The organism is Corynebacterium sp. L4757 (assembly GCF_043673995.1).
GTDB lineage: Bacteria > Actinomycetota > Actinomycetes > Mycobacteriales > Mycobacteriaceae > Corynebacterium.
This window is the reverse complement of the sequence record NZ_JBIMEN010000001.1, coordinates 403,222-460,762: the sequence shown is the minus strand read 5'-3', so window position 1 is coordinate 460,762 and position 57,541 is coordinate 403,222. Positions and strand designations below refer to the sequence as shown.

Here is a 57,541-nt window from a genome sequence, read left to right as displayed (position 1 = left end):
GAAGCTTTGCTGCATCCTTTGGACGTGGATGAACTGTGGGGAGTAGGCCCCGTTACTGCCACCAAGCTGCATTCCATTGGTGTGAAAACTATTGGGGATCTAGCTAATCTTTCCCAGCGTGAAGTAGAGATCACCCTTGGTGCCACCATCGGGCTTTCACTCTGGGAGATGGCGCGTGGGATAGATGATAGGCCTGTGGCCCCGCGGGCGGAATCCAAGCAAGTCTCGGCGGAGCACACCTATCCGGAAGATTTGACCACCAAAGAAAAAGTGGATGCCGCACTAGAGCGCGCGTTAAGTGGTGCTCATCGCCGTTTGCTTGCCGATGGCCGCGGTGCCCGCACCGTCACCGTCAAACTCCGGATGGCAGATTTCCACATCGAATCCCGCTCACTGTCTTTGTCCTATGCCACCGATGACATCGCGACCTTGCGTAAAGCTATGTACTCTCTGGCGCGCTACCCGGCAGAACTTGGCCCTATCCGGCTAGTCGGCGTGGGCTTTTCAGGTCTGGAATCAGAACGCCAAGACGTGCTCTTTCCCGAATTAGACCAGGCCGTGGTCAATACCACCACGACCTTTGAAGAAGAAGTCTCAACCACGCGCACCTGGTATGCCACCCAAGACGTATTTCATCCCGACTATGGGCATGGCTGGATTCAAGGAACCGGGCATGGGTTTGTCAGCGTCCGCTTTGAAACCCGTGCAACTGGGCCGGGGCCTTTCAAATCTTTCGATGCCGATGATGAGCGATTAGTGCCAGCTGACCCGGTGGATTCTTTGGCGTGGGATTTAGAGGAGCTCGGCGACATCGACGCCTGATGCCAGCGCCGCTAGCAGCACCATGCGGGCTTGCCCGGCGCGCAACGTTCCGGTCCCTAAAGCACCTGCACGAGCTAAGGTTGCACCGCCGCCGGAACCGCCATAAGCCAAAGACACTGAGCCTTCCGGTACACGAGTAGAGATCAGCACAGGGATGCCAGCCTCGAGTGCATCCTTGACTCCTTCACCCATCTGCGAGCCCATATTGCCGGAACCTAAACCTTCAATGATGATGCCTTCAGCACCAGCTGCTACTGCCGCATCCACCATCGTGCGCGACGCGCCGGGCCATGCAGCCAGGATAACCACGTCATGGCCTGCCAGTGGTACACGATCTAGCGTTGGGTACTGCTTGATGGGGGTTGGTGCTGGCCTAAAACCATCGAGGGATGAAGTGTGTGCTTTATTGGCGCCGCGCGCTGGAACGCTGAGCCCACCAAAGCGGATGCTCACACCAGCAGCCCCGCCACCAGTGGAATTCGCATAAGCAATGGCATCGACCAAGTTGCGTGGTCCATCAGAATCCGGGTGGTCAAATGAGCGCTGTGCGCCAGTAATGACCACGGGCTTGCTGCCAGAATAGAAAAGTTGCAGCGCCATCGCGGTCTCTTCCATGGAGTCTGTGCCATGAGTGACCACCACGCCATCGACACCATCATCTGCCAGCAGGTCATGCACACGTGCAATCAAATCATCCAGATCTGTCAGCGTCAGTGAGGAAGAGTCCAACTGCACTGAATCAATGGGGAGAATCTGGATATCGAAATCGATCAATTCGCTCGCTGCTTGGACCAAATCAGTCGCGGTCAGAGTTGGAACTAGCGCGCCTTGTTCATCGGTAGTGCAGGCGATGGTTCCGCCGGTAGCAATAACTGCAATGGATCGTGTCATGCGTTTAAGCCTAAACCATAGCTTGAAAGCCTTTGGCCAAAAGATTGTATAAACGCTGTGAATCCTAATAAATCGGCGCGATAGTTCGTTTCAGTGAGTTTGGTGCCGGTAGGATTACATGAGAATAAAACCGTTGAAGGAGATTAGTTGTTTTTACGTAAACTGACCGCCAGCGCCATGGCACTGAGCGCTGCAACCGCATTGGTTGCGTGCTCTTCCGATTCTGAGTCTGAGTCTGAAGAAACCCAGGCAGCAGAAGAGACCCAGGTAGAAGAAACCTCTGATGCCCCTGCGTCGAGCGAGTTGCCATCTGCATCTGACCTCAACGCCATCTTAGCTACAGCTACGGATGCCTCAGCCTCTGAAGAGGACAAGGTCAAAACTGTTCAGGGCGGCGAGACCGCACCGGAGCTTTTTGAAACCATGGCTGCATCCAAGGCTGAATCAGGCGCGAACTTCGAGGTCGTTGACCCAGTTATTCCTGGTTACTCCCCAGATTCCGTGCTGGCGACCGTGAACTTCACTGTTCCGGAAGAACCAGCACAGACCGCGGAAAACGTTGAGTTCGTCTTTGAAGAAGGCACCTGGAAGCTGTCCCAGTCTTGGGCCTGCACTCTGATCACCAACACCGTGACCCCAGACCAGGTTCCAGAAATGTGTACTGATGGCTCCGTCGATACCGGCGCTAATGAAGTCACCCAGTAAAGCTCCTTAAATTTGAGTCCAAATTTCGTGCGCTTTACTGGGTAAAGAATACGGGATAGGGACATATAGAAACATAGAAGGAGGTGCCCGGCCAGATTTTCTCTGGCGGGGCACCTCCTTCGGTTGCGTCGTTCCTCCTGAGATCGAGCCTTCTTCGAACGTGAGGGTTTAGCCTTCTTCGGCGACGGGGCTAAATTCCATTCGCGTATTAGTCGACTGCAGAACACGAATATCCGATTCCTCAGTGCCATAGGTAATACGCGTGGCGATGTCTACCTCACCAGCGGTGGGCAGCGGCTGGGAGAAATCAATGCTCAAATTTCCTGAGGAGCGCGTTTCAGAATTCATGACGGCAAGCTCGCCGCCATCTTCCATAGTCAGTGCACCAATAGCGGGACGCTGGCTAATATCCAAAGACAGCTCCGCGCCAGTCTCGGTGAGCTCTTCCAACGTGTAGGTGGTGGTTTGCAGGAGCGTGGAATCACCAGAGACGCGGGACTCCAATGTCCAGACTGCGCCCTCGCCGATTTCATCTTCTGGGAAGACAATCGGGAGGGAAGTAAGCTGCACGATTCCCTGTTCCAGGATGGAACGGGCATCATCATTAGCGCCTTGCGGTGCCGCCAAACGCAAAGATGAGACCTGGCCGGCATCATCGGCACGCCAACCAAATTGGAAACCATCACCCGATTCCACATTGAGCGCATCAGTGCCGTCGTAGCTCGGGTTGGTCAGCGTCATAAACGCATTACGCGTGGCGGGCACTTGCTCCGGATCATCGGAAGCCTCAGAAACCTCGGCATTAATATCGAAGTTCGTCGTGGCTTCTTCTGGCGCACTGGACTCAAAGTCCGTCGCTACATCGGCATCGATGACATCTTGAGAAAAACCTTCAGTGAGCTGGAAGTGAACATCCTGCTCCTGGTCGATATCAGAGTAGGTAAGCACACGCTTTTCACCCTCGCCGGCGTCATCCAAAGTAACGCGCGCTGCGTCCACGGGTGCGGCTACCGCTTGCTCTACCGCAGGCCCCGGTGGTTCATAGCTGCAACCGGTGAGGACTAAAGCAAGGGCAACAATGGAGGCTTTCACACGCATGCATTCAAACCTACCGGATGGCTGCCACTACAATGGATTAGGTGCGCTCAATTGTGAAGATGATGGCGATGATTATTGTTGCCGTCGCAGTGATAGACCAAGCCGTCAAACAGCTGATGCTCAGCTGGCTCAATCCCGGTGAAGCCGTCCCTGTCATTGGTGACTGGTTTAGGTTCTATCTCCTATTTAATCCGGGTGCAGCCTTCTCCATGGGTGGGGAAGGATCGACCTGGCTATTTACCACCATCCAGCTGGCCTTCGTGGTTGGTGTGGCCATCGCAGCACCACGCATGAAAGACCGTTGGGAAGCCGTCGGTCTGGCATTATTGGCCGGTGGCGCATTGGGCAATCTGATTGACAGATTATTCCGCGAACCAGGTTTTTGGTTCGGGCATGTTGTGGATTATATTTCCGTCGGAAACTTTGCCGTATTCAATATTGCGGACGCCTCCATTACCGTAGGTGTCATCGTATTCATCATTGCCATGCTGACTGAGGAAAGGAGGGCGAAGAATGAACAGGGAAGTAAAGACTCTTCCAGTTCCTGAAGGAAATGAGGGCCTGCGCGTTGACGCTGCACTAGCGAAGATGCTCGGTCTTTCGCGTTCTATCACCGCTGAACTATGTGCGGAAGGTTCGGTGTTGGTGGATGGCGCCGTGGTCTCCAAGTCCGACCGCCTCACGTCCGGTAGTTGGGTAGAAGTAACTCTGCCAGAACCACCCGCTCCTTTGGTGCCGAAGGAAGAATTGGTGGAAGGAATGGACGTGGTCTATTCCGATGATGACATTATTGCTGTTAATAAACCTGTCGGTGTTGCAGCACACCCTTCCATCGGTTGGGAAGGTCCCACCGTGGTTGGCGGTCTGGCCGCAGCAGGCTTTCGGATTTCTACCTCCGGCCCACCTGAGCGCAAAGGAATTGTGCACCGCTTGGATGTGGGCACCTCTGGCGTAATGGTGGTGGCTTCCTCGGAACGCGCGTATACCGCGCTGAAGCATGCATTCAAAGAACGCACGGTGCATAAGACTTATCACGCATTGGTTCAGGGCTTGCCCGATCCCATTGAGGGCACTATTGATGCGCCTATTGGGCGTCATCCTTCTTCCGGTTGGAAATTCGCCGTGACCGAAGACGGTAAACCTGCCGTGACGCATTACAGCTTATTGGAAGCCTTCCGCGAAGCATCTCTTCTGGATGTGCATCTGGAGACAGGGCGCACCCACCAGATTCGCGTGCACATGTCTGCTGTGGGTCACCCATGCTGTGGCGACCCCATGTATGGTTCCGACCCCAATTTATCCAAGCGGCTGGGACTGATCCGCCAGTGGCTGCACGCGGTTAAGCTCGGGTTTGAACACCCAGGTAATGGTCGGTGGATTGAGATTGAAACCTCATACCCACAAGACCTAGAGAATGCATTGGACGTTCTTCGTGGCTAATTCGGGTCACGGAGCACGCAGAACCCCGCGTTCACAGCGATCAACGGGTTCAGTGCGCCCACAGCCACGCCCGGATGCTCCGGGAAGACGTGCTGCTCCAGTGCGTCGGCATCCACCTCATATTTATCGCCGTCGCCGAGTGGCAGCGATCATGATTCTGTTCTTTTTACTGCTGCTCGTTTTATTTATTGCCGGTGCTTGTGGTCCCGGACCGACACGGACCCTGCAGGGGGATCAATTAGGTCCGGAGCCAGAAGAATCTGCCGAGCAGTATCAGACCCGTGCTGCCACCAGCGTTGAGGAAGCACGCGATGAAACCTATGCTTTGGTGACCTTTACAGAAGCCACCGACTCAGAGGTTGCCGCTGAAGCAGTAGATGGGGCACAGCGTGTCAACGCGGTGATATCTGAAGAAGACTTTGTGCCGATTGATCTCCCTGAACCCATTGAAGGAGAAACCCGCATTGACGTGCTTGAACGGGCAATAGGAGAGCAAGATATTAACTCCGTCATTGTGTGGGAAGAACCCGACGTACTCGCAGAAATTGCTACCCGCGATATGGTTTTTGCAGTGGAAGCTGTGCCATCAGATGCGGCGTGGGGAAGTTTCGGAATTAGGCCGGTGATGAACCTTGAAGCTGTGGAATAACCTCAAAACTATTGGCACTTGGCCGCCGAACTATAAATTCGCCTATCTACTGGTGCTGCTGGGAATCCTCGTTAGCGCTGGCATCTTAATCTTTGGCAACCAACCAGCTGAAGGTCAGGTATTGCTTGGTCTGGTGCTCATCGTGTGCATAATTCTCGGATTCTTCATGCCCGGTTGGGCATTGAATGCGGAAGAAGAAAAAGACAAGCGCGCCTGGCGCAAGAAATAGCAGGGTTACCCGTGAACGGGCTACTCCAAAGATCGGGCTACTTCTTGGGCTGATCGAGATTGATGCGACTAGATTCTTTGCGCATCCGCAACAAATCCAGCATGTAGAGCGCCACAGCAATCCAGATAATCACAAAACCAATCCAGCGTTCGGTGGACATATGCTCTTGGGTGACAAAGACCGCCCACAGTAGCTGCATTGTCGGGGTCATATATTGCAGCATGCCGACTGTAGACAGTGGCAGCATCTTCGCGCCCTGTGCGAAAAGAATCAGTGGCAGGGCAGTGATTAGACCCGAAATGATCATCAAGGCGGTGTGGCTGGGACCTTCAGATAAGAAGGTGGATTCACCATTGATGCTGAGATAGCCGATGTAGACCAGTGCCACAGGTGTCATGATCAGGGTTTCAGCGGCGACTGAGCCGGCAGAGGAAACATTGACCTGTTTCTTTAATAGGCCGTAGATACCGAAAGAACCAGCCAAGAGGATGGAGACCCATGGGCCTTCACCAGTCATGAAAGTCAACCAAATTACCGCAATGAAGGCGACACCTACTGCGGATAACTGCAGCTTGCGCAGCTGCTCTTTCAAAATCAACACGCCCAGGGCAACTGAGACCAGTGGATTAATGAAATAGCCCAACGCGGCATCGGCCACATGCCCGCTATTGACCGCGAGGACATAAGTTCCCCAGTTCACCGTAATGGCGACGGAAGCAGCAGCCAGCCACAACCAAGTCTTTCGAGAAAGCTGCGTCAGTTCACGCCAGGCGCCAGTAAAGAAGAGATAGATAATGATGAGGACTACGGTCCACAGCACACGGTGCGCGAGAATCTCCAGCGGTGATGCCGGCAGCAGCAACGGGAAGAACGCGGGGAAGACACCCCACAAAAGATAGGCACCAATGGCAAAAGGCATGCGTCCTCCCCAGGAAAAATAGTTTTTAAGCCAACTGAATAAACCTTACGCCGAACAGGGGATTCCCACCATCGCGGGGAGGTGGATACAATGACGGGCATGGCGAAGAATTCCTCTTTTGTACACCTGCATAACCACACTGAATTTTCCATGCTAGATGGAATGGCAAAGGTAGATTTGCTGGCAGAAGAGGTATCCAGGCAAGAAATGCCTGCTGTGGGCATGACTGACCACGGCAACATGTTCGGCTCAGATGCTTTCTACCGTCGCATGACCAAAGCTGGGGTAAAGCCGATCATCGGCATTGAGGCCTATATGGCGCCGGGCTCACGTTTTGATAAGAAGCGTCAGCTTTGGGGTACTCCTGACCAAAAGCGTGATGATGTTTCGGCATCGGGTGCGTATTTGCACCAGACCATGCTGGCAGAAAATGCCACGGGTCTGTCCAATCTCTTCAAGCTTTCTTCACTGGCGTCTTATGAGGGTCAGTTGGGTAAGTGGCCACGCATGGATGCGGAGCTGATTGCCGAGCACGCTGATGGCATTATTGCGACCACTGGCTGCCCATCGGGCGATGTGCAGACGCGTCTGCGCCTGGGCCAATTTGATGAGGCGCTCGAAGCCGCCGCGATGTGGCAGGACATCTACGGCCGCGATAATTACTTCCTCGAATTGATGGACCACGGCCTGGACATCGAAAAGCGCACGCGTGATGGCTTGCTGGAAATTGGCCGCAAGCTAGACCTGCCGCCATTGGTGACCAATGACTGTCACTACGTGCTGGAATCCCAGGCACCATCCCATGAGGCGATGTTGTGCGTCCAGACCGGTAAGACCCTGATGGACCCAGACCGCTTCAAGTTCGACGGAACTGGCTACTACATCAAATCCGCGGCACAGATGCGTGAGCTCTGGGATGACACAGTCCCGGATGGCTGCGATAACACGCTGTGGATTGCTGAGCGCGTCGAATCCTATGATTCGCTGTGGGAAGAGCACACCCATGACCGCATGCCAATTGCAGACGTGCCGGAAGGCTACACCCCAACCTCCTGGTTGACCCATGAGGTGATGGAAGGGCTTAAGGACCGCTTCGATGGCGGCGAGGTTCCAGAAGATTACGTTAAGCGTGCGGAATATGAAATCTCCGTCATTGATATGAAGGGCTACCCGTCCTACTTCCTTATCGTTGCTGAGATTATTAAGCACGCGCGTTCCATCGGCATCTGGGTGGGTCCAGGACGTGGTTCCGCAGCGGGTGCACTGGTTGCATATGCACTGACCATTACCAACATCGACCCGATCGAACATGACCTCCTGTTCGAGCGATTCCTGAACCCGGAACGTCCATCTGCACCCGATATCGATATCGACTTCGATGACCGCCGTCGTGGTGAAATGATCCAATACGCGGCAGAACGCTGGGGCGAAGACAAAATTGCCCAGGTGATCACCTTCGGTACCGTGAAAACCAAGCAGGCCATTAAAGACTCTGCGAAGGTGCACTTTGGTCAGCCTGGTTTCCAGATGGCCGACCGCATCAACGGCGCGCTGCCACCAGCCATCATGGCGAAGGATATTCCACTCAAGGGCATTACCGATCCGGATCATGAGCGCTACTCAGAAGCAGCTGAGGTTCGCCAATTGGTGGAAACCGACCCGGATGTGAAGAAGATCTATGACACCGCGCGTGGTCTGGAAGGCGTTGTTCGTCAGGCCGGTGTGCATGCTTGTGCGGTGATTATGGCGTCGGTCCGTTTGATGGACCACATTCCAATGTGGAAGCGCCCTGCTGATGGTGCCTACATCACCGGCTGGGACTACCCAGCATGTGAGGCCATTGGCCTGTTGAAGATGGACTTTCTGGGGCTGCGCAACCTCACCGTGATTGGTGACGCTCTGGCCAATATCAAGAAAAACCGTGGCATTGAGCTCAACCTTGAGGACCTTCACGCCGATGACCCCAAGGTCGCCAATGTCTATGACCTGCTATCCCGTGGTGATACTTTAGGCGTGTTCCAGCTGGACTCCGGCGGTATGCAGGAGCTGCTGAAACGTATGAAGCCAACGGGCTTTAAGGATATTGTCGCGTCGCTGGCGCTGTACCGTCCAGGACCAATGGGTGTGAATGCTCACTGGAACTACGCTGACCGTAAGAATGGGCGCCAAGAAATTACGCCTATTCACCCAGAGCTGGAAGAACCACTCGCGGAAATCCTGGGTGAGACCTACGGCCTGATCGTGTATCAGGAGCAGATCATGCGTATTTCCCAGAAACTGGCGAATTACACTGCAGGCGAAGCAGATGGCTTCCGTAAAGCCATGGGTAAGAAGAAGCCCGAAGTGCTGGCACAGGAATATGAGAAGTTCAGCCAGGGCATGTTCTCCAATGGCTATTCCAAGGAGGCAGTTGACGCGCTGTGGGGCACTATCGAGCCTTTCGCGTCCTACGCGTTTAATAAGTCCCACGCGGCAGGCTACGGATTGGTGTCCTTCTGGACGGCTTACCTCAAGGCCTACTTTGCGCCGGAGTACATGGCAGCGCTCCTGACCTCAGTGGCCGATAAGAAGGATAAGTCCGCCATCTACCTGGCTGACTGCCGTCACCTCGGCATCAAGGTGTTGCCACCAGATGTTAATGAATCCGCAGAAGACTTCGAGGCAGTTGGTGAAGACATCCGCTTCGGCATGGGTGCAATCCGTAACGTCGGCTCAGAAGTGGTGGAATCCATCATCTCCTCGCGCCGGGAAAAGGGTGCGTTCAAGACCTTCAGCGATTACCTGGACAAGATTTCCTTGGTTGCTTGTACTAAGCGCGTGACGGAGTCTTTGATTAAGGCTGGTGCCTTTGACTCCCTGGGGCATCCACGTAAGGGCCTGATGCTGATTCAGGAAGACGCTGTGGATTCTGTTCAGTCCACCAAGAAGGCAGCTGATAAGGGACAATTCGACCTCTTTGCTGGCTTTGGCGATGAAGAAACCGGTGCCTCCACATTTGCCATTGAGGTGCCGGAAGAGTCCTGGGACCGTAAACACGAGCTGGCGCTGGAGCGCGAAATGCTGGGTCTTTATGTCTCCGGCCACCCGCTCGATGGCTTCGAGGATGCCCTAGCAGCGCAGACCGATACCGCACTGACCACCATTTTGAGCGGTGAGATGCGCAATGGTCAGGAGATGGTTATCGGCGGCATTATCTCTGGCGTGGACCGTCGTTTCTCTAAGCGTGATGGTTCGCCTTGGGCCATTGTCACCATTGAGGATCACCACGGTGCGCAGGTTGAGATTTTGGTATTCAACCAGGTTTATTCATTGGTGGCACCGCAGATTGTGGAAGATAACATCATCTTGGCCAAGGTCCAGGTGCGCGTGCGTGATGAGCGCGTCAGCTTCTTCTGCAATGACATTCGCGTACCAGAGCTGGGTCCTGGCAATGGTGCAGGCCTGCCTTTGCGCTTAAGCATGCGTACAGACCAGTGCACGATGGAAAATATTGCCAAGCTCAAGCAGGTGTTGGTCAATAATAAGGGCGATTCCGATGTGTATCTGACGCTGCTCAATGGTGATGAATCCACCATGATGGTCTTGGGTGACCACTTGCGCGTCGAGCGTTCTTCCAACCTTATGGGTGACCTGAAAGCCACTATGGGAGCGGGAATATTGGGTTAAGCGATTGAGTGAATAAAAATCGGGATTGAACCGCTTTGTACGATAGGGTAGACAGCACAGTCTATTTCTTAGAAGGAGAATTACCTCGTGGCTCAAAAAATCCGCACCACTCATGTTGGCTCGCTCCCACGTACCCCAGAATTACTTGAAGCAAATCAGAATCGTGCATCCGGCTCCGTTCCGGATGACGCTTTCTTTGAGCTTTTAGAAAAGGCCGTTGATGAGGTCGTTGCCCGCCAGGTTGAGCTGGGTATCGACATCATCAACGAAGGCGAGTACGGCCACATTACCTCTGGTGCTGTGGACTATGGTTCCTGGTGGAACTACTCATTCTCCCGCCTGGGCGGACTGACCATGACGGATGTGGACCGCTGGGCAAGCGAGGAAGTTGTTCGTTCCGAGCCAGGCAATCCACGCTTGACCTCTTTCTCTGACCGCCGTGATCGTGCGCTTTTCGGTGAGGCTTATGCCGATCCAGAATCCGGCATCTTCACCGGCCGCGCAAAGGTAGGCAACCCAGAGTTCACCGGCCCAATTACTTACGTTGGCCAGAAGGAAGTTGACGCAGACGTCAAGCTCCTCAAGGATGCAATGGCGAAGCACAACGTCAATGACGGCTTCGTTGCAGCGCTGTCCCCAGGCTCTGCTGCACGTTTGAAGAACAAGTACTACGAGACCGAGTCTGAGGTCCTGCAGGCTTGTGGTGACGCACTGTCCCACGAGTACAAGGCAATTACTGATGCCGGCCTGACCGTTCAGTTCGATGCGCCAGACTTGGCTGAGGCTTGGGACCAGATTAACCCAGAGCCTTCCATCGAAGACTTCCGCAGCTTTGTCCGTGAGCGCATTGACGTGCTCAATGACTCCATCAAGGACATTCCTAAGGAACTGACTCGTCTGCACATCTGCTGGGGCTCCTGGCATGGACCACACGTGACCGACGTTCCATTCGGTGACATCCTGGAAGAGATCCTGCGCGCTGAGGTTGGCGGCTACTCCTTCGAGGCAGCATCCCCACGCCACGCACACGAATGGAAGATCTGGAAGGACGTTGAACTTCCAGACAACGTTCTGCTCTACCCAGGCGTTGTTGCTCACTCCACCAACGTGGTTGAGCACCCTGAGCTGGTTGCTGACCGTATCTCCAACTTCGCTGAAGTTGTTGGACCTGACAAGGTTGTTGCATCCACCGACTGTGGTCTGGGCGGACGTCTGCATCACCAGATCGCATGGGCAAAGCTTGACTCCCTGGTTAAGGGTGCAGAAATCGCTTCCAAGCGTCTGTACTAAATCATATTGAGGCCAGTGCCTAAACAAGACTGCGGCCCTCTCGTTGCACTGAGTAAATCAGTAACGAGAGGGCCGCAGTTTTGATATCTAAAGAATCCGCGGTTCCGGAATGCTTGGCTCCGGAATCTAGGGGTTTAGAAGTGGAAACCTGCCTGCTCGAGCGCGGTGCGGATCTGGTCGCGAACATCAGGGGAAAACGCAGCCAGGATGGTGGCAGCTTGGGTGACAGAGGCACCAACAGCGAGGATTCCGCCTACAACAGCGAAGATCAAGTCTGTGGTGTCATTACCACGCATCGACTGCAAAGAATCAGGAACCTGCTCCCACTGCTCGTCCTCAGCGCGCTCTTCTTCTTCCTCGATGCAATCAGGATCATCTGGCATGCCTGAGGAACCGTAGCCATTAGCAATACCGAAAGCTAACTCCTGCGGGCCCATGAAGGAAGAACCCGCGGTGCCGTCCTCGACAGCCTGCTCATGTTCTTCGCGTTCCTGCTCAACAGCTTCCTTGCACTCTTCGGTGAAACCTTCGGTATTGGTGTAGCCACCTGAAGACAGTTGAGCGGGAGAAGACATGACCTGTGCGGTTGCTGCAACAGGGGTGAGAGCAGAAACGGCGACGCTCGTTGCGGCTACAACAGCGACTGCGAGGCGGGAATTGCGCATGGAAAATTTCTCCTTGGGAGGCAGATAGCGTTAATACTCCAATGAATGTAGCAGGCCTACCTGTATCGCGATAGTCAAAAGAGAAACTTTCCACACCACATCACTTTTACAGGTGTGCGTTCACCTGCGCGCGAATATCAGCTGGCAAGACGTTGAGCAGCTGCTCCTTCAAGCCAGGAACAACGGCTACTGCGCCAACAACTGCAGCCAGGACAGCAGCGATAGCTACGACAACGCCACCCGCGAGGGCAGAACCGGAATCTGAGTTAGAGCCCTGGTTAGAACCATCAGCGGAACTGTCGTCGGAACCATTGCCGGAGCTTGGGGTCTCATCATCGGTGTTGTCATCGCCTTCATCCAGCAGGTCTTCAATCTGGTAGACGGTGGTGGTGCCGGAAACCTCATTGCCCACAACCAACAGGTGCTCATTATTAGGTGAGTCTTCCTTATTGATGAATGCAAAGCCCTCAGGACCCAAGTCGCCAGCTAGCTTGGTGGACTCATAGTTTTCATCATCATATTCAACAGTGAAGTCACGGTTGTTGACGTAAGTTTGGTACTTGGCATTTGCTGGGTCGGTTACATCGTAGACGTAGATGCCGCCGACGCGCTCAGCGCCGATGAAAGCAAAGGTGCGGTCACCAATCTGACCAATGGTCAACGCCTCTGGTTCTGGGCCCTTGTTATCAGAGCGGTCGTCAAAATCCGGATCTTCGTTATCCGCATTGTGGTGGAAGACGCCTGCAGCATTCAAGGATGCGGTGACTTCTTCGAACTTCGAACCGGAGTCAAAGACTACGTTGCCTTGTGCATCGTAGATAGAGAAGGAACGGGAGCCATAGGCATATAGCTCGTCGAAGCATTCTTCCTCAGCATTCCAGCCGGAAGCATTGGACAGCTTCAAGTTGCCAGCAACTTCCTTTTCAGCAAGTGCTTCCAGATCAACATCGCCGAGTGCACCTTCGCACACTAGGCCATCTTCCACGGCGTCAGCCAGCTCGATTTCATCGGTGTAAACACCGGAGCCGCCGTCTTCTTCTTCCACGCCCCACTCGCGTGCGTCGCCTTCATTCGCGGTAGCGAAGTAGGTCTGGCCATTAGCGGTGAATGCATGGATGGAGTCTGGCATGCTCAGACCCTTGACCGGGATGGTGCGCAGTTCAGCGGCGTCATCCTTGTTGGAAGGGTCAATAGCAACCTGGGTGTGGTCAGCGATGTGTGCTGGCACGATATTCTCGACGGAAGCGGAGGCGATGTCGATGATGGCGATGGCGTTGTTCTCCTGCAATGTGACAAACGCCTTGCCATTTGCGGAAGCTACGTACTCTGGCTCCAGGTCTAGTGATGGCTGATTGTGGTGATCTTCTGGGCCGAAGATGCGGATGTCCTCGTGCAGTGCACCTGGTGCGTCGAAGGCCTCGAAGCCAGCGGTGCGAACATCGCCCTGGGCAGCAGCGGCAACGGTCTCCGGCAAAGCGATAATAGATACGGAACCGGCTGGATCCTCTACATAAGCGGTGCCCTCAGTGTTGAGCTCATTGGAAGGCTCTCCCTCATTAGCAACCAGTGCGTAATGGCCTTCTTCGGTAATGTGCACGTTATCTGGCAAGGAGCCAATGCTGACACGGCCGAGCTCAGCAGAGTCTAGGTCTTCTGCAGCGACATCAAAGAAGAGAGCTTCGCCAGCGAGCAACTTATTGGACTGCTGAACCGCAGCGATAGCCAGGCCGTCTTCACGCACCGCAACGGAGTTAATCTCCTTATCGGCGCCAGCAGAAACAGAACCGATCTTGGTTGGTGTCTCTGGGTTGGAAGCATCCAAAACATCAATCTGGCCAGACTGAGCATTAACCACCAGGATGCGTTGGGAATCAGCGTGGTAAGCAACGATTTCTGCAGCAGAAACGCCCAGTTCGCCGGATGCGTAGTTTCCGATTGGCGCCATGTTGATCGTTGCATCAGCAGCGGAATCAGTGTGAACGTTATCAACGATTCCGTTGAAATCCTGTGCATTGGCAACAGCAGGGGAGATGATCCCGCCGGTGAGGGCAACAGCAGCGCACAGGGAAATAGCGCGACGACGAATGGACATTAACAGCTCCTTGGGGATAGTTATAAATTTCCTGTATGGTGACTGAGATATCTTCGCGTCTAAAAATGATGTCATGGCAACATTTAGATGGAGTGTCTGTGGCCGAAAGGTAAAATTCATATGAATTTGATTTTCCTGGGGGCAACGCCACCATCACAGAGTGTGAGGTATTAAAATGCTTGGTCATGAGTACTAACCAGAAGGTCAATGCAGAAGAATTCGTCCCAGTTCGCGCAAGCGACATTCAGCTGGCACAAGCACGAATTTCTTCTGAGATTGCGCCGACGCCGCTGCAGTACTGCCCGCGGTTGTCGGAACAGACTGGTTGTGACGTCTTTTTGAAGCGCGAAGACCTCCAAGGAGTACGCTCCTACAAGATCCGCGGCGCGTTCTTTTCCATCTCCAATCTCACTGATGAAGAAAAGGCCGCGGGAATTGTAACGGCATCGGCAGGCAACCATGCTCAAGGCGTGGCCTATGCCTGCAGCACCATGGGTATCAAGGGTAAAATCTATGTTCCAGGGCCGACCCCGAAGCAAAAGCGCGACCGCATCATGGTACACGGCGGCGATTCAGTGGAACTCGTTGTCACTGGTGCAAACTTTGATGAAGCGGCGGCCGCTGCCCGCGAAGACGCCGCAGCACGTGGCGCGACATTCATCGAGCCTTTCGATGCGCGTGACACTGTCATTGGGCAAGGCACCGTTGCCGCTGAGATCATCTCGCAGCTGTCCGCACAGGGCCGTTCCTTAGATACCGTGGTCGTTCCTGTCGGCGGCGGCGGATTGCTGGCGGGTATCACCAGCTATCTCGCTGATATGGCGCCGCGCACCAGCGTGATTGGTATTGAACCGGCTGGTGCGGCATCACTGACTGCGGCGCTAGAGGCTGATGAGCCAGTCACCTTGGAAGCCGTTGACCCCTTCGTTGATGGTGCGGCTGTCAAGCAAATCGGCAAGATCCCTTATGCCATCTTGGACGCTAACCGCGGCCGTTTGCACTGGGATACCGTCACCGAAGGTGCCGTGTCCACCGAGCTGCTAGAGCTATACCAAAATGAAGGCATCATCGCTGAGCCTGCCGGTGCGCTGTCCGTTACAGGTCTCAGCAAGGTGAGCCTGCGCCCAGGCTCGACCGTCGTGTGTGTAATTTCTGGCGGCAATAATGACGTTCTGCGCTATGCAGAAATTATGGAGCGCTCTCTGGTGCACCGTGGCCTTAAGCATTACTTCTTGGTGAACTTCCCGCAAGAGCCAGGCCAGCTGCGTGATTTCTTGTCCAATATTTTGGGCCCGAATGATGACATCACGCTCTTTGAATACCTCAAGCGCAATAACCGTGAAACCGGTACCGCCCTGGTGGGTATTGAGCTGGGTGAGGCAAGTGGCATTGATGGCCTACTGGAGCGGATGGGAGAATCCCGCATTGATTGCCAGCAATTGAAGCCGGGCACCCCGGAATATGACTTCTTGGTGGCAAGTGCATAATACTTATACCCGTCCCGCTGCTGATGCGGCAGTGGAGCATGAAATAGAGATCAAGCGCTCGCGCTTTATCTGCCTGATCGCGCGGGTTACCGATGATGAATCCGCCCGCGCTTTCATTGATGAGGCACGCCAGCGTTTCCCCGATGCGCGCCATCATTGCTCAGCGTATATCTACCACGTGGAAGATTCGCATCCGGTGGAGCGTTCCTCTGATGATGGGGAACCTTCTGGCACAGCCGGCAAACCCATGCTGGATGTGCTCAAAGGTTCCGGCATGATGGATATCGCCGCGGTAGTCATCCGCTATTTCGGTGGGGTCAAGCTAGGCGCTGGGGGACTGGTCCATGCTTATGGTGGTGTGGTCAGTGAAGCCATGGAATTCGTGGAACCAGTAGAGCGCAGCATTCGCAAGCTTTATACCCTGAACGCCCCGCATGCGGAGGCCGGCCGCTGGGAAGCTGAATTACGCAACCGTGGCTATGATGTCCTCGGCGTGGACTATGCGTCCATGGCTACCATGACCCTGGCAGTTGCGCCAGGTGGGGAAATAGAACTTTTTGATACGATCGCGGCATTAACCCAAGCTAGTGCGGAAGCTAAAGAAGCTGGCACCCAATGGGTGGAAATAGCGAAGTAGCAATAATCGATTAGGATAGATCCCATGACAATGCAGCCCCGTCCGAATAACCCTATTGAGCTGAAGAAGCAGAAAGTCCGCAAGCACGCGCGCAACGGTGTTATCTCTGTTGTTGCTGGTGTGGGCGGTGGCCTTCTTGCTGGGTTGGTTCTGGTTGGTAGTTCCTGGTTGTGGCTCTCAATCGGTCTGGTCGTCGCTGTTGTTGGCGGTGTGTCTAATTGGATGAAGATTCAAAAGATTGTCAACGAAAATAACAGCGGATACTGATGGCCTTCCCGTACGCATTGATGCCTGGATTTGGGCCGTGCGTATGTTTAAAACCCGCGGTGAAGCAGCCGATGCCGTACGTGCAGGGCATGTAAAACTCAACGGTAATGCCGTAAAACCTGCCCAGCAGGTTGTGCCTGGTGACCGCGTTCGGGTGTGGAAGAACCATCATGAATATGATTTAGAAATCCTGCGCACCGTCCGCAAACGCGTTGGTGCGCCCGTTGCGCGTACCTGCTATACCGATCACGCACCACCGCCACCACCGAAGCAATTTATGCCTGCGGTACCCAAGCGTGATCCGGGCACGGGGCGTCCCACTAAGAAAGAACGCCGAGATATGGAGAAATTCCTCGGCCGGCGCCGCTAAAAGGTAGCCGTTAGCTGTCCTTGGTGTGCAGAGCCCGCAGTGCTTTCAGGCGTGCATTAAGACGCTGACGGCGGTCCCGGCGGGTGCCGGAATCACCGGTGGCCTCAATATGTTCTTTGCCAAAGCGGTTGAGCAACAAGTCATCAATCAGACGTACTTGGCCAGGGCGGAAGCGGTATTTCATCGCTTCATGAACTAATTCAATGTCACGTTCATCCAAGAGGTTTTCCAACTGGCCGAGCGTGGTGATGCCATTGGATTCCAACAGCTCAGTCAACCAGCGATAATGTTCAGAGCGTGAGCGCGGGAAACGCTGATTGAGCAATACCGCCAGAATGCCCGGTAGGGTTTCGGCCGAGATTTCCAGATCAGAGTCGGTGTCCTCATCCGGGTCTTTGAGCGCAGCGATTTCATCAAATTGATTATCTGCCAGCTCAATCAAACCAGCCGCCAAGGTAAAGAGACGGTCTACCTGCGGGGAAAGCTCACCCGGTCCTTGCTTATAGCGGATGTCATGTTCAAATTCTGCCCAGGCATGCTGCAGCACGGTGCGGATTTGGACCTCAAACCGCATTCCCACAAATGCAGCGAGGTCTTCCATGTCTTCAGTCACCCGCAACACTAGGTGGTGCGAGCCATACCCGAAACCGCCAGCCACGCGGGTTTCGGCGGCTTTATCCACGGACTTGATCACTTCAAAGGAATCACCAAAGACCGTGATTGCTTCGGGAATCACGGTGGAGTGAAAGACCGACACCCGCACGCCGATGATGTCTTGAATGTCATCCCATGGATGCGGGTACATGTACTCACCCGCAGCATTGCGCTTCTTGGCTTTAGCCTTCAAAGAGGGCCAGCCTTTCACACGCGCTGCAACGCGGTCGAAGATGATGCCGGCGTCATTGAGTAGGTCTTCGATGGCATCCCGAAAGTCGCGCGCTGCCCGTGGGTTGGCGCGGACCCACTCGTGATACTGATTGCTCAGCTTGGAGATGGGGGATTCAGCCATGAGGATCGACTCTCCTTAATTATTAATGCAGGATGTGCCACGATACTCCTGTGGAAATCCATGTGCCCATAATAACGGGAATCGGGCAGGGCCACGCAGCGAAGCAGCAATGATGGACACAGCTTGTGCCGGGACATCAATGAAAGCCAACAGTGATTGTTTCTTGGTTAAAACATATACCAGGGTCTGTGCACGAGTAATCCGCAATAGATGACGGTGCAGGATGCTAAAAGTTTGCGGGTGCGCCAGCCAGCAAGAAATATCAGCGCCGCGTACTTTTACCTCCAGCCCGGGAGGGGCATCTACACCTAGCAGCGTGGATGCACATCGAGTAGAAAACTCGATGCCGGCAGGGGTCCGTGCAGCGCGTTCTAGATTGATGGCAGAGAAATCCCATGCAGTATGAATGCTTAGACCCAAGCTATCCAAGCTGCGTTGACTCAGATTGAGCCCGTCGCATTGGAGCCCCAACCGCAATGAAGGTGACAGCGCCAACGTTGCGAGCTCATCTGAGAAACCATCTTCAGATCGTGGCCGGGAATCCACCCAGTCTTTCGGGTGAATGACCGGGCGCAAACCCTTCGGCGATAGGGCAGGGGCATAAGAGATATCAATGAGTTCAGCGAGCATGGTCTACGTCTCCTCGTGGAAGGCATCTAATGGTGATGCCTTAATAGACTGGCTCGCTTCCCTAAAGGTTCCTTGAGTAAGGACTAGAACGGTGGTTCGGTTTCTAGATCAAGTACTTCAAAGAGCTTGGCGGCAGGCCACACATCAATGCCTTGGCCTTTCTCATTGAGCTCATCAGCACGCTTTTCCTTACTGGTTTTGCTTGCCCACTCACCAATGACCAAGATGGTGGTCTTCTTGGTCACGTTCTTTGCCACCTGGCCACCAAAGTGTGCGATGCCATTCCACAGCACGCCTTTATCGAAAGGATCGAAATCACCAGTCAAAACCACGTTGTGGCCATAAAGCGGTGAGTTTTTATCCGCATCAGCGTTTGGCTCTGGCACCTTATCCGGTGTTGCCACCGACTCCCACGGCGCTGGGCGGCGTTGCGGCTTGTCCTTTGCTTCTTCCTTGCCCGTTTTCGTGGCTGGCTCAGGATCTTGTGCGGCCCATGGGTCAGTGGAGGTGCGGTCGCGGAAATCAGTTCCGGCGCCGAGGTCCTCTGGTGAAATCGGTGCAGTATCTTTGCGCAGCACGGGCATGATGTGCTCGGGCGTCATTTCACCCAGCGTGAAGCCTTGTGCGTCGAAGACATCGCGCACAGTCCACTGACCGCTGGTGGCACCGAATGCGGGTGCTAGGGCAGAGACGATATGACCGGCCGCGCGGGCATCAGCGAGCGCGTCATGGTGCGTGAAGTCGCCAAAGTTAACGGCCTTTGCCACCGTTGGCAGTTTATGGTTGGCAACGGAGAGCACTTTGCTTTTCGATGCAAACCTGGCCAAAGCCAATGAACATGCCAGATTGATCTCTGGTACCGGTATCTGCGAACGCAAAAATGCTGAACGCAGGGCGGTGGAATCGAATTGCGCATTATGCGCGACCAACACGTCACTGCGCATAAAGGTCAGCAGCTCTCCGGCGGCTTCAGCAAAAGTGGGAGCGTCTTTCACATCATCTGCGGTAATGCCGTGGATAGAGATATTTATGTCATCAAAATGGTCGATTCCTTCTGGTGGGCGGCACAGCCACACTTGGGATTCGGTCTCTTGGCCATCGACAAAGCGCACCGCACCAATCTGGCAGATTGATGCCCAGTTGCCATTAGCGGTCTCCACATCCACGGCCACGAAGTCCAGGCCAGGTGTGAGTCCTGCTTTTAGCTCACCAGCGGCAGCACTCGGCGCGGGTGCAGCAGTGGCGGCAGCAGGATCTTTGCGCACATCATTAATCCACTTGGCACACGCTGTCGCGTCCTGGTTGGGAGCAAAGCCGATGTGAAAAGCATCGGCACCAGCCAGATGGATGACCATCTCACCAGCCGAGGTGCTACTTGGCTGCGTGGCCTCAACATCTTCGATGTCTGTGAGCGCAATGGTGCGGCGCAGTTCGCCGGTCAGCGAGGAACTGAGCTGGGAGGGAACATAGACTATCTCGCCTTGCTCGATGGAAATTGAGGCTCCGAGAGTTTTGACCGCCACGGTAGGTGCTCACGCCTTTCTTGCGAAACTATTGCTGATTATCGTGCTCTTTCGCCTGCTCATCGCCAGTGTCATCATCTTCTACTTCCACTTCATTCTGGTCGTCCTGGTTACTTTGGTTGACCATGTCGGACTGGTCAGACTTGACGGTCTGACCAGGCTGCGGTTGAGATTGCAGAACCGACCCAACCGAAAGCCCAGTAGGAGATGCATTTGCTGGTTCATGAACCGGCGGTTCTGTCTGTTTCAAGACCAGAACCGAACGGGGTTGAACTAAAATCGTACCCTCTGCTTGGATAATTACGTCCTCTTTAGGGTAGCCGCCATGATATGCGGTATCGACCATCAGCTGCCATTCGGCGCCCAAATCTTTGGACGGCAGGTGGAACTCAATTTCTTCATGGTGCGCGTTGAACATCATGAGGAAAGAATCATCCTCAATGACCTGACCTGAACTATCACGCTCAGTAATCGCATCGCCATTGAGATACACCATCAATGCCTTGCCAAAGTCATGGTCCCAGTCATCCTGATTCATCAAACGGCCCGACGGCACGAGCCATGCGACGTCGCGGTCACGGACATCTGCGCCCAAAGGTCCGCCAGAGAAGAAGCGCTGGCGGCGAAACACTGGGTGGCGGTGCCGAATGGCAATCACCCGACGGGTGAATTCATGAAGCTCCGCGTGCTTCTCCATCTCCAGTAAAGACCAGTCCATCCACGCTGTCTCATTATCTTGGCAGTAGACATTGTTATTGCCCGCTTGGGAGCGACCCATTTCATCGCCATGCGACAGCATCGGCGTGCCCTGGGAGAGGAGAAGCGTGGTGATGAAGTTGCGCTGCTGCCGGCGGCGAATACGCAGGATTTCCTCATCATCGGTGGGGCCTTCCACACCGTGGTTCCAGGACCGGTTATGACTTTCGCCATCGCGGCCATCTTCGCCATTAGGTTCATTGTGTTTATCGTTATAAGACACCAAATCAGCCAGGGTGAAACCATCATGTGCCGTAATGAAGTTAATGGAAGCAGTAGGACGGCGGCCATTATTGGCATAAAGGTCAGAAGAACCCGTCAGGCGCGACGCAAACTCGCCCAGGGTAGCTGGTTCACCACGCCAGAAATCACGAACCGTGTCGCGGTACTTCCCATTCCATTCGCTCCAAATCGGCGGGAAATTACCCACCTGGTAGCCATTATGGCCAATGTCCCACGGTTCAGCGATGAGCTTGACCTGGCTGACCACGGGGTCCTGCTGTACGAGATCAAAGAAGGTCGCTAGTTTATCCACATCATCCAGCTCACGCGCCAGCGTGGATGCCAGATCGAAGCGGAAACCATCCACGCGCATTTCCTTGACCCAATAGCGCAGCGAATCCATGATCATCTGCAGCGAGTGTGGATGGCGGACATTCAACGAGTTACCGGTGCCGGTGTAATCCATGTACTTGGACTTATCGGAATCGACCAGGCGGTAGTAGGCGTGGTTATCAATTCCGCGGAAGGCAATGGTGGGGCCCAAGTGATTGCCCTCAGCAGTGTGGTTATACACCACGTCCAAAATAATTTCGATGCCCGCGGCATGATAGGCACGCACCATCGATTTGAACTCAGCGACCGCACCACCTGGTGTGCGGTCAGAAGCATAATCTTGCTGTGGGGCAAAGAAACCAAAGGTGTTATAACCCCAGTAATTACGCAAACCCAATTTGCGCAGACGGTCATCCTGCAAGAATTGGTGAACGGGGAGCAGCTCCACCGCAGTCACACCCAAATCTTTGAAATAGTTGATAATCGCTGGATGCGCCATACCCGCATACGTTCCGCGAAGATACTCTGGAACATCTGGGTGCGTCATGGTCATGCCCTTGACGTGGGTTTCATAAATGACGGTTTCGGACTCGGGCGTGCGCGGGCGGCGGTCACCTTTCCAATTGAAATAAGGGTTAATGACCACAGACAACATGGTGTGGCCCAAAGAATCCTCTTCATTGCGGCCACTACCTGCTGGCTCGGCAGTGATGTCATAGGAATACAGCGAAGGATCCCCATCAAAGTCGCCTTCAAAGGAATGCGCATAAGGGTCAACCAATAATTTGCTCGGATCGCAGCGCAGTCCATGCTCCGGATCATAAGGACCATGAATGCGGTAACCATAGCGCTGGCCGGGACCCACGGTGGGCAGGTAGCAGTGCCATACCTGAGCGGTTTCTTCTTCCATCTCAATTCGAACTTCATTGAAGTCCTCATCAATCAGGCACAACTCAACTTTCTCTGCGATATCAGAAAAGATGGCGAAGTTCGTGCCCGCGCCGTCAAAAGAAGAACCCAGTGGATAAGCACTGCCTGGCCACTGTTGCGTGATGGAACCAATTGAAGCCGTCATGCTTCGCTAGCTTAATGCACTAGCTGCAATCTGGCGCTTTATAAAGACCCGTTGGCAGAAGCAGTGACTCCTGCGATGATGAACTCAGCGCCCTGCAAAAGCGCGAAGTCGTGAGAGTCAGATTCACTGGTCGTGCCCTTCTCAGCAGTGGCGGTGAGCTCAGCTAATTGCGTACGGTTTTGATCCATCACCGTTGCGCCCAAAACCAAGTGGATGAGAGTTTGCGCGGCCACATCGCGTTGTAGATCATCAGCACCGGTATCAGATAAAGAATCAGAAAAAATCTTGGTAAGCCGGTTCCATGTCGGCGAGTTGGCTTGGGAGAGTGCTGCGGTCACCAACTCGGCGCCATCGCGGTGCGCAAGCAGAATCGACCGCAGATTCTTCACCAGCTCCATTGTTGATTCACCATCGAGATGGGACACAAAGGATACTGCGATCTCAGCGATGAGGGCTTGTTTATTGGCCACATGCCAGTACAGCGCGCCGGGCACTACCCCCAGTGTGGTGGCGATTCTACGCATGGTCATGTCCGCAAAACCGTAGGAGTCTAGAAGCTCTACTGCGGTGGAAATAATATCGTCGCGGGTTAATTGCACGGTATCTGAGCATACCCAAGTTACCAATGAAGTCTAGAGTGGCATGACGCGTTCATGTTCACAGGTTTCTTTGAGGATTTCTTAAAGGGGTACGAATCAATGAATTGTTAGGATATAACGAACACGAAGCGTGTTGCGATGTATGAGTGTGAGGATTGTTCGTATTTGATAGTCTCACGGCATTCATACCTTGTAGCAAGCAGTAACTAACTCAGGAGAAAACTTGTCTTTTCCAAATCCGTTGAAAAAGCCCGCCCTTGCACTCGCACTGGTTGCACCTTTAGCCCTAGTTGCTTGTAGCTCTGGTGAAAGCGATGAGGAGGCAACCACCACCGCGGCTGCCGCCTCTACCGTCGAAGAAACCTCCGCGGAAGAGACCACTAGTGCGGAAGAAACCACTAGTGAAGAAGCAACTTCTGAGGTAGAAACCGAAGAAGAGACTGCAGAAGAGACCGATACCCAGGCTCAGGCAGCTCCTGAGGAACCAGCGGCACCAGCTGGTGACCCTGCGACGGATGCAGTCGCTGGAAATAATCCACTGCCAACGGAAGACCTACAGCCAGTTGAAGGCGGCCAGCCAGCTGATGAGGCAACGAGCGCTGCGATTTCCGGCCTCGTTGGTGGTTGGTATGAAGCCGAGACCCTACATGAGTGGGTTCGTTACATTCCGGAAAATACCTGTGCCGAGGTTCTAGCGAACACCGAGGGTGCAGGAGACATCGATTACAACGTGTTGCCTAACGTGCCAATGAGCGAGGTCTCCCCAGCATGGGACTCCGCAGGCGTGGAGTCTGTTGATGACTTAGTAGTTAATGGCAATGAAGCTTCCGCAACCGTTACCGTCAACACCGGTGAAGGCATTGACTCCTCGGTGATGAAGTTCCGCAATGAAGAGGGCCGTTGGACGATGTGTAACTAAGCAGATTGTTTAGTTACTCTTAATAGCCGTGGCTTCTATTAAAATTCCCCGTACCGTCGGTTTCGGTGCGGGGCTCATTGCATTATTTATCGCTGTCTATGCCATCTTCGGCGCTCTGTGGGGGCTGTGGCGTCCGACGATGACAGCAACCGCCGTTGAGGGCGGTGGTTTTGCCATTGATACCAGCTCCAATGCGCAATTTCAGGGCTTTGGCACCTTCGTAGTCGCCACCATGTTGCTCGCCGGGGTGTTGTCTTTCGGGGTATTTAAATACGCCAAGTCCCGCCGGAGCCTGTCTACCTTAATCACCATCGGTTTATTGTCAGTGGCGGGCTCTTTGGTCTTTTGGTTAGTCGGCGGTTTCACCGCACCGACCATGCCGGATATTGATGCAGAAGTCGGCAGTGAAATTAGCTGGGCACCAACCTTCAGCCCGCTCTATGGCCTCGCAGCTGCGCCATTTCTTGCGCTGCTGGTCTATTGGTCGGGCTTGTATCTCGTGCTTGATGATTCTTCTGAATCAGACGCTCATTCCGATCGGGTTCCACCAGTTGAGGTGGGCCAGTCAGTGGCCTAAAGGGGAGCTGAACATACAAGCTGTCTAATAGCGGTCGTATGATAGGTTAAAGCACCTAATAAACCGTTGTGGAAAGGCCTGCTCAATGTTGCGTGTCATCGACCTTCGAGGGCGAAATCTGAAGACTTCCCAGCTACGCCGAGTCATCCCGCGCGGCGGCACATCCGTCGCCTCAGTCGTGGAAAAAGTAGCTCCGATAGTGTCAGAGATTCAGCATCGAGGGGCAGAAGCGGCGCTGGAGTATTCAGAGCAATTTGATGGCATCAAGCCAGCAGCCATTCGTGTTCCGGATTCTGCTCTGCAAGACGCCGTGGACACCCTTGATCCTCAGGTCAAGGCGTCTATTGGAACCTCCATCGAGCGGGTCCGCAAGGTCCACGCTGAGCAAAAGCCACAGTCTCACACCACCACGCTGTCTGAAGGTGCCACCGTGACGGAAGTATTCCTTCCTGTGGAGCGCGTGGGCCTGTACGTGCCAGGCGGTAAAGCCGTGTATCCATCATCAGTCATCATGAATACCGTTCCGGCCCAAGAAGCTGGTGCAAGCACACTGGTCGTAGCATCCCCGCCGCAGAAGGAATTCGGTGGATTGCCGCACCCAACCGTGCTCGCGACGTGTGCAATGCTGGGCGTGGATGAAGTCTGGGCTGTGGGAGGCGCGCAGGGTATCGCGCTTTTGGCTTATGGCGATGATGAAGCTGAGCTGGAGCCAGTCGACATGATTACCGGCCCTGGCAATATCTTCGTCACCGCAGCCAAGCGCCTGGTGCGCGGCCTCGTCGGTACCGATGCCGAGGCCGGGCCAACCGAGATTGCCGTGCTTGCCGATGATTCGGCGAACCCCGTCTATGTAGCCTATGACCTGATTTCACAGGCTGAGCATGACCCGATGGCAGCGAGTGTCTTGATTACCGATTCTGAAGAATTGGCGAACCAAGTGTCTGCGGAAATTGAAAAGCGCTACACCGCAACTGCTAATGCCGAGCGTGCAGAAGAAGCCCTGCGCGGCGAACAATCTGGCGTGGTCCTAGTGGATGACCTCGAGCATGGTATTGCCGTAGCGGATGCTTATGCCGCTGAGCACCTGGAAGTTCATACCCGTGACGCCCGTGGGGTAGCGGAGCGAATCAAGCACGCTGGCGCCATCTTCGTGGGCGATTACTCTCCAGTTCCACTGGGTGACTACAGCGCAGGCTCCAATCACGTGCTGCCAACATCCGGCACCGCGCGGTTTAACCCGGGGCTCTCCACGCATACCTTCTTGCGTCCGGTCAATCTCATTGAGTATGACCTCCAAGGCCTGGCAGAGGTTGCAGATGCCGTGGTGAATTTCGCTAATGCAGAAGACCTGCCCGCGCACGGTGAAGCAATTCGCGCGCGCTTTGAATCCTAAATAAAAACTCACCTGGCTTCGCTATCCCAGCTTTGCTACCCAAGCCTTTCTAAGGAGAGCACTTTCATGACTGACACTCATGCTCAGGACGTGACACTCGACGACCTTCCGCTGCGTGATGAATTGCGTGGCAAATCTGCCTATGGTGCACCACAATTGCACGTGGCCTATCAGCTCAACACCAATGAGAACCCTTATCCGCCATCAGATGAACTGATCGCGGATCTCATTGCTGAGATTCGTATGATTTCCCGCGATCTCAACCGCTATCCAGAGCGCGACGCGGTGGAATTGCGTGAATCTTTGGCGCAGTACATCAGCAAGCAAACCGGCGTGGAGATCACCAAGGAGCAGGTGTGGGCGGCCAATGGCTCCAATGAAGTCTTGCAACAGCTGTTGCAGGCTTTCGCAGGACCTGGACGCAAGGCGCTAGGCTTTACGCCTTCTTATTCCATGCACCCGATTTTGAGCTCCGGTACTCAAACCGAGTTCATTGAATGCCCACGCGGTGAAGATTTCTCCATCGATATGGACGCCGCACTGTCTGCGATTGATAAACACTCGCCAGAGATTGTCTTTGTCACCACTCCTAATAACCCAACAGGTGATGTGACGAGCCTGGAAGATATTGAAAAACTCATCAATGCCGCACCAGGGATTGTGATCGTGGATGAGGCTTATGCGGAATTTAGCCCGAGTCCGTCAGCAGTAACGTTATTGGAGAAGTACCCAACTAAGCTCGTGGTCTCAAGGACGATGTCTAAGGCATTCGACTATGCCGGCGGCCGACTAGGGTACTTCATCGCAGCACCAGCGTTTATTGAAGCAGTCATGCTGGTTCGTTTGCCTTATCACCTGTCTAGTCTCTCCCAGGCAGCAGCAATCGTGGCACTGCGCCACAGCGAAGACACCCTGTCCACAGTCGCTAAGATTGCAGCTGAGCGTGACCGCGTTGTGGAGACTTTGGTTAAGCTCGGATATAAGGTTATTCCGAGTGAATCCAACTTCATCTTCTTCGGGCAATTTGAGGATCAGCATGAGATTTGGAAGAAATTCCTCGAACGTGAAGTACTCATTCGCGATGTTGGAGTAACCGGATACCTGCGCGCAACGGTTGGTCTGCCGGCAGAAAATGATGCTTTCTTGGAAGCAGCAACAGTGATTATTAAGGAGAGCTAAAAGTGGCGAATCGGATTGGTGTAGCACAAAGGACTACCTCCGAGTCAGATATCCGGGTTGAGATCAACCTCGATGGCAGTGGTAAATCTGAGATTTCAACTGGACTGCCATTCTTCGATCACATGTTGACGGCTTTTGCTACTCACGGCAGCTTTGATCTCAAGGTCCAAGCAAAGGGTGATGTTGAGATTGATGCGCACCACACGGTTGAAGACACCGCGATTGTTTTGGGCCGCGCATTTTCTGATGCAATTGGGGATAAGAAGGGCATTCGCCGTTTCGGCTCCCAGCTGTTGCCGATGGATGAGGCTTTGGTTGAGGCAGTCATCGATATTTCTGGTCGCGCGTATTACGTGATGAATGGCGAGCCAGAGAACATGGAATGGCAGATCATCGGCGGACACTACGCCACCGTGATTAATCGCCACTTTTTTGAAACCTTCGCCATCCATTCGCAGACCACGCTGCACGTCAATGTGCGTTATGGCCGCGACCCGCACCATATCACCGAAGCTGAGTACAAGGCTGTGGCACGTGCGCTGCGTCAAGCAGTTGAAAACGATCCACGGACAACGGGAGTTCCCTCAACTAAGGGAGCGCTGTAAACTCCGCCATGTATTTGATTGTGTGGTTGATGTTCCTCCTGGCAGGACTTTTGGTGGGAGGCGCATGGGCTGCTTACCAACAAGGTTCTAAATTCTGGACAGCTGTTGCCAGCATTTTGGCACTCGCGGCTACCGCGATGGCAATAGCGTGGATGATAGGAGAGATGCCCTAATTGGCTAAAGATCGCAAGAACGCAGGCAAAAAGAACAAGCTCCACACCGTCGATAGCACCCAAAACCTCAACACACCTGCTCCCAAGATGGGACCGGATGCTTCTCTTGCCCCAGAGAAGATGAGTCTGTGGAAGGTGCCTGGGTTTGCTCCCACGATGGTGGCTGTGGCCGCAGCATTCGGTGCTTGGTCTTTATTGCTGCCTGTGGTGCCAACACAGGTTCTTGAAGACGGCGGTTCAGCAGCTCTGGCTGGTGCATCGACCGGTGTCTTCATGGCCGCAACTGTAGCGACGCAGATTTTCACGCCGTGGATGCTGCGTAAGTTCGGCTATCGCTCGGTGATGGCAGTGTCTGCGTTCATGCTGGGTGTTCCCGCACTGGGGCACCTTTTAGGAACTGATGCCTGGGCTGTGCTGTTATTCTCAGCCCTGCGCGGAACGGGTTTCGGCGCGTTAACAGTTGCTGAATCAGCCCTGATGGCGGAATTAGTTCCGCTGAAGTATCTAGGCAAAGCGACGGGCACGCTGGGTGTCTTTGTCGGTGCCTCGCAGATGGTCTTTTTGCCCATTGGTCTGATGATGTCTTCATCGCTGGGGTATGGAGCCACTTATGCCACCGCCGCGGTTATTGGTGTAATCGCTGTCGGCATGGTCTTTAGAATCCCAGATATCTATGCTCAGCCGGATACGGACGCCGATGGTTCAGTGAGTTCTGAAAGCGCCAAACCACGTGTGTCAATATGGAAGCTTGTTCTGGTCCCAGCACTGGGACTGAGCGCGATTTCCATGAGCTACGGTGTGGTGTCTTCATTCCTGCCGGCCACAGTGACTGATATTGATCCGGTCACCGGTGCAGCACTCGGCGGCGTCATGCTGTCTATCGTGGGCGGTGGCGCGATGATTTCCCGCTACTTCGCGGGCATTATCGCTGACCGTATTGGCGAGCCGGGCCGGTTGTACATTCCGGGCCAGCTGACCTCTTTTGCGGGCATGGCTTTGATGTCAGCGACCATCGTGGGTGGCTGGTCCGTGTGGTGGCTGGTGGTTGCCGCAGCCTTCTTCGGTGCTGGTTTCGGTGTGGTTCAGCAAGAAGCTCTGCTGTCCATGTTCGCGCGTTTGCCGCGCAGCCGTTCTTCAGAAGCTTCCGCATTGTGGAATATCGCCTATGACGGTGGTACCGGATTAGGCTCCATGGTCTTTGCTGGTGTGGTCGCTGGTGCAGGTTATGCCGGCGGTTACGCGGCTGGTGCCGCAGTCATCCTGGTGGGTGCGCTGCTTACTAGCCTCGATAGGTTTATCGGACGCCACCGAATTAGTGAATATGACAATATTAAAACTCGCCTCAAGCGCTTGCGAAAGGAAAAATGAATATGAGCACCAAACACGTCGCCTTATTGGATTATGACGCAGGAAATCTGCGTTCGGCACAGCGCGCGCTTGAGCACGTCGGAGCACAAGTCACGGTGACCTCCGATCCGAAAGTCGCGGTTGAAACCGATGGTCTACTCGTACCTGGCGTGGGCGCTTTTGCTGCGTGCATGGATGGGCTGAATGCGATTCAGGGCCCACGCATCATCGGCCAGCGCTTGGCTGGTGGCCGCCCAGTATTGGGTATTTGTGTGGGCATGCAGGTGATGTTTGATGCCGGCAATGAGCACGGCATCCACACAGAAGGCTGCGGTGAATGGCCAGGTTTAGTTGAGCGTCTTGATGCCGAAGTCTTGCCACACATGGGCTGGAATTCCGTAGAAAAGCACGCGGATTCGGAAATGTTCGCTGGTCTGGATGCTGATACACGTTTCTACTTCGTCCACACTTATGGCGTGCGTGATTGGACCTTAGAAACTGAAATCACGACGCCACCCTTGGTGACGTGGGCACAGCATGAGCAAGATAAGTTCGTTGCAGCAGTAGAAAATGGCCCTATTTGGGCCACCCAATTCCACCCGGAAAAGTCCGGTGAAGCAGGATTGCATTTATTACGTAACTGGTTGGAACAACTCTAGGTAGGATAAGACACCATGACCTTTACTTTATTGCCCGCAGTAGACGTTGTTGATGGCCAGGCTGTTCGCCTGGACCAAGGCGAAGCCGGAACTGAAAAGTCTTATGGCACCCCGCTGGAATCCGCCTTGAAGTGGCAGGAGCAAGGCGCGGAATGGCTGCACTTTGTGGACTTGGATGCAGCTTTTAACCGCGGTTCCAACCATGAGTTGATGGCGGAAGTTATCTCTAACCTGGATATCAAGGTGGAGCTGACTGGTGGTATCCGTGATGATGCATCACTCAAGCGCGCATTGGATACCGGTGTGCAGCGAGTCAACATTGGTACCGCGGCACTGGAGAACCCAGAGTGGATTGCCAAAGTACTGGCAGAACATGGCGATAAGATCGCTGTTGATTTGGCGGTTCGTGAGATAGACGGTGAATGGCGCACTCGCGGCAATGGTTGGGTATCTGATGGCGGAGATCTCTGGGAGGTTCTTGAACGCCTAGATTCGGCTGGCTGCACCCGTTTTGTGGTCACCGATGTCTCTAAGGACGGCACCTTGACCGGCCCGAACGTGGAATTGTTGCGTGAAGTAGCCATGGCAACTGATGCTAAGGTCACCGCATCCGGAGGTATTTCCGTATTGGAAGATGTCACTAATCTTGCGCTCTATGAAAATGAGGGCATTGACTCAGCAATCATCGGTAAGGCTTTGTATGAAGGTCGCTTTGATCTGACCACAGCGCTTGACGCAGTGGCTAAAGTTGAACCATTACCTGAAGAAACCCCAATTGATTTGCTGGAGCAACCCGAATGACCTCACCCCTAGAGCTGGTTGCCATCGCTGAAGCTGTTATTGATGATGTAGAACAGATCTTCATCGATGGTCTTGGCGCACCACCGGCGCGGTTTAAAGGTGAAGGCGACTTCGCCACTGAAATCGACTTGGCAATCGAAGACCATCTGCGTACCGCGCTGACCAACTTCACTGGTCTACCTGTTTATGGTGAAGAAGGCGGCGGGAGCACCGACCTGGGCGAGACCCTATGGGTTGTTGACCCGATTGATGGCACTGCCAATTACGCCGCAGGTAACCCGATGTGTGGAACGGTCATTGCGCTGGTGCACGAGGAAACCCCGATTGTGGCGGTAGCCAATTTCCCACTGATTGGTCGCCGCTTGGTGGCGGCACAGGGAATGGAGTTGCGCAGCCTGGGTGGGCCAAATTCCGGCTTTGGTGGCGGTGCGGAAGCACTTGCTTTTGAAGATTCGCGCGGACATATTGGGTGCTCATCGCATCTTCCAGCTGAACTTTTTGCCGATCTCCGCAATGTCGGACTGCGTCCACGCATGTCCGGTTCGGTCGCATTGGACTCAGCCTTCGTCGCCCAAGGCGTCTTTGATGGGGCCGTGAATTTCTCACCGCATCCGTGGGATAACGCAGCCGGTGCACTCTTTGTGCAGTCTGTGGGAGGCGTTGCTACTGATGCCCAGGGCAACCCGTGGACCACCAAGTCCAAGGGACTGGTGGTAGGTACCAATCAGGTGCATGGAACCATCATTGATTCCATCGAACGCACTGGTGTGGGAACCAAGCAGTCCTAAATATGTGCATGCGTGCATTACTTTAAAATTTTCGAACTTTGTTATAGAAGGAGCCCCGTGTCATGGCTGTGGCAATTCGCGTCATTCCGTGTTTGGACGTTGACCAAGGACGAGTAGTTAAAGGCGTGAACTTTGAAAACCTGCGTGATGCAGGCGATCCAGTGGAATTGGCTAAGCGGTATAACGACTTAGGCGCTGATGAGCTGACTTTCCTGGATGTCTCTGCCTCTAAGCATGGCCGTGGCACGATGTTGGATGTTGTGCGACGTACGGCGGACCAGGTCTTCATTCCACTCACCGTTGGCGGTGGAGTGCGTTCCGCCGATGATGTGCGTGAGCTACTGCGCGCTGGCGCAGACAAGGTCTCTGTGAACACCTCAGCAATCGCACGCCCAGAGCTTTTGCGAGAGCTGGCAGATATCTTCGGTTCTCAGTGCATTGTGCTCTCCGTTGACGCCCGCCGCGCTGCCGACCAACCCTCCGGATTTGAGGTAACCACTCACGGCGGTACTAAGTCTGCCGGCCTAGACGCCATTGAATGGGCTCGCCGCGGTGAAGAACTTGGAGTAGGGGAGATCCTTCTAAATTCCATGGACGGTGATGGCACACGCGATGGATTCGATATCGAGTTGCTTGAAGCCGTACGCAAAGAGGTTTCAGTACCGGTGATTGCATCGGGCGGTGCGGGCAAAGCCGCTGATTTCCCACCAGCGGTGGAAGCTGGCGCCAACGCGGTGCTTGCGGCCTCCATCTTCCACTTCGGTGAAGTTACGATCGAAGAAGTAAAGACCGAGCTTTCTAATTCTGGTTTTGAGGTGCGCGCGTGAGCAATTCCACCAATCCAGCTGAATTCGACTTAGCTCCAGATATTGCCGCGCGCCTTAAGCGCAATGAACAAGGCTTGGTTCCGGCCATTGTGCAGGCAGATTCCGGTGAAGTGCTGATGATGGCATGGATGGATGACCACGCCCTGGCGCATACGTTGATGACGCGTAAAGGCACGTATTTCTCCCGCTCCAGAGATGAGTATTGGGTAAAAGGGGAGACTTCTGGCAATGTGCAAGAAGTAGTTGGAGCTCGGTTGGATTGTGATGGTGACACCATTTTGTTGACCGTGCGCCAGACCGGCGGTGCCTGCCACACCGGGGATAGAACGTGCTTTGATGCAGATGACCTGCTGCACCCTGCTCCGGCACACATCCTTTCCAAGGAGAAGTGATTTTATAATGGGACGACGTATCGGCCCTCTGCTCTTTCTGGTTGCGGCTATTATTTTATGGCTGTCTTCCCGCTCCACATGGGTGACCGCAACGGTTGAAGATGAGCTCTCCGGCGGTTCCACTGTGGAACTCATCGGTAATTTCTGGTCACTTGAACTCATGGGGCTGACACTATTGCTTTTGGCCGGAGCTATCGCCGGCTTGGCGCTGCGCCGCATGGGCCGTCGTATGGTGGGTGTTATTTGTGCGCTCGCCGGCGCAGCAGTTGCCTGGGGTCCTTTGCAGCTACTGACCACTGGTGCGGATCCATACCGCGCGCAGCAGCTTTTACAGGCCAGTGAGGCAAACCAGAATGCCGTTGATAATGTCTCCATTTCAGCCTGGGCACAGGTGGTATCTGCAGATGTTGCGATACTGGGCCCAGTCGTTGCGGTCATCGCGGGTGCAGCAGCCGTCTTTGGCGGTGTACTTTTGGCTATGCAACCGGGGGTAGATAAACCCCGCTCGCACAAATATGAAACTTCTGCTGCCCGTGAGGAAGCTTTAGCCGAAGACCTGCAGAATTCCCCTGATTCTGGGCGTGTGATGTGGGATGCATTAGACGCAGATATCGATCCGACGGATCTTCCTAACCAAAAATAGGGCACGATTTTATAATCCTTAGTCCTGCAATATAGCCTAGATGTGATCTAGGATTCACTTATTCTTGAGTTCAGGACGGGAGGTGAGTCATGCCAGCCCCGATCGCTGTAGAAAGCATTCTGCGCGACGTGCTTAATGATGTTGCGTCGCGTGAAGCTGCTGTTCCTTTCAAGGAAATCAAAGCACGCTCGCGCAACATGGAGCCGCCGCGTGATGCCCGCAGTGCCTTGTTGCGCAATGGTTGTTCGGTGATTACTGAACTAAAACGCGCGGTGCCGTATAAGGGCCAAATCGCTGATTTGGATTCCCCTCAATCCATGGCGAACCTCGCGTCGCAACTAGAAGAAGTCGGTGTGCACCTGATGGCGTGCCAAACGGAACGCCGAAGATTCCATGGCTCGCTCGCTGATATGGCCGCCGCCCGTGAAGCCACTACCGTGCCAATGATTTGTCGCGATTTGATTGTGGACCCCTACCAAATTCATGAAGCCCGCTGCTATGGCGCAGATGTTGTCCCACTACAGGTGGGGCTTTTAGAACAAGCTCGCATGGAATCGCTACTGGACCGCATCGAGTCTTTGGGCATGGTTGCCTTATTGGAAGTGCGCACCCCAGCCGAAGCTGACCGTGTCATGCAGGCCGGCGGAAGCGTGGTGGGAATCAATGCTTGGTCTGTGACATCCGACGAACTGCACCGCGAAGCATTTGCAGAAATCGTGCCGGGGCTGCCCGAAAGTGTTGTCCGTATCGCGGTGGGTGGTGTGCAGTCACCGAAGGATTTGCTGCGGTATGCATCTTCGGGGGCAGATGCAATCATGGTGGGGGAATCAGTGATGACGGCGCAAAGCCCATCAGCGCTGGCACGCAGCCTCGTTGCTACAGGCCAACACCCAGCATGTCCTTCGCGCATGCTCTAGTCTCAGAATCCCCGCAATTTATGGCACACTAAATCATGTGCAAACGATGATTCTGGCTAATATTCCATCCCCGCCACAAGGCGTGTGGTACTTGGGTCCTATTCCACTTCGCGCTTATGCGCTCTGCATCATTTTGGGCATCGTGGTTGCCCTGTGGATGACTGTGCGCCGCTATACCAAGATGGGCGGCAATCCTGACACCGTCTGGGATGCCGCCATCGTGGTGATTCCCGCAGGTATTATCGGTGGCCGAATCTATCACGTTGCCACAGATTACGATAAGTATTTCTGTGCGGACTGCAACCCGATGGATGCCTTCAAAATCACCAATGGTGGTCTCGGCATCTGGGGTGCGGTAGCTCTGGGTGCCATCGCGGTGTGGGTGATGTTCAAGGTCAAAGGCATTCCGATGGGGCCTTTCGCCGATGCAGTAGCACCAGGTCTGGTGTTAGCACAGGGAATTGGTCGTCTGGGTAACTGGTTTAACCAGGAACTCTACGGTGCAGAAACCACCGTTCCTTGGGCCCTGGATCTGTACTATCGCGTCGATGAAGCTGGCCAATATGCGCCAATCTCAGGCCGCTCTACCGGGGAAGTTATTGCATCGGTTCACCCAACCTTCCTCTATGAACTCATCTGGAATGTTCTGGTCTGCCTCTTCCTGCTGTGGGCACACCGCGCCTGGAAGCTGGGCCATGGCCGCGTCTTCGCTCTCTATGTTGCTGGTTATACTTTGGGCCGCTTCTTCATTGAGAATATGCGTGTTGATGAAGCCACCATGATCTTTGGATTCCGTATCAATGCGATCGTCTCCGTGGTGGTCTTCATCATCGCCTTGATCGTCTTCTTCACTTTGAAGAAGGGACAAGAGACACCAGAGGAAGTCGATCCGGAGTATCAAGCCAAGCTGAAGGAAGAAAAAGCCGAGGCGACCGAAGAAGAACCAGCCAAGTAATACCCGATTCTTTTTGAGTCTGTGGGTTTTATTTTGCATTTGTTCTGTCATATCAGTGGCAGCGTGGCTTAAATGCGGGTAGGTTTGGACATGTTGAATAACGCTAGAGATAGAAGAGGTTAGGCTCAAAAATGCTGGATAGAAGAACTAAGATTGTTTGTACTCTAGGCCCGGCCGTTGCCAGTGAGGACGCCATTTTGCGCCTTGTACAGGACGGAATGGACGTTGCCCGTCTCAACTTCTCTCATGGTGAGCACGCAGACCACGAGCAAAACTACAACTGGGTGCGTAAAGCTACTGACGAAACCGGCCGTGCCGTAGGCATCTTGGCTGACTTGCAGGGCCCAAAGATCCGCCTGGGTCGCTTTGTCAATGGCTCGGAAAACTGGGCGAATGATGAAATCGTTCGCATTACCGTTGATGATGTTGAAGGCACCCACGACCGTGTCTCCACCACCTACAAGAACCTGGCGCAGGACGCTAAGCCAGGTGACCGTCTGCTGATTGATGATGGCAAGGTTGCTGTTGAATGTATCGAGGTTGACGGCAATGATGTGGTCTGCCGTGTGACTGAGGGCGGTCCTGTTTCCAATAACAAGGGCGTTTCCCTCCCAGGCATGGACATCTCCGTTCCAGCGTTGAGCGACAAGGACAAAGCTGACCTACGCTTCGCACTGAAGCTGGGCGTTGACTTCATCGCTTTGTCTTTCGTTCGCTCCCCAGCAGACATTGACTTGGTTCATGAGATCATGGACGAAGAAGGCCGCCGTGTTCCGGTCATTGCGAAGCTGGAAAAGCCAGAAGCAGTGGACGCACTGGAATCCATCATCCTCGCTTTCGACGCCGTCATGGTTGCACGTGGTGACCTGGGCGTTGAGGTTCCACTGGAGCAGGTTCCACTGGTACAGAAGCGTGCAGTTCAGATTGCTCGTGAGAATGCGAAGCCAGTCATCGTGGCTACCCAGATGTTGGATTCCATGATTGAGAACTCCCGCCCAACCCGTGCAGAGGCATCTGACGTTGCCAACGCTGTGCTGGATGGTGCTGACGCAGTCATGCTCTCTGGTGAGACCTCCGTTGGTGTGGATCCACACAACGTTGTACGCACCATGGCACGCATTGTTCAGCGCGCTGAGACTGATGGCAAGGTTCCGCCACTGTCGCATGTTCCACGCACCAAGCGTGGCGTGATATCTTATTCCGCACGTGATATCGCTGAACGCCTGAACGCCAAGGCCATCGTTGCTTTCACCACCTCTGGTGATACCGCCAAGCGTGTTGCGCGTCTGCACTCTGCACTGCCGTTGTTGGTCTTTACCCCAACCCAGGCCGTTCGCTCCCAACTGGCATTGACTTGGGGCGCGCAGACTTTCTTGAGTCCTAATGTTGCTACCACCGATGAGATGATGAAGTCTCTCGATGAAGCACTGTTGTCCATGGATTCTTATGAAGAAGGTGACTTGGTGGTCATGGTTGCAGGTACCCCAGCGGGTATTTCCGGCAACACCAACATGATTCACTGCCACATCCTGGGTGAAGATATCCAGTAATCATCATTGTTGTGAACTACAACAGCCGCTAGCCGTCATCCGGTTAGCGGCTGTGTCGATCGGAGAGAAGATGCTAGAAGTCATTGCCTTAAATGCTGAAGACGCACGCTTGGCTGAAGCTGGTGGTGCGCATCAAATTGAGCTGGTGGGCACCATGGACAAAGATGGGCTCTCGCCTTCACCAGAAACGGTCAGGGAAGTTCTCAGCTCCGTCACCATTCCGGTGTATGCGATGCTGCGTCTGCAAGACGGTTTTGAAACCACCGAAGATGAAATCCGAGAACTTAAGCAGCTTCGGAAGCAATATCAAGACCTCGCCGTAGCAGGTGTGGTTGTGGGCTTTCTTGACCCAAACGGCGATATTGATGCTGAGGCTCTTACTGAGATTCTGGGTCCAGATCCGATCGATTACACCTTCCACCGCGCGATCGATTTTGCTGCCGAGAATGCCTGGGACACGCTTATGGAGTTACATCCTGCCCGCGTGCTGACTGCGGGTAGCCCTAAAGGCGTCGGCGAAGGTCTGGAAACGCTGATTGCGAAAGCCGCGAAGAACGCCGATCGAATCCTGGCGGGCGGAGGATTGCGGGAAGAGCACATTCCAGACCTCAAAGCTGCTGGTATTAAGAATTTTCACATCGGTACTGCAGCACGGGTGGACAAGAGCTTTGATAATCCGATTGATCCGGATGCTGTGGCACGCTGGGTACAGCTCACCAGCTAGCTGGAAAACTAGCGTGCTAGTTATCGAGTGGTACTTGGCCGCGCATAAGAATGCGTGCGGTGCGTATTAGTGAGGTAGATTCCAGGCCGTCATCGGTGTTATTTGCTGCTGCGACGACTGCGCCCGAAGGCGTACCCAGGCGCACTTTGTCGGTGACTCCGGTGATGGCAGAAACCAATGTGCCTTCGGTGGCAGCGGCAGCAGCTAAGCACATTGCGCCAGTACCGGGAACAGCGAGATGAGCCTTGGACATGGAGATCATCCGTACCATCACATCCACATCACCTGCGGCAAGTCTGGAGCCATCTAGCGTGTGTGAGTCGGTGGGCGCGGCAATCATCGCGATTTTGGGGACTACCTCTGGGCACTGCTCGAACCCCATGGCTAGAGCGCCTGCCTGGCGGAGTTTTTCCAGGGTGTCTTTCACCGGCAGGTTGGCGTCAATATCAGCGGGGGACTCGGTGCCGTCTAATCCCAAATCCGAGGCACGCACGATAACGACCGGCAAGGTCGCATCCACCAAAGACACGGTGTAGTCCTGATCATCGATGCTCAATGTATCTGTCGGGTTTCCTGAAGGAAGTAGCCCAGCGGTACGTGAGCCAGCCGGATTGGGGTAGCTCAACGTAATAGGGGAGCCAGTACCGCTGACACCAGGTAACACGAGGTCACCGTGAGTTTCTGCCTGACCATCTTTAACGGTCAGAGTGGTCTTTACGGTTTTGGAGGTATTGGTATTAAAGAGCGTGAATTCTTGCACGCCATCCCGGCTTTCAAGGAGCCCGGCCGCGAGTGCAAAGGGCACCACGCCGCAAGAGAGATTGCCGCAATTACCGGAGTAATCGACGCTGGCCTTAGCAACCTCAACCTGGCCAAACGTGTAGTCCAGATCGAATCCTGCACGTTTGCTCTTGGACACCAGCATGACTTTGGATAGTGATGAAATTCCACCGCCCATGCCATTGAGCTGGCGTCCATGGGCATCCGGTGACCCCATGACAACGCACAATGCAGTATCCCGCTCAGCCTGGTCAGTTGGGAGGGAGGCTGCATCAAAGAATAAGCCCTTGCTGGTACCGCCACGTATAAAGCAAGCGTCAATCCACGTCCGTGTAGTCATACCCGCCGATTCTACTGGCGAGTATTGCAGGGCCTACTTAGTAATCGGGGTTGGCTTAATCTTCCATACTTCTTCGGCGTAGTCCGCGATGGTGCGGTCAGAGGAGAAACGACCCGATTCGCAGATATTGATCCAGCACATGCGCGCCCACTTCAGCTGATCGTCCACAAAGTCATTAGCCATACGGTCACGGGTCTCACGGTAGTCAGCGAAATCCCCCAGGACATAGTAGGTATCTTGCGCATGCTCGCCATAGCCATCGAGCAGGCCGGAGCGTATCTCGCCGAAGACTCCGTTATTTTCAGCCCCAAGGGTGCCATCGGTCAGTGCATCGAGCACGCGGCGCAGCCCAGGTACTGCATTGTAGAGCTCACCTGGGTTATAGGTTTGCTTCAAACCAGGAAGTTCTTCATTCTTTGCACCGAAGATGTAGGCGTTTTCTTCACCGACCGCTTCAACGATTTCCACGTTCGCGCCATCCAAAGTGCCCAAGGTGAGGGCGCCGTTCATCATGAATTTCATGTTGGAAGTGCCGGAAGCTTCCTTACCCGCAGTGGAAATCTGCTCAGAAATGTCAGCTGCAGGAATGATGTGCTCGGCGGGGGAGACATTATAGTTCTCCACGAATACCACGCGGATAATATCGCGGGTCCGCTCATCATTGTTGACTAAGTCAGCAATCGTGTTGATGAGCTTGATAATCGCCTTTGCACGCACATAGCCCGGCGCAGCCTTGGCACCAAAGATGAAGGTGCGTGGCGGGACTTCTTCACCGTCTTCGGTGATGCGGAAGTACACATCCAGGATATAGAGCGCATTCATCAACTGGCGCTTGTATTCATGCAGACGCTTAATCTGGACATCGAAGATAGTCTCCGGATCCACCTCTGCGCCCTGGTAGTCTTTGACCCACGCGGCGAAATCGACTTTGTTCGCGCGCTTGATATCCAATAGTTCCTGCATGACCTCATCAACGTGCGCGTACGTGCGCAAACCTTTGAGCTCACTCAGGTCAGTGACCCAAGAATCAGAACCATTGAGGCGAGTCAACAAATCCGCCAGGCCCGGGTTACACATGGCTAACCAGCGGCGCGGGGTAACACCATTGGTCTTATTATTGAATTTCTCTGGCCACAGATCATGCCAATCGCTCAGAGTTTCAACCTTGATGATCTCCGTATGAAGTGCTGCTACGCCGTTGATGGAGTAGGAAGCATAGGACGCAATCCACGCCATATGCACCAAGCCATGAGATACCGGCGCCATATAATCAATACGCCCCTGGTCCAAACCCCGCTGCGCCATATCAATGCGGAAACGACGGTCAATTTCCTCAATGATCTCCCATACGCGCCAGAATAGCTTTTGGAAGATCGATACTTCCCAAGTCTCCAGAGCCTCAGCCAAAGTGGTGTGGTTGGTATAGGCGAAAGTGCGGCACACAACGTCCCAAGATTCTTCCCAACCCATGTGGTGTTCATCCAATAAGATGCGCATCAGTTCCGGGATAGCCAGAACCGGGTGGGTGTCATTGAGCTGGATAGAGTTGAACTCATCAAACTGAGTGAGATCCTCACCGTGATGCTTGATGAAGTTTGAAATCATCTCCTGCAAGGAAGCAGAGACAAAGAAGTACTGCTGGCGCACGCGCAGCACCTTGCCCTCATAGGTGGTGTCATTGGGATAGAGCACACGGCAGATATCCATGACCTTTTCGCGCTCCACGATTGCCTCGGTAAAGCGCTGGGAATTGAAAGCGTCATAGTCGAACTCATCAATCGGCTCGGCCTTCCACAAACGCAAGGTGCCCACGTTATCGGTGCCATAGCCCGTAATCGGCATATCATAAGGAATCGCGCGGACGTGCATATCATCAAAGTTCACGCGCCACTGTTCTGATGCACGGCGCACAATGAAGTCATAACCATTTTCCATCCATGCATCCGGCTCTTCTTTCTGGAAGCCATTGTCAAAGGACTGGCGGAAAAGTCCATAGCGGTATAACAAGCCATAGCCGGTGACGGGGTAGTCCTGAGTGACCGCGGAGTCCAAGAAGCATGCAGCCAATCGGCCCAAACCACCATTGCCCAAAGCAGCGTCACGCTCAGCCTCTAGAACATCCACGAGCTCATGCCCGGTCTCTGCCATAGCTTCCTTGGCCTGCTCAACGAGGCCCAGGTTGGAGAGATTATTGAGCAGTGCACGGCCTTGGAGGAATTCTGCGGAGAAGTAGTGCTGCTGACGGCCTTTGACATAGACCTCTTTGGTCTTTTCCCAATTATCAGCAATCTGCTCCATGACCGCAGAAGACAGCCCAGACCAGGCTTTGCGGTTGGTTGCGGATGCAGGGGAGACGCCAGCTGCGGCGCGAATATGACCAGGGAGAGAATTTTCAAAGTGAGGGTTGTTCATGAACTTTCAGACTTCCTTATTAGTGAGGGTCTAAAGATGCGACCACCAAGAAGCCTAATTGCAAATACTCATTATTGCTGGACAACTTATCCTCACCAGTTATGCTGCTACCCATGCCTACCAAGCACTTGCCACACGTTAACCTTCACACCCCACGGCTGGTGTTGGAAGTACTCAACGTTGAGCATGCTGAGACTATGGTGGAGGCCTTATTCAGCCCGGAAATTTATCGCTTCATTGATGACACCCCGCCTACCCTGGATTTTCTTAATTGGCGCTACCGCAAGCAGTCAGATAATTGGGAGGGCCGGCCGGTGTCGTGGCATAACTGGATCATCACGGCGAAGAAAACCGGAGATGCGATGGGCTATGTCCAAGCCACGATTAATCACTCCCGGCGCACAGCGGAGCTGGGTTGGGTGGTGGCACCGAAATACGCAGGGCAAGGATTTGCCAGTGAAGCAGCGCGCCGGGTGATTGCAGAAATTAACGGTTGGAAAGCTCTGCGTATCTTGTGCACTATTGATAGCCGCAATATTGCCTCCCAGCACTTAGCGCGGGCACTGGGGTTTACGCTTGTTGAGCCCGCGCCACAGCAGGCTCAACGCTGGGAGCTTTAGGCCTGCGCCAAGAAAGTCAGCACGGCAGCAGCGCCGGCCTTGGTGGATGCCGCACAAGTTGGTTCAAAATCCGGTAGGAAATCAGATTGGTGATTCACCGGTGGATTATCCAGCAATTCTTCCGGGGTGGAGCCGACTAGCCAGAAGTAATAAGGCACGCCCCAGGCCTGCGGGAGGTAGCAGAAATCTTCCGATGCCGTTGCACGGAGGGCATCCACCGAGTCCGCGCCAAAGACCGCATCAAAAGTTTCGCGCACAGCGATAGACGTCGCCGGGTCATTGTCAGTAACTTCACCGTGGGCAAAGTACTCAAAGGTGGGTTTCGCAGGGCTTGCCGATGCCATACATTCCGCCTCCACTACTCGGTGCAAAGCCTCATAGACGCGCTGGGCCAATTCCGGATCGTAGTAACGGGTATTGAGCACCAGCTCTGCCGAATCCGGGATGATGTTGTTCTTATCGCCTGAATGCAACTCACCAACAGAGATGACAAAGAACTCACCCGGTGGAACTTCGCGTCCGACGATGGCCTGCAGGCGAACCACAATCATCGCGGCAATCAGCGTCGGGTCAATGGATTTATCCGGCATGGACGCATGCGCCGAACGGCCGGCGATGCGGATACGGATAGAGTCGCAGCCGGCCATAATCGGACCGGACATGGACTGCACCTGCCCAGCGGGACCGGGCATCACGTGCTGCGCGACGCAGACATCGGGCTTGGGGATGCGGCTGATTAGGCTATCGGCAAGCATGGTCTTTGCGCCATCAGAGGTCTCTTCCGCTGGTTGGAATAGGGCAATAAACGTGCCCGACCAGGAACCGCGCAAGGAATCAATAATCGCACACGCGCCAAGCAGGGCAGTGGCGTGCATGTCATGACCACAGGCATGCATATTGCCATTGGTGGACGCATAACCCATGCCGGTCTGCTCTATAACCGGCAGGGCATCAAAATCCGCGCGCATCAAGACAGTCGGACCCTCAGATTCGGACCGGAATATAGCAGCCATGCCATAACCGCCGATGCCGGAAATAATCTCACAATCAAACTCGTGCAGCTTCGCCTCAATTTGGGCTGCCGTGCGCTTTTCCTGGTGAGAAAGCTCGGGATTACGGTGAAGATCTTCATAAAATTCACGCTGCCAGTCCAGGTTAGCGCCATGGTCTGCGAGTAGTTGCGAGATAGAATTCGGGTGAGTCATGATCCATCTTTTTGGTTAGGGTACGCTTACTAATATGTCATTTATTCAGTTTGATGTTTTGGTCCCGCACGCCCAGTCCAAGCGCGTCGGCGAAGTCTTTGAAGAAGCCTTAAATCGCCTGGTTGAAGCCAAGCGCATTGACTCGGCTCAGGTAGACATTAATGATAGCCCACGCCTGCAAGACGGCATTGAAGAACAACTGCGCCAAACTTACCGTGATGAACATGAAGACCATGACCTAGAAGACGCTGCAGTCTACCGCTACCTCATCAAGGTAGAAGGCGTGACCGGCTCGCTCAATGAACTGGGTATGGTGCTGGGCCGACTGCTGACCCCACACGCAGTATTGCCAAAGGACTGGGTGCTGCTGGAAGATGAAACCGCACATGAGCTGCCAGCTATCTTCCCATGGGCACTGGCTGTACGCCGCTAAGCTGAATTTTCCGCGGCAAACTGCTCGGCAATGGCACGGCCAGCTTCCTTGAGCTGGTCATGCATCGAGCCTTGCTGGCTCAGCTGATGGGAAAGCACACCTTGGGGCGCTGGGCTATCCAACCTGCCTGCCACGATGCCGAGCGTCGCATTCTTGTGTCCCGCAATCTCAGCGATAGTGCCGACTACCTTGCCGGTTAAAGACTGCTCATCAAAAGCGCCCTCGCCGGTAATGATCAGCGTGTCCTCATTAAGCATCTCCGAAATGCCGTAAAGCCCCGCGATGTGGTGCGCGCCTGCGGTGAGGGCGATGTTGTCCTCGCTGTTGAAAATGACTGACGATAGCCAGGTCAGACCCACGGGGATGGAGCCGGCTGCGCCGAATCCTTCGCGTTCTACATCGATTCCGGTGACCTCACATAGGCGCATCATTGCGCCGGTTAATAGCGGGATGTCCTGTTCGCTGGCACCCTTTTGTGGCCCATACATGCTGGCAGAATGCAGTGGGGAACAGGTGGTATCGCCCAGCATGGTGTACTTTAATCCAGCTGCTTTGATGTTGAGCTGTGCTGTATCAATATCATCTAACATGACCAGGGGTGCACCGCCTTTAGCAAGTGGATAACCTTTGTCATCCATGGGGGTTCCGCCCAATGCGGTGATGATTCCCATGCCGCCATCAACGGTGGCAGAACCGCCTAGCCCCAGAGTGATGTGCGTGGCACCGCGTGACTCGGCATCGGCAATCAACACGCCCGTGCCATAGGAATCTGCGTGCAAGACATCCAAGTCATCTTCCACCGCTGGCAGACCAGATGCCGCAGCAACATCGATGTAGGCGGTCTGCTCAGACAAATAATAGTGCGCAGTTGTTAAACGCCCGCGGGCATCTGTGGTGGGCAGTTCTACCTTTTCCACCTTCTTCCCGCTTGCTGCGAGCGTGTTCGCGATGAGTTCTGACGTGCCTTCGCCGCCATCGGCCATGGGGAGTTGCTTGATTGTGGCATCGGCAAGCACTTCTGCAACACCTTGCGCAATACCGCGCGCTGCCTCGGTTGCGGTGGCGGTGGACTTGAAAGAATCTGGCGCGATGACGATAAGCATGTCTGTGATTATAGCGGGTGAAAAACACCACTATTTACGCGTATTGACCTTTAAAGCTTGCAATATTGGTCGCCCTATAGGAAACTATATTTCTGTCAAACTATTTAAATGCTTGTTCCACCAGTCTGTCCTGCGGAGTTTGTGCCAGAGACAATGTTTGGGAAATAAGTATGGGAAGGGCCCATTATGAGCGTAGATAACAAGATTTCTGATTATTACGACATGTTGCTCAAGCGTAACGCCGGAGAACCAGAATTCCACCAGGCAGTGTCCGAGGTTCTGGACTCATTGAAGATTGTTCTGGAAAAGGACCCGCACTACGCTGATTATGGCTTGGTGGAGCGCCTGTGCGAGCCTGAACGTCAGCTCATCTTCCGCGTGCCATGGCTGGATGACAACGGTAAGGTCAACGTCAACCGCGGCTTCCGCGTGCAGTTCAACTCAGCACTTGGCCCATACAAGGGTGGCCTGCGTTTCCACCCTTCCGTCAACCTGGGCATCATCAAGTTCCTGGGCTTTGAGCAGATTTTCAAGAACTCTTTGACCGGCCTGCCTATCGGCGGCGGCAAGGGCGGTTCCGACTTTGACCCTAAGGGCAAGTCTGAACTGGAAATCATGCGCTTCTGCCAGTCATTCATGACTGAGCTGCACCGCCACATTGGCGAATACCGTGACGTTCCAGCTGGCGATATTGGCGTCGGCGGTCGCGAAATTGGCTATCTCTTTGGTCAGTACCGCCGTCTGGCAAATCAGCACGAATCCGGTGTTCTGACCGGTAAGGGTCTGACCTGGGGCGGCTCCTTGGTTCGTACTGAGGCAACCGGCTATGGCTGTGTTTACCTGACCGCTGAGATGATGCGCGCGCACGGCGAGTCCCTCTCTGGCGCCAAGGTTATTGTTTCTGGCTCCGGCAATGTTGCTATCTATGCTGCTTCGAAGGCACAGGAGCATGGTGCGACCGTCGTAGCAATGTCAGACTCCTCCGGCTACATTCACACCCCGAATGGCGTGGACGTTGACTTGTTGAAGGACATCAAGGAAAACCGTCGTGAGCGCATCTCCGCTTATGCTGAGGCCACCGGCGATAAGTTCGTGGAGAAGGGCAATATCTGGGAAGTTGAAGCAGACGTTGCTTTGCCTTGTGCGACCCAAAATGAGCTCGATGGCGAGTCCGCTGAGCTGCTGAAGCAAAACGGTGTCCGCTACGTTGCTGAGGGTGCAAATATGCCTTGTACCCCTGATGCAGTGCACATCTTCCAGGACAACAAGATTGCATTTGCTCCTGGCAAGGCAGCCAATGCAGGCGGTGTTGCGACCTCCGCGCTGGAAATGCAGCAGAATGCATCACGTGATTCTTGGTCCTTTGACTACACCGATGAGCGCCTGAAGCAGATTATGACCCGCATCTTCCTCAACATGTCCAATACCGCGGCTGAGTATGACCGCGAGGGCGACTACGTTGCTGGCGCAAATATCGCTGGCTTCAAGAAGGTTGCTGACGCAATGCTGGCTCAGGGCATTATCTAAGACCCAATCATCCTAAAATGTTGAAGGCCCCGGAAGATTCCGGGGCCTTCAACATTTTAGGTGAGTACACCCGTTTCTACAGTGGTACCGGGCTCAGGGGACCCTGTTAGTATTTCGCTGCGTAATGCTAGTTCTTCCAAGCTCAACGTTGGGCGGAAGCCAAAAGACACACCGCCTAAATTCTCATTGCGGCGAAGAGCATGCAGCAGCTTCATTTCAGCAGAATTCTCCAGATCTTTGATCTCTACCTTTTTCAGAGCGGGCAGCGTTGCCACAACTTCTGCTGCATCAATGCCGTTTATGTTGCTCAAGTCCAGCTGCCGAAGCGTCGGGTGGTCTTTGAGTGGGCTGAGATCCACGGAAGAAATGTCAGCAATCCTCAATTTCAAAAGCGGAATATCTTCAATGCCCGCAAGATTGAGTTCCGTATTCTTGACACAATTCAGACTCTTGAGGTGCTCCTGCGGTAAATCGCGTACTGAAACCGCGCTCTGCTTGGAAATAGTGAGCTCCTGGACATCAGTTGGAATCGAAGCAACGGCAAAATCATCTGTTTCTTTGATGGTGAAGCGTTTGGTCGGCGGTGCTACATCCGGTGTTAAACGATCCGCAAAAAGATCAGTTAATGAGTCTGCAATGACTTTGGGGCCATCTAGTTCATCTTCGCCGAAAGTGATGATCTGACCTGGTGTTCCATGAGGGCCAGGAACTGTGTCGGTTCCGATATAGTCGTGCGCCCCATCGAAAGCGAAGGGGATCCAGCCAGAGTGGAAACGGCGCAGCTGAGTTAGTCCTGGTGCGCCATTAGTGAGACCGAGATCATTCATGTCGAAATTGCGGGCTACCTCGGACAATCTCTCGTATTGGCTCGCGATGTGACGCGTGTCCAACAGACCCCATGCGTACTCCATCTCATCGGCAATATCAGGATCGCCGAAATCTGGGCCATTGCTTAAGCGCAAGAAAGCTTCCAACTCTGGTGGTATTGGTTGTCCAAGCTCTTCTGCCAACTGGGATAGTTCTTTGCCGCTAGCGCCGTCAGCAGGCTCATAGGCCCCGGAGAATTCAGCCCAGCTGGCCGTGAGCTTACGCAATTGTTCTTCCGTGAGTGCGGGAAGGCTTTCGGTTGCCTGCTCTAGACGCAGCTCAATTTGGGCCGGATTGCCATCTGTGGATGTGGTGACTTTCCACTGGCGTGCTTGGTTAAGGGTAATTTCAACATTGACCGGCTGCGATGGCGCTACGGCCTTCTGAAAAGTAGTAATGGGGTCTGCTGTCGCGCGGGAGAGAGTTTTAGGTTGCGGCAGGGAATTTCCCGCAGCGTTAAACACGCTGAGGATCTTGCTGCGGCTGCGCGGGCTCAACTTTAACGTGACTCTGACGCTGTGGGCATCGGGGATAATGGAAAAGGTCAGGGAAAGTGCTTCTAATAGGGCAGTGAGGGATGCTCGATCGAGAATCATGGCCATAGTATCCAGCCGGGAACTATTTCCTGCAATAGAAAATCTCTGAACATCGGGTTAAGACTTTCTGGGGAAGTATCGGTTGTGGCGTGGGAGATGAACCTTTACTTGAACTTTATCTATACTTGGCTGTCATGTACCGCGTATTTGAAAGCATGGATCAGCTGGTCAACCACCTCGAACAGGCCATGGGTGTGCCTATGACCTCCAATTGCATGGTGCCACGTAATGAAATGTTGGCACTGCTCGACGAAATGCGTAATGCCATTCCCGTTGAGCTTGATGATGCCCAAGACGTATTAGACAACCAGGATGAAATCATTCGTGGGGCCGAAGAGCGCGCTACCCAGACGATTTCTGACGCTGAGGCGCAGGCTGATGAAACCATCGCCCGTGCAGAAGCCGATTCCCAGGCAATGATTGATGACGCGAACCACCGCGCCACCGCTGCGATTGGCCAGGCACAGGATAAGGCGGCAAGCATTGTGGACTCCGCGCGTGCGGAGGCAGAGCGTACCGTTGCTAAGGGCAACGAGTCTTATGAGCGCTCCGTTGCTGAAGGCCACGCTGAGCAAGAGCGATTGGTCTCTGAATCAGAGGTGGCTCGCCGCGCCAACGAGGAAGCTAACCGCATTATTGACAGTGCTCACTCCGAGTCCAATCGCCTGCGCACCGAGTGCGATGAATTCGTGGATGCGAAACTAGGGGAGTTTGAAGAATCGCTCACGGGCATTTTGCGTACTATTAACTCTGATCGTGCCGCACTGCGCCGTGGTGCCGGTGCTTCCGGTAGCCGCGCCACCCAGCGTGGGTACACTTCCTATGATCGCGATGAACGTTAATTCCTCCCAAGAGAAATTAACGTTTGAGAGTGAAGTAGCTTTTAGTACGCATTTGATTTCGCAGAAACACTGAGTGCCGCTGCGATAATCGCCGCAATCATGGCCGGTCCCGCAAGGACCGGCCATACTGCTAGCACGGTAATCAGCTGCTGGAATTGGCTAAACATGCCCACCATTGACGTGGAAAGTGCTGCGCCGGCGCTGAGGATTCCGCCGATGATTGCGATGGATAAGAAGATAGCGCTGGCGCTATTCTCGGCGTAGAAAGTGATTCCAGCTGCTGCGAATGAAAAGGGCAACGCGATGAGCAAGATTGCGATGTCATCCGGTAGTGGGAAGAATGTCAGCGCAAAAATGATAAATCCGTTGATGACCGACCAGCGGACCACACCCCGGCGGGTCATCCCATCATGGGTAATTAATTGCCGGAACTTGCTTTTGGAAAGTGTCCCGAGAATAAAACTAACGATGATCAAAACTATCGCTGGGATGAGCGAGCCAAATACTAGTGGCGCCGCGATAAAATCTTGACCGTTCATGCTTTAAAGCTTAAAGGCTAAAAGCAGCTTTATTAAAGTGAAAAAGGCCCTATTTGTGCAGTACGTAGCACATTGTGAGCGGGCAGACAGGTGAAGTACAGAATCCAGGGTAGGCTTAAGGATGTTATGAACTCTCCACTGAAATTTAATGTGGCACAGTTGCTCCGTGCCAACACGTTTGAACAGCGCGAACAGACCGGGCCAGCACCAGAACGCATCGGTCTGGAAATGATTGCGGTGCCTCAAGGAAGTGAGATTTCCGTCGCGGCGGATCTGACTCCCTTGGGTGAGGGCATCATGGTTGATGCACGGATCGAAGGCACCCTCGAGGGCGAATGTGCTCGTTGTTTGAAGCCATTGCAGCGACCATTCGATCTCAAAGTCAATCAGGTTTTTGCCGCCAGTGATGATTTCATCACCGGTGATGAAGGCGACCAGGACGAAGATATCCCGTCCGTCATTGGCGAAGAGATTGATCTCCTTCAGACCGTGATTGATGAAGCCGGCATGGTGCTTCCTTTCGCACCAGTGTGTGAGGATGGCTGCGATATTGATACGCCTGAGGGTGTGGACGTTGGTGTGTCTGGTGAGGAAGAAGACCGCGTGGATCCACGGTGGTCTGGCCTGGAGAAGTTTCTGTGAGCAAGAAAAAGAAAATTAGCGGTGAACAAGCACTAGAAGAAGCATTTGCCGCAATAGAAACTGCACCTTTGCTCACAAGCTTGGGCGTGGACATTGAAGAGTCTTATCTGCGTTTGGCGTTGACCCACCGCTCTTTTGCGAATGAACATGGTCACCTGCCAAATAACGAGCGCCTAGAGTTCCTCGGTGACGCCGTTCTGGGCCTGTCTATTGCTGCGCGCCTGTATGAGAAATATCCGACGCGTCCGGAATCGGATATTTCCAAGATGCGTGCCTCAATCGTTTCTCGCTTCGGCCTGTCCGATATCGCGCGTGAAATCAACCTGGGCTCTTTCATCCTTTTGGGTAAGGGCGAGGCTAATTCCAATGGACGTGATAAGGATTCCATCCTGGCGGACACTACGGAAGCTCTCTTCGGCGCTATCTATCTGCAGCATGGTTTTGAGACCGCCCGTGGCGTTATCTTGAGCCTCTTTGAGGAAAAAGTTGAGGCTGCTGTATCTACCAGCCAGCACATGGACTGGAAGACCACGCTGCAAGAGCTATGCGCGGAACGCAAGATGCCGATGCCTGTTTACACCGCAACGTCCACCGGCCCTGAGCATGATCAGGTTTTCACCGCCCAGGTGCATGTTGAAGACCAGCTTCTGGGTGAGGGAATTGGCCCTAATAAGAAACAGGCTGAACAGCAGGCGGCTGAAAAGGCGTCCCAGATTATTCGGGTATCCAGCTAGTAGTCCATGCCTGAGTTACCTGAAGTAGAAGTAGTCCGCACTGGCATTGAGCCGCACCTCGTGGGGCACACCTTTGAAAATGTTGAGGTTTTGCACCCACGTGCGAATAGGGGACAGGATGCCCCTTTGCCTGCGGTATTGCAGGGTCGAATGGTCACCGCGGCGCAGCGCCGCGGTAAATATCTATGGTTTGACCTTGATGGGGAAGAGGACGTCCTCTTCGTTCACCTCGGAATGTCGGGCCAGCTGCGAATTGGTCATACCGATTCAAAGCATGTCCGCATCCGCAGTGAGCTTTCCGAGGGCGTCGAATTAAGCTTCATCGATCAGCGCACCTTCGGCCGCTGGCTGGTGGCTCCTTTATCTTCAATCGACCACATCGCCCAGGACCCACTGAGCCCCGACTTCGATATAGTCGCCGCTGCACGGAAGCTGCGTACGAAGAAGACGCATGTGAAGACAGCCCTGCTTGATCAAACCGTTGCTTCAGGCATTGGCAATATCTACGCCGATGAAGCGCTCTGGCGTGCGGGAGTATCTCCGCTACGCAAAGCCAACCGGTTGCTTCAACGCGAAGCAGTTTCCATTTATGAGGCGGCTGCTGCAGTGATGACTGAGGCGCTCGCGCAAGGCGGCACTAGCTTTGATTCGCTCTATGTCAACGTCAACGGCGAGTCTGGCTACTTCGCCCGTTCTTTAAATGCCTATGGCCGCACCGATCAGCCCTGTGATGACTGTGGCACTCCCATTGGCCGAGTTGTGCTCAACGCTCGCTCTTCTCATTACTGTCCGAAATGCCAAGATTAGCATCATTCAAGAGCCGTTTACGCGAAGGTTGTAAATGGGGAGCCCCACTGTTGTTTGTGCTATAAATCACAGCAGTGTAGTTTATTTTTAGATCGATGAAAAGCTGTGTCCAAAAACTGTGCGGGGCTTGGCGAACTGGCTGTAAATCTTGCAATGTCGATTCGTTGCCACTGGCGGTGAGAATTCTAAGCTGAATGACTAATGCTCAAGTGGTAGTTGATTTGCGCCGTCACGTGCGCAAAGGGGTTGTGGTGCTTGAGTTGTGAAGTCAAGAAATTGCTTCAATTGTGAATCATTTTCCGATGCTGGTGGTGAGCATGCTAACCATAGAACCTACGAACCAATGTTCTCCAAGTCTGCCTATAGATGCTGACTAAGTAGGTATTAAATGGGCATAAATTCTTCCGAACCTTGTGGTTTTCTTCGGAAATTGGTTGTTGAAAACTGTGACTCAGGTTGCTCAATGCCTGAGGGATCCCCTTTAATTAGCGTATGACTTTGCTTGAAAATGCAGTGGGCGCGTTAAACGACGGCCTTTGGACATGGATTGTTCCGTGGCTACTCATCGGCGCGGGCATCTTCTTTGGTTTCCGTACCGCACTGGTCCAGCTTCGGATGCTCCCATCAATGTTCAAGTCCGTGGTGGAACGTCCGAAGGGGACAGGCAAGGATGCTGATGAACATTACGGCGGAATCTCCGCCTTCAAGGCGTTTACAATTTCAGCGGCATCTCGCGTGGGTACCGGCAACGTCGCGGGTGTCGCAGTGGCCATTTCTGTCGGTGGCCCCGGTGCGGTCTTCTGGATGTGGATGATTGCTATCTTAGGCGGCGCGACCGCTTTCATTGAGTCGACCTTGGCGCAGCTGTGGAAAGTACGCGATGGCGATGCCTATCGTGGTGGACCTGCGTACTACATGACCAGGGGCTTGGGGTGGAAGCCGTTGGCAGTTATTTTTTCCATCGCGATCTCCTTCACCTTCGGTTTCGTCTACAACGCATTCCAGACCAACGCGATTGCGGAGTCTTTGGCGACGTCCTTCGGAAATGATTCCTTCGGCTTCCGTGCGATCGTTGGTGCACTGATTGCAGTTGTTTCCGGTCTGATTATTTTTGGTGGTGTTCAGCGCATCGCGAACTGGACCCAGATCGTTGTGCCATTCATGGCAGTCGCTTACCTAATTATTGGTGCCTACGTGGTCATCATCAACCTGGACGCGGTCCCAGAGATGATCTCTACCATTGTTGGTCACGCGCTGGGCTTCCAGCAGATTGTTGGTGCTGGCCTGGGCGCGGCAATGATGCAAGGTATTCAGCGTGGTCTATTTTCCAATGAAGCTGGTGAAGGTTCTGCTCCCAACGCAGCGGCGACCGCAACCGTGTCTCACCCTGTAAAGCAGGGCCTGGTTCAGACCCTTGGCGTCTACTTTGACACGCTGGTGGTGTGTACCATCACCGCATTTATTATCTTGCTGGGCGCCGACGTGGAATATGGCGGCGAAGCAGAAGGTGTCTCGTTGACCCAAACCGCTCTGGCATCTGAGGTCGGCGACTGGGGCGTACACTTCGTCACCTTCATTCTCTTGTTCCTGGCATTCTCTTCCATCCTGGGTAACTACTACTTGGCTGAGGCTAATGTGGAATACCTAACCACTTCTAAGAATTGGCTCTTCGTATTCCGTGCAGTAGTAATCTTTTTCGTTTGGTTCGGAGCAGTTGGATCCCTGCCATTCGTTTTCGCACTTGCAGACACCGGTGCAGGTACTATGGTGATTCTCAATATTCTGGCAATCGTGCCGTTGTCGGGCGTTGCCATTAAGCTATTGAAGAACTTCAATCAGCAACGCAAGCAGGGCATAGATCCGGTATTCCACCGTGATATGTTGCCTGAAATTAAGCATGTCGAGGTATGGGATGGCTCTGACCCAGTCACCCGCCGCAGCTTGGAGGATCGAGCAAAGTAAATGGTACGTATGACCGCTTTTGTCCGCGGACACGTTCAAGGTGTTGGCTTTCGCTGGTGGACTAGGTCCCGTGCGCTTGAGTTGGGGCTAGCCGGTCATGCCACCAATAAATCCGATGGCCGCGTTCAAGTAGTAGCCGAAGGCTCCCGCGAGGATTGTGAGAAGCTGCTGAAATTATTGAAGGAACAACCTTCTGCTACCAAGCGCCCTGGTTCTGTGGAGCTCGTAGTTGAGCAATGGGCAGAGCCAAAGGGCGAGTCCGGGTTTGTTGAACGCTAAGAATTTGAAATCCCATCGGGTGCGGTCTGTAGAATTAGCTAAATGCATTTGAAATCGTTGACGCTAAAAGGCTTTAAGTCTTTTGCGTCTGCGACGACCCTAAAATTTGAGCCTGGCATTTGTGCCGTGGTTGGCCCCAATGGCTCCGGCAAATCGAATGTAGTTGACGCCCTCGCCTGGGTAATGGGTGAGGGCAGTGCGAAGACGTTGCGTGGCGGCAAGATGCAAGATGTCATCTTCGCCGGCGCTGGTGACCGCAAAGCACTCGGCCGTGCCGAGGTCACGCTCACTGTCGATAATGCCGATGGTGCGCTTCCAATTGATTACTCGGAAGTCTCTGTCACTCGCCGAATGTTCCGCGATGGCGCGAGTGAATATGAAATCAACGGTGCCAAGGCTCGTTTGATGGATATCCAGGAGCTACTGTCCGATTCCGGCATTGGCCGAGAAATGCACATTATTGTTGGTCAGGGCAAGCTTTCTGAAATTTTGGAATCCCGCCCAGAAGACCGCCGTAGCTACATTGAAGAAGCTGCTGGTGTTCTTAAGCACCGCCGGCGCAAAGAAAAGGCGCAGCGCAAGCTGACTGGTATGCAAGCTAACCTGGATCGCCTCAGCGACCTGACGGAAGAGTTGGGCAAACAGCTTAAGCCATTGGAGCGGCAAGCACAGGCAGCCCAACGCGCAGCTACCGTTCAGGCTGATCTGCGTGATGCACGCTTGCAACTTGCCGGCGATCGTGTTGTTCGTGTCCGTGCAGAGTTCGCTGATGCTCAACGCCAAGCAGAGTTACTGGAAGAACAGGTGGCTCAAGCAACTGAAGCTTTAGAAGAAGCCTCGGGGCTGCAGATGGAGCTTGAAGATGAACTGAGTATTGTCTCTCCAAAGGCGGAAGAAGCCCAGAAGCTCTGGTTTGATCTGTCCACACTGGTCGAGCGCACCGCCGCGACGCTGCGCATTGCCCAAGAGCGCGCTAATAACGCTGGTGCTGCCACTGCCTACCAGGGACAAGACCCAGATGACTTAGAAGCACGTGCAGCGCACGCCGATGAAGAGCATGCTGAATTCGTCGAGGCAGCGGAAGAAGCTGCAGAAAAACTCGAGTCCATCCGCGAAGAAGTTGCTATGCGCCGCGAGGCCTTCGACGCGGCCGATAAAGAACATGCCGCTCAATTGCGTGCAATCGCCGATAGGCGTGAAGGCGTTGTTCGCATTATTGCAGAAGAAGAATCTCTGAGCCGTCAGGTGGAGTCTTCAGAAGCAGAACTCGAACGCAGTGAAGGTGGGGTCAAGGAAGCTGCTGAGAAGCTGCGCAATGCGCGCAATGAAGCCGGGGAAGTAGCTGAGAAGTTACAAGGCTTTGACCGCGAACGAGCACCGCTTGATGAAGCGCATGTTCGTGCACTCAGTGAGTCTGAGGCAGCTGATAGGCGTCTTGACCAGCTCCGTGATGAGCAGCGTGAGCGCGAACGAGCTGTCTACACGCTGCGTTCGCGTATTGAAACCCTCAAGAGCACGATTGTTCCGACCACTGAGATTGGCTTTGAACTGCAGCCTTTGGCGCAGATGATCTCCACGAAATATGACGTGGCGGTGGCAGTTGCGCTGGGTGCTTTCGCTGAGTCCCAAGCCGGTGAAGTCGGTGAAAGTCTCATAAGTGCCCTCACCACGGCGCAGCGCACGACTGTATTTGATACGTCCCGCGGCATTGAGAGCAATTGGCGTATGGAAGCCGAGCTGCCTAAAGACGCCAGCTGGTTACTCGATCACATCGTGGCAGTCCCAGAGGTATCACAAGGTCTGACCCGCGTTCTAGCGGATGTCGTGCTGGTTAAGGATACGGCGGCCGCAAAAGAGATTATTCGCGAAGACCCTCGTTTGCGAGCCGTTACTCCAGAGGGCGTCATGATGGGCGAGGGCTGGGTGTCTGCTGGCCAAGGTGCCCAGTCCACGGTTGAGGTCACCTCCAAGATTCAGGAAGCCGAAGCGCAATTAGAGCAGGCGACTCAGGCATTAGATGAACTCTCCGGCACCTTGGAAGGCGCCAAGTTGGCTGCCGAAGATTCTCGCGTGGCCGCTGCTGGTGCTAAGGCCGCATTGCGAGAGCATGACGCCAATGTTGAAGCATGGAAGCGAGACCATCTACGTCTGGTTTCTCAGGTGGAAACTAGCCAAAGAGACCATGAAAAGCTAGCCGCACGTGCAACCGAATTGGACGTGACTCTTGCTGATTTGCGCGCCAAATTAGCCAAAGCTCGTGATCGTTTGGCCCGCGTCGATAAAGATGAACCAGATACTGAAGCATCCACCACTGAACGGGATACTGCTGCATCTGCGTTGGACACCGCGAAATCTATGGAGATGGAAGCGCAAATGGCGCTTCGTCTTGCTCAAGACAAGGTCGGTCAGGTCGCTGGCCGGGGTGATAACCTTCGCCGACAAGCGCAGCAAGAGCGTCAGGCAAAAGAGCGTCATGATCGTGCCATGGAACGTCGCCGTGCATTGGGAGAGTTGGCCCGCACCGTGGCCAAGCACGCTCGCACCATCAGTGAGCGGGCTACCGATGCGCTGACTCGCGCGGCGGAAGCCCGCGATGAGCTCAATACTCAGCGAACTGCGTTAAATAATCAGCTCAATGCGGCCAAGCAAACCGTCAATGGCGCGCGTCAGCGCGTGGAACAACTGACCAATAAGGCTCACTCCGGTGACATTGCACGGTCCCAAGCCCAGGTGCGCCTAGATGAGGCTGAAGAGAAGATCTCGGAACAGCTGGGCATTGCCATTGCTGACTTGCTGCGTGATTACACGCCTGGCGAAGATTTTGACCGAGCTGCACAAACTAAGCGTTTGAAGCAGGCGGAGAAAGACCTTAACTCCTTAGGCAAGGTCAACCCGCTTGCGCTAGAAGAATTCAAGGCTTTGGAAGAGCGCTACTCCTTCCTGTCCACGCAGCTCGATGACGTGATTGAGGCGCGGAAAGACCTGCAGGGCGTTATTGAGGATGTGGATGCGCAGATTCTCCAGCTCTTCAGTGATGCCTGGAATGATGTGGAAGCTGAGTTTCCAAAAGTTTTTGCCACACTCTTCCCTGGTGGTGAAGGGCGCCTGATTCTGACTGAACCGGACTCATTGTTGACTACCGGTATTGAAGTTGAAGCGCGTCCACCTGGCAAGAAAGTCAAGCGTTTATCCTTGCTTTCTGGTGGTGAAAAGTCCTTGACCGCGCTCGCAATGCTGGTAGCAATCTTCCGTGCGCGTCCTTCGCCGTTCTACGTCATGGACGAGGTTGAAGCAGCACTAGATGATGTCAACCTACGCCGTTTGATTGCGCTCTTTGAGGAACTGCGCAAAGACTCCCAGCTCATCGTCATTACTCACCAGAAACCGACGATGGATGTTGCGAATGTGTTGTATGGCGTAACTATGCGCGGTGACGGTGTGACGCGTGTTATTTCCCAACGTATGAACCCAGCAAACGCAATGGAAGGCGCTAAACGTTAAGATAGGGCGCATGGAAGCGAACCTAGGATTATGGATTGGCATTGCCGTTGTCGTCCTCATCGTGCTCATTGTCCTCATCGTGCTGTGGGGCAAGAAGCGTGGTGAGGATAAGAAGGTTTCCTTTGAGAAACCCGAGGAAGAGCCAAAGGAACTGACCCAGCAGCAAAAGTCCGGTAATTATCAGGCACAGTCTGGGTTTAATTTCGCCCCAGCAAAGACTGCTGAACCGGTGGTCAATGAACCCCATAAGCAAGAAGAACCTGCGAGGAAAGAATCTGCAGCACCAACCCCTGCTGTAGAACCACACAAGCAGGAGCCAGCTAAGCCTGAGCCGGCTTCGCCTGCGGAGCCTGCTAAGCCGGAGCCAGCGAAGGCTGAACCTACTAAGGAATCTGAACAAGTTGCTCCTGCTCCTGCTTCGGTGGAGAAGGGGTCTAAGTCTTCTGTAGAACAGAAGCCGGTTGATGAGCCGAAGGCTGAAGAGTCTCAAGCTGAGCAAGAAGAGCCACAGCAGGGTAGTGGTGCAGCA

At 54.1% G+C, this 57,541-nt stretch carries 55 protein-coding genes (2 of these 55 running past the window's edge); 39 read left to right on the top strand and 16 right to left on the bottom strand.

Annotated features, from left to right (window positions below; translation table 11 throughout):
• A protein-coding gene (locus tag ACG98I_RS02125; RefSeq protein WP_394717942.1) for a DNA polymerase IV crosses the window boundary here: on the top strand, positions 1-822 show its 3' portion. The gene continues 513 nt to the left of window position 1, outside the view; the window shows 822 of its 1,335 coding nt (coding positions 514-1,335); its start codon lies off the left edge, out of view; it ends in the stop codon at positions 820-822.
• Here the strand turns inward: ACG98I_RS02125 and ACG98I_RS02120 are convergent.
• Positions 793-1,713, bottom strand: a complete 921-nt coding sequence (locus ACG98I_RS02120; protein ID WP_394717941.1) for an asparaginase — start codon at positions 1,711-1,713, stop codon at positions 793-795. The genes ACG98I_RS02125 and ACG98I_RS02120 overlap by 30 nt on opposite strands.
• Before the next feature lie 147 nt (positions 1,714-1,860).
• Between ACG98I_RS02120 and ACG98I_RS02115 the strand changes: the two genes are divergently transcribed.
• On the top strand, positions 1,861-2,418 hold the full coding sequence (locus ACG98I_RS02115) for a hypothetical protein (protein ID WP_394717939.1): 558 nt from the start codon (positions 1,861-1,863) through the stop codon (positions 2,416-2,418).
• A gap of 168 nt (positions 2,419-2,586) precedes the next feature.
• On the opposite strand, the gene ACG98I_RS02110 is transcribed toward ACG98I_RS02115, so the two are convergent.
• Positions 2,587-3,516: a hypothetical protein gene (locus ACG98I_RS02110; protein WP_394717937.1), complete on the bottom strand. Its 930-nt coding sequence runs from the start codon at positions 3,514-3,516 to the stop codon at positions 2,587-2,589.
• A gap of 59 nt (positions 3,517-3,575) precedes the next feature.
• On the opposite strand from ACG98I_RS02110, the gene lspA reads away from it, so the two are divergent.
• The 4 genes from lspA to ACG98I_RS02090 are packed head-to-tail and all read left to right on the top strand — an operon-like array spanning position 3,576 to position 5,834.
• Positions 3,576-4,064, top strand: a complete 489-nt coding sequence (gene lspA / locus ACG98I_RS02105; RefSeq protein ID WP_394718067.1) for a signal peptidase II — start codon at positions 3,576-3,578, stop codon at positions 4,062-4,064.
• On the top strand, positions 4,030-4,956 hold the full coding sequence (locus tag ACG98I_RS02100; RefSeq protein WP_394717935.1) for an RluA family pseudouridine synthase: 927 nt from the start codon (positions 4,030-4,032) through the stop codon (positions 4,954-4,956). The genes lspA and ACG98I_RS02100 overlap by 35 nt, the downstream gene beginning before the upstream one ends.
• Positions 4,949-5,605, top strand: coding sequence for a hypothetical protein (locus ACG98I_RS02095; RefSeq protein ID WP_394717933.1), 657 nt, complete (start codon positions 4,949-4,951; stop codon positions 5,603-5,605). The genes ACG98I_RS02100 and ACG98I_RS02095 overlap by 8 nt, the downstream gene beginning before the upstream one ends.
• Positions 5,589-5,834 carry a hypothetical protein gene (locus ACG98I_RS02090; RefSeq protein WP_394717931.1) on the top strand — a complete coding sequence of 82 codons (246 nt, stop codon included), beginning with the start codon at positions 5,589-5,591 and terminating at the stop codon, positions 5,832-5,834. Before ACG98I_RS02095 ends, ACG98I_RS02090 begins: the two co-directional genes overlap by 17 nt.
• Positions 5,835-5,871: 37 nt before the next feature.
• Here ACG98I_RS02090 and rarD read toward each other — a convergent pair whose 3' ends face one another.
• Positions 5,872-6,753, bottom strand: coding sequence for an EamA family transporter RarD (gene rarD / locus ACG98I_RS02085; RefSeq protein ID WP_394717929.1), 882 nt, complete (start codon positions 6,751-6,753; stop codon positions 5,872-5,874).
• A gap of 99 nt (positions 6,754-6,852) precedes the next feature.
• Here rarD and dnaE point away from each other — a divergent pair, with 99 nt between their 5' ends.
• Together dnaE and ACG98I_RS02075 are read left to right on the top strand one after the other, a co-directional pair.
• Positions 6,853-10,419: a DNA polymerase III subunit alpha gene (gene dnaE / locus ACG98I_RS02080; RefSeq protein ID WP_394717927.1), complete on the top strand. Its 3,567-nt coding sequence runs from the start codon at positions 6,853-6,855 to the stop codon at positions 10,417-10,419.
• A gap of 87 nt (positions 10,420-10,506) precedes the next feature.
• On the top strand, positions 10,507-11,709 hold the full coding sequence (locus tag ACG98I_RS02075; RefSeq protein ID WP_394717925.1) for a cobalamin-independent methionine synthase II family protein: 1,203 nt from the start codon (positions 10,507-10,509) through the stop codon (positions 11,707-11,709).
• A 134-nt stretch (positions 11,710-11,843) separates the two neighbouring features.
• Here ACG98I_RS02075 and ACG98I_RS02070 read toward each other — a convergent pair whose 3' ends face one another.
• Together ACG98I_RS02070 and ACG98I_RS02065 are read right to left on the bottom strand one after the other, a co-directional pair.
• Positions 11,844-12,374: a hypothetical protein gene (locus tag ACG98I_RS02070; protein WP_394717924.1), complete on the bottom strand. Its 531-nt coding sequence runs from the start codon at positions 12,372-12,374 to the stop codon at positions 11,844-11,846.
• 106 nt (positions 12,375-12,480) lie between these two features.
• The gene (locus ACG98I_RS02065; RefSeq protein WP_394717922.1) at positions 12,481-14,466 is read right to left on the bottom strand and encodes a choice-of-anchor I family protein; all 1,986 of its coding nucleotides are present in this window, start codon (positions 14,464-14,466) and stop codon (positions 12,481-12,483) included.
• Between the two features lie 185 nt (positions 14,467-14,651).
• Here ACG98I_RS02065 and ilvA point away from each other — a divergent pair, with 185 nt between their 5' ends.
• From ilvA to ACG98I_RS02045, 4 genes are read left to right on the top strand one after another with little or no spacing between them, the layout of a single operon-like run.
• Positions 14,652-15,953: a threonine ammonia-lyase IlvA gene (gene ilvA, locus ACG98I_RS02060; protein WP_394717920.1), complete on the top strand. Its 1,302-nt coding sequence runs from the start codon at positions 14,652-14,654 to the stop codon at positions 15,951-15,953.
• Complete coding sequence (locus ACG98I_RS02055) at positions 15,946-16,590, top strand: YigZ family protein (RefSeq protein ID WP_394718065.1); 645 nt, start codon at positions 15,946-15,948, stop codon at positions 16,588-16,590. The genes ilvA and ACG98I_RS02055 overlap by 8 nt, the downstream gene beginning before the upstream one ends.
• Positions 16,591-16,614: 24 nt before the next feature.
• Positions 16,615-16,857 (top strand): hypothetical protein, encoded by a 243-nt coding sequence (locus tag ACG98I_RS02050; protein ID WP_394717918.1) that lies wholly within the window; start codon positions 16,615-16,617, stop codon positions 16,855-16,857.
• Positions 16,829-17,227 (top strand): RNA-binding S4 domain-containing protein, encoded by a 399-nt coding sequence (locus ACG98I_RS02045; protein WP_394717916.1) that lies wholly within the window; start codon positions 16,829-16,831, stop codon positions 17,225-17,227. Before ACG98I_RS02050 ends, ACG98I_RS02045 begins: the two co-directional genes overlap by 29 nt.
• A 10-nt stretch (positions 17,228-17,237) precedes the next feature.
• Here the strand turns inward: ACG98I_RS02045 and ACG98I_RS02040 are convergent, their stop codons facing one another.
• The 5 genes from ACG98I_RS02040 to ACG98I_RS02020 all read right to left on the bottom strand — a co-directional run bounded on the left by ACG98I_RS02040 (position 17,238) and on the right by ACG98I_RS02020 (position 23,374).
• Entirely contained in the window at positions 17,238-18,236 is a 999-nt protein-coding gene (locus tag ACG98I_RS02040) for a GTP pyrophosphokinase family protein (protein ID WP_394717915.1), read from the bottom strand.
• 15 nt (positions 18,237-18,251) lie between these two features.
• Complete coding sequence (locus tag ACG98I_RS02035) at positions 18,252-18,866, bottom strand: hypothetical protein (protein WP_394717914.1); 615 nt, start codon at positions 18,864-18,866, stop codon at positions 18,252-18,254.
• Positions 18,867-18,949: 83 nt separating this feature from the next.
• Complete coding sequence (locus tag ACG98I_RS02030; RefSeq protein ID WP_394717912.1) at positions 18,950-20,389, bottom strand: exonuclease domain-containing protein; 1,440 nt, start codon at positions 20,387-20,389, stop codon at positions 18,950-18,952.
• A 28-nt stretch (positions 20,390-20,417) separates the two neighbouring features.
• Complete coding sequence (glgX, locus tag ACG98I_RS02025) at positions 20,418-22,775, bottom strand: glycogen debranching protein GlgX (protein ID WP_394717910.1); 2,358 nt, start codon at positions 22,773-22,775, stop codon at positions 20,418-20,420.
• 38 nt (positions 22,776-22,813) lie between these two features.
• The gene (locus ACG98I_RS02020; RefSeq protein ID WP_394717908.1) at positions 22,814-23,374 is read right to left on the bottom strand and encodes a TetR family transcriptional regulator; all 561 of its coding nucleotides are present in this window, start codon (positions 23,372-23,374) and stop codon (positions 22,814-22,816) included.
• A gap of 223 nt (positions 23,375-23,597) precedes the next feature.
• Here ACG98I_RS02020 and ACG98I_RS02015 point away from each other — a divergent pair, with 223 nt between their 5' ends.
• The 16 genes from ACG98I_RS02015 (at position 23,598) to ACG98I_RS01940 (ending at position 37,823) form a co-directional block, all read left to right on the top strand.
• Entirely contained in the window at positions 23,598-24,293 is a 696-nt protein-coding gene (locus ACG98I_RS02015) for a hypothetical protein (protein WP_394717906.1), read from the top strand.
• 28 nt (positions 24,294-24,321) lie between these two features.
• Positions 24,322-24,870: a hypothetical protein gene (locus ACG98I_RS02010; RefSeq protein WP_394717904.1), complete on the top strand. Its 549-nt coding sequence runs from the start codon at positions 24,322-24,324 to the stop codon at positions 24,868-24,870.
• A gap of 85 nt (positions 24,871-24,955) precedes the next feature.
• Positions 24,956-26,263, top strand: coding sequence for a histidinol dehydrogenase (hisD, locus tag ACG98I_RS02005; RefSeq protein WP_394717902.1), 1,308 nt, complete (start codon positions 24,956-24,958; stop codon positions 26,261-26,263).
• 66 nt (positions 26,264-26,329) lie between these two features.
• Positions 26,330-27,442 carry a histidinol-phosphate transaminase gene (locus ACG98I_RS02000; protein WP_394717900.1) on the top strand — a complete coding sequence of 371 codons (1,113 nt, stop codon included), beginning with the start codon at positions 26,330-26,332 and terminating at the stop codon, positions 27,440-27,442.
• Between the two features lie 2 nt (positions 27,443-27,444).
• On the top strand, positions 27,445-28,047 hold the full coding sequence (hisB, locus tag ACG98I_RS01995; protein WP_394717898.1) for an imidazoleglycerol-phosphate dehydratase HisB: 603 nt from the start codon (positions 27,445-27,447) through the stop codon (positions 28,045-28,047).
• Between the two features lie 173 nt (positions 28,048-28,220).
• Entirely contained in the window at positions 28,221-29,588 is a 1,368-nt protein-coding gene (locus ACG98I_RS01990; protein ID WP_394717896.1) for an MFS transporter, read from the top strand.
• A gap of 2 nt (positions 29,589-29,590) precedes the next feature.
• Positions 29,591-30,226, top strand: coding sequence for an imidazole glycerol phosphate synthase subunit HisH (gene hisH / locus ACG98I_RS01985; RefSeq protein WP_394717894.1), 636 nt, complete (start codon positions 29,591-29,593; stop codon positions 30,224-30,226).
• Positions 30,227-30,241: 15 nt separating this feature from the next.
• Positions 30,242-31,027: a bifunctional 1-(5-phosphoribosyl)-5-((5-phosphoribosylamino)methylideneamino)imidazole-4-carboxamide isomerase/phosphoribosylanthranilate isomerase PriA gene (gene priA / locus ACG98I_RS01980; RefSeq protein WP_394717892.1), complete on the top strand. Its 786-nt coding sequence runs from the start codon at positions 30,242-30,244 to the stop codon at positions 31,025-31,027.
• Positions 31,024-31,815, top strand: a complete 792-nt coding sequence (locus tag ACG98I_RS01975) for an inositol monophosphatase family protein (RefSeq protein WP_394717890.1) — start codon at positions 31,024-31,026, stop codon at positions 31,813-31,815. The genes priA and ACG98I_RS01975 overlap by 4 nt, the downstream gene beginning before the upstream one ends.
• Before the next feature lie 62 nt (positions 31,816-31,877).
• Positions 31,878-32,642, top strand: coding sequence for an imidazole glycerol phosphate synthase subunit HisF (gene hisF, locus ACG98I_RS01970; protein ID WP_394717888.1), 765 nt, complete (start codon positions 31,878-31,880; stop codon positions 32,640-32,642).
• Positions 32,639-33,034, top strand: coding sequence for a phosphoribosyl-AMP cyclohydrolase (hisI, locus tag ACG98I_RS01965; RefSeq protein WP_394717886.1), 396 nt, complete (start codon positions 32,639-32,641; stop codon positions 33,032-33,034). Before hisF ends, hisI begins: the two co-directional genes overlap by 4 nt.
• 7 nt (positions 33,035-33,041) lie before the next feature.
• Positions 33,042-33,677: a TIGR02234 family membrane protein gene (locus tag ACG98I_RS01960; protein WP_394717885.1), complete on the top strand. Its 636-nt coding sequence runs from the start codon at positions 33,042-33,044 to the stop codon at positions 33,675-33,677.
• An 89-nt stretch (positions 33,678-33,766) separates the two neighbouring features.
• Positions 33,767-34,594, top strand: a complete 828-nt coding sequence (locus ACG98I_RS01955) for an indole-3-glycerol-phosphate synthase (RefSeq protein ID WP_394717883.1) — start codon at positions 33,767-33,769, stop codon at positions 34,592-34,594.
• A 37-nt stretch (positions 34,595-34,631) separates the two neighbouring features.
• Positions 34,632-35,549 (top strand): prolipoprotein diacylglyceryl transferase, encoded by a 918-nt coding sequence (gene lgt, locus ACG98I_RS01950; protein ID WP_394717881.1) that lies wholly within the window; start codon positions 34,632-34,634, stop codon positions 35,547-35,549.
• A 134-nt stretch (positions 35,550-35,683) separates the two neighbouring features.
• Positions 35,684-37,099 carry a pyruvate kinase gene (pyk, locus tag ACG98I_RS01945; protein WP_394718063.1) on the top strand — a complete coding sequence of 472 codons (1,416 nt, stop codon included), beginning with the start codon at positions 35,684-35,686 and terminating at the stop codon, positions 37,097-37,099.
• Positions 37,100-37,151: 52 nt separating this feature from the next.
• Positions 37,152-37,823 (top strand): copper homeostasis protein CutC, encoded by a 672-nt coding sequence (locus ACG98I_RS01940; protein ID WP_394717879.1) that lies wholly within the window; start codon positions 37,152-37,154, stop codon positions 37,821-37,823.
• 16 nt (positions 37,824-37,839) lie between these two features.
• Here the strand turns inward: ACG98I_RS01940 and ACG98I_RS01935 are convergent, their stop codons facing one another.
• Positions 37,840-38,943 carry a PrpF domain-containing protein gene (locus tag ACG98I_RS01935; RefSeq protein WP_394717877.1) on the bottom strand — a complete coding sequence of 368 codons (1,104 nt, stop codon included), beginning with the start codon at positions 38,941-38,943 and terminating at the stop codon, positions 37,840-37,842.
• A gap of 33 nt (positions 38,944-38,976) precedes the next feature.
• A complete protein-coding gene (locus ACG98I_RS01930; protein ID WP_394717875.1) occupies positions 38,977-41,355 on the bottom strand; it encodes a glycogen/starch/alpha-glucan phosphorylase in 2,379 nt (792 codons plus the stop codon).
• 113 nt (positions 41,356-41,468) lie between these two features.
• Here ACG98I_RS01930 and ACG98I_RS01925 point away from each other — a divergent pair, with 113 nt between their 5' ends.
• Positions 41,469-41,975, top strand: a complete 507-nt coding sequence (locus ACG98I_RS01925) for a GNAT family N-acetyltransferase (RefSeq protein WP_394717873.1) — start codon at positions 41,469-41,471, stop codon at positions 41,973-41,975.
• Here ACG98I_RS01925 and ACG98I_RS01920 read toward each other — a convergent pair.
• Positions 41,972-43,180: an amidohydrolase gene (locus tag ACG98I_RS01920; protein WP_394717871.1), complete on the bottom strand. Its 1,209-nt coding sequence runs from the start codon at positions 43,178-43,180 to the stop codon at positions 41,972-41,974. The two genes, ACG98I_RS01925 and ACG98I_RS01920, sit on opposite strands and share 4 nt — an antisense overlap.
• A 34-nt stretch (positions 43,181-43,214) precedes the next feature.
• Here ACG98I_RS01920 and ACG98I_RS01915 point away from each other — a divergent pair, with 34 nt between their 5' ends.
• Positions 43,215-43,613, top strand: coding sequence for a hypothetical protein (locus tag ACG98I_RS01915; protein ID WP_394717869.1), 399 nt, complete (start codon positions 43,215-43,217; stop codon positions 43,611-43,613).
• On the opposite strand, the gene ACG98I_RS01910 is transcribed toward ACG98I_RS01915, so the two are convergent.
• Positions 43,610-44,716 carry a glycerate kinase gene (locus ACG98I_RS01910; RefSeq protein WP_394717867.1) on the bottom strand — a complete coding sequence of 369 codons (1,107 nt, stop codon included), beginning with the start codon at positions 44,714-44,716 and terminating at the stop codon, positions 43,610-43,612. The genes ACG98I_RS01915 and ACG98I_RS01910 overlap by 4 nt on opposite strands.
• Positions 44,717-44,902: 186 nt before the next feature.
• Here ACG98I_RS01910 and gdhA point away from each other — a divergent pair, with 186 nt between their 5' ends.
• Positions 44,903-46,243, top strand: a complete 1,341-nt coding sequence (gene gdhA / locus ACG98I_RS01905; RefSeq protein WP_394717865.1) for an NADP-specific glutamate dehydrogenase — start codon at positions 44,903-44,905, stop codon at positions 46,241-46,243.
• 56 nt (positions 46,244-46,299) lie between these two features.
• On the opposite strand, the gene ACG98I_RS01900 is transcribed toward gdhA, so the two are convergent.
• Positions 46,300-47,706, bottom strand: coding sequence for an SMI1/KNR4 family protein (locus ACG98I_RS01900; RefSeq protein ID WP_394717863.1), 1,407 nt, complete (start codon positions 47,704-47,706; stop codon positions 46,300-46,302).
• A gap of 134 nt (positions 47,707-47,840) precedes the next feature.
• On the opposite strand from ACG98I_RS01900, the gene ACG98I_RS01895 reads away from it, so the two are divergent.
• Positions 47,841-48,548 (top strand): DivIVA domain-containing protein, encoded by a 708-nt coding sequence (locus ACG98I_RS01895; protein ID WP_394717862.1) that lies wholly within the window; start codon positions 47,841-47,843, stop codon positions 48,546-48,548.
• A 41-nt stretch (positions 48,549-48,589) separates the two neighbouring features.
• On the opposite strand, the gene ACG98I_RS01890 is transcribed toward ACG98I_RS01895, so the two are convergent.
• Positions 48,590-49,087 carry a transporter gene (locus ACG98I_RS01890; protein WP_394717861.1) on the bottom strand — a complete coding sequence of 166 codons (498 nt, stop codon included), beginning with the start codon at positions 49,085-49,087 and terminating at the stop codon, positions 48,590-48,592.
• 126 nt (positions 49,088-49,213) lie between these two features.
• Here ACG98I_RS01890 and ACG98I_RS01885 point away from each other — a divergent pair, with 126 nt between their 5' ends.
• The 7 genes from ACG98I_RS01885 to ftsY form a co-directional block, all read left to right on the top strand.
• Entirely contained in the window at positions 49,214-49,729 is a 516-nt protein-coding gene (locus tag ACG98I_RS01885; protein WP_394717859.1) for a YceD family protein, read from the top strand.
• Positions 49,726-50,463, top strand: a complete 738-nt coding sequence (rnc, locus tag ACG98I_RS01880; RefSeq protein WP_394717858.1) for a ribonuclease III — start codon at positions 49,726-49,728, stop codon at positions 50,461-50,463. The genes ACG98I_RS01885 and rnc overlap by 4 nt, the downstream gene beginning before the upstream one ends.
• A gap of 6 nt (positions 50,464-50,469) precedes the next feature.
• Positions 50,470-51,270: a bifunctional DNA-formamidopyrimidine glycosylase/DNA-(apurinic or apyrimidinic site) lyase gene (gene mutM, locus ACG98I_RS01875; protein WP_394717856.1), complete on the top strand. Its 801-nt coding sequence runs from the start codon at positions 50,470-50,472 to the stop codon at positions 51,268-51,270.
• Positions 51,271-51,762: 492 nt separating this feature from the next.
• A complete protein-coding gene (locus tag ACG98I_RS01870) occupies positions 51,763-53,232 on the top strand; it encodes an alanine/glycine:cation symporter family protein (protein WP_394717854.1) in 1,470 nt (489 codons plus the stop codon).
• On the top strand, positions 53,233-53,511 hold the full coding sequence (locus tag ACG98I_RS01865) for an acylphosphatase (protein WP_394717852.1): 279 nt from the start codon (positions 53,233-53,235) through the stop codon (positions 53,509-53,511).
• Between the two features lie 42 nt (positions 53,512-53,553).
• Positions 53,554-57,012: a chromosome segregation protein SMC gene (gene smc, locus ACG98I_RS01860; RefSeq protein ID WP_394717850.1), complete on the top strand. Its 3,459-nt coding sequence runs from the start codon at positions 53,554-53,556 to the stop codon at positions 57,010-57,012.
• A gap of 10 nt (positions 57,013-57,022) precedes the next feature.
• Positions 57,023-57,541, top strand: partial view of a signal recognition particle-docking protein FtsY gene (gene ftsY / locus ACG98I_RS01855; RefSeq protein WP_394717849.1) — the 5' portion only. Its footprint extends 1,305 nt past the window's final position; 519 of the gene's 1,824 nt are visible here — the first part of the coding sequence; it begins with the start codon at positions 57,023-57,025; its stop codon lies off the right edge, out of view.

What these genes read in the sequence shown, in the direction of transcription:
- ACG98I_RS02120 (WP_394717941.1), bottom strand. Translation starts at nt 1,713, where the DNA reads ATGACACGATCCATTGCAGTTATTGCTACCGGCGGAACCATCGCCTGC.
- ACG98I_RS02110 (WP_394717937.1), bottom strand. Translation starts at nt 3,516, where the DNA reads ATGCGTGTGAAAGCCTCCATTGTTGCCCTTGCTTTAGTCCTCACCGGT.
- lspA (WP_394718067.1), top strand. Translation starts at nt 3,576, where the DNA reads ATGATGGCGATGATTATTGTTGCCGTCGCAGTGATAGACCAAGCCGTC.
- ACG98I_RS02100 (WP_394717935.1), top strand. Translation starts at nt 4,030, where the DNA reads ATGAACAGGGAAGTAAAGACTCTTCCAGTTCCTGAAGGAAATGAGGGC.
- rarD (WP_394717929.1), bottom strand. Translation starts at nt 6,753, where the DNA reads ATGCCTTTTGCCATTGGTGCCTATCTTTTGTGGGGTGTCTTCCCCGCG.
- dnaE (WP_394717927.1), top strand. Translation starts at nt 6,853, where the DNA reads ATGGCGAAGAATTCCTCTTTTGTACACCTGCATAACCACACTGAATTT.
- ACG98I_RS02070 (WP_394717924.1), bottom strand. Translation starts at nt 12,374, where the DNA reads ATGCGCAATTCCCGCCTCGCAGTCGCTGTTGTAGCCGCAACGAGCGTC.
- ACG98I_RS02065 (WP_394717922.1), bottom strand. Translation starts at nt 14,466, where the DNA reads ATGTCCATTCGTCGTCGCGCTATTTCCCTGTGCGCTGCTGTTGCCCTC.
- ilvA (WP_394717920.1), top strand. Translation starts at nt 14,652, where the DNA reads ATGAGTACTAACCAGAAGGTCAATGCAGAAGAATTCGTCCCAGTTCGC.
- ACG98I_RS02050 (WP_394717918.1), top strand. Translation starts at nt 16,615, where the DNA reads ATGACAATGCAGCCCCGTCCGAATAACCCTATTGAGCTGAAGAAGCAG.
- ACG98I_RS02040 (WP_394717915.1), bottom strand. Translation starts at nt 18,236, where the DNA reads ATGGCTGAATCCCCCATCTCCAAGCTGAGCAATCAGTATCACGAGTGG.
- ACG98I_RS02035 (WP_394717914.1), bottom strand. Translation starts at nt 18,866, where the DNA reads ATGCTCGCTGAACTCATTGATATCTCTTATGCCCCTGCCCTATCGCCG.
- glgX (WP_394717910.1), bottom strand. Translation starts at nt 22,775, where the DNA reads ATGACGGCTTCAATTGGTTCCATCACGCAACAGTGGCCAGGCAGTGCT.
- hisD (WP_394717902.1), top strand. Translation starts at nt 24,956, where the DNA reads ATGTTGCGTGTCATCGACCTTCGAGGGCGAAATCTGAAGACTTCCCAG.
- ACG98I_RS02000 (WP_394717900.1), top strand. Translation starts at nt 26,330, where the DNA reads ATGACTGACACTCATGCTCAGGACGTGACACTCGACGACCTTCCGCTG.
- hisH (WP_394717894.1), top strand. Translation starts at nt 29,591, where the DNA reads ATGAGCACCAAACACGTCGCCTTATTGGATTATGACGCAGGAAATCTG.
- priA (WP_394717892.1), top strand. Translation starts at nt 30,242, where the DNA reads ATGACCTTTACTTTATTGCCCGCAGTAGACGTTGTTGATGGCCAGGCT.
- ACG98I_RS01975 (WP_394717890.1), top strand. Translation starts at nt 31,024, where the DNA reads ATGACCTCACCCCTAGAGCTGGTTGCCATCGCTGAAGCTGTTATTGAT.
- hisF (WP_394717888.1), top strand. Translation starts at nt 31,878, where the DNA reads ATGGCTGTGGCAATTCGCGTCATTCCGTGTTTGGACGTTGACCAAGGA.
- ACG98I_RS01960 (WP_394717885.1), top strand. Translation starts at nt 33,042, where the DNA reads ATGGGACGACGTATCGGCCCTCTGCTCTTTCTGGTTGCGGCTATTATT.
- ACG98I_RS01955 (WP_394717883.1), top strand. Translation starts at nt 33,767, where the DNA reads ATGCCAGCCCCGATCGCTGTAGAAAGCATTCTGCGCGACGTGCTTAAT.
- ACG98I_RS01935 (WP_394717877.1), bottom strand. Translation starts at nt 38,943, where the DNA reads ATGACTACACGGACGTGGATTGACGCTTGCTTTATACGTGGCGGTACC.
- ACG98I_RS01930 (WP_394717875.1), bottom strand. Translation starts at nt 41,355, where the DNA reads ATGAACAACCCTCACTTTGAAAATTCTCTCCCTGGTCATATTCGCGCC.
- ACG98I_RS01925 (WP_394717873.1), top strand. Translation starts at nt 41,469, where the DNA reads ATGCCTACCAAGCACTTGCCACACGTTAACCTTCACACCCCACGGCTG.
- ACG98I_RS01920 (WP_394717871.1), bottom strand. Translation starts at nt 43,180, where the DNA reads ATGACTCACCCGAATTCTATCTCGCAACTACTCGCAGACCATGGCGCT.
- ACG98I_RS01915 (WP_394717869.1), top strand. Translation starts at nt 43,215, where the DNA reads ATGTCATTTATTCAGTTTGATGTTTTGGTCCCGCACGCCCAGTCCAAG.
- ACG98I_RS01910 (WP_394717867.1), bottom strand. Translation starts at nt 44,716, where the DNA reads ATGCTTATCGTCATCGCGCCAGATTCTTTCAAGTCCACCGCCACCGCA.
- gdhA (WP_394717865.1), top strand. Translation starts at nt 44,903, where the DNA reads ATGAGCGTAGATAACAAGATTTCTGATTATTACGACATGTTGCTCAAG.
- ACG98I_RS01900 (WP_394717863.1), bottom strand. Translation starts at nt 47,706, where the DNA reads ATGATTCTCGATCGAGCATCCCTCACTGCCCTATTAGAAGCACTTTCC.
- ACG98I_RS01895 (WP_394717862.1), top strand. Translation starts at nt 47,841, where the DNA reads ATGTACCGCGTATTTGAAAGCATGGATCAGCTGGTCAACCACCTCGAA.
- ACG98I_RS01890 (WP_394717861.1), bottom strand. Translation starts at nt 49,087, where the DNA reads ATGAACGGTCAAGATTTTATCGCGGCGCCACTAGTATTTGGCTCGCTC.
- ACG98I_RS01885 (WP_394717859.1), top strand. Translation starts at nt 49,214, where the DNA reads ATGAACTCTCCACTGAAATTTAATGTGGCACAGTTGCTCCGTGCCAAC.
- mutM (WP_394717856.1), top strand. Translation starts at nt 50,470, where the DNA reads ATGCCTGAGTTACCTGAAGTAGAAGTAGTCCGCACTGGCATTGAGCCG.
- ACG98I_RS01870 (WP_394717854.1), top strand. Translation starts at nt 51,763, where the DNA reads ATGACTTTGCTTGAAAATGCAGTGGGCGCGTTAAACGACGGCCTTTGG.
- ACG98I_RS01865 (WP_394717852.1), top strand. Translation starts at nt 53,233, where the DNA reads ATGGTACGTATGACCGCTTTTGTCCGCGGACACGTTCAAGGTGTTGGC.
- smc (WP_394717850.1), top strand. Translation starts at nt 53,554, where the DNA reads ATGCATTTGAAATCGTTGACGCTAAAAGGCTTTAAGTCTTTTGCGTCT.